The organism is Parageobacillus sp. VR-IP, from assembly GCF_013357975.1.
Classification (GTDB): domain Bacteria; phylum Bacillota; class Bacilli; order Bacillales; family Anoxybacillaceae; genus Saccharococcus; species Saccharococcus caldoxylosilyticus.
This window is the reverse complement of the sequence record NZ_JABVYQ010000012.1, coordinates 1-55186: the sequence shown is the minus strand read 5'-3', so window position 1 is coordinate 55186 and position 55186 is coordinate 1. Positions and strand designations below refer to the sequence as shown.

Genomic DNA, 55186 nt, shown 5'->3' with positions numbered 1-55186 from the left:
GTGTTGTCTTATTTGGAACCATTAGACGTATTGAAGATGATGCGAAAAAAGAATGGTTTTTTGACCGATTGCTTGAGAAGTATGGAAATCCAGAATGGTCTTTCGAAAAAGGATATCCAGCCCTTTCCAAAACAGAATTATTTGAAATACAAATTGATAAGATTACCGGTAAATTAAGTGAGGGATTAACACATTAAGCCAAGAGTTTAGAAAGAAAATGTTATTTAAAATCTAAAATTTGTCTTGACGCATTTTTTGGCCGTTGCATTTAAAAAAAGGCAACAGGCCAAAAATGCGTTTTATTTTTTACCTCCTTTCCAAGGGCGCTCCTTCCTTTGCCTCACCTCATTGTAATTTTTTGTTTGTTAGACGCGTAAAGGGCTGCGCTCTTCGGACAACTTGGGAAAATCAAGTCGGCTAACCAACCCTAAAAAGCATAGTTTTTAAGGATTGCTAAGATGCATTGTATATTACTGAAAACTTAGGACTTCCTAATAATCTTTCTCAATAAAAAAATCCCCCCCCTTGAAACATTAGGGGATGGGTATATTAACTATAATTTCCAGAATATAATGATGTGAAGAGAAAGGGAATGATGTTCCAGCTAACATCTTCTCTTTCTTCCACATTTAAATATCTAGTCACCAGTGAATTTTTCATTAATTGTCCTATAACTTAAAACAAACGACTTTCGGCTCTGTCATTTCATGAATTGCAAATTTGATCCCTTCGCGCCCTAATCCTGATTTTTTCACACCGCCAAACGGCATCGCATCGATTCGATAGTCACTGCTGTCATTAATCATAATACCGCCAACATTCATCTTTTCAATTGCTTTGTAGGCTTTTCTAACGTTATTCGTGAAAATCCCCGCTTGCAAACCATAATCGACTGAATTCGCCTTTTCGATGGCTGTATCAAGATCCCTAACCGGGTAAAGGAGAACAACCGGGCCAAAGATTTCTTCTCTTGCAATTCGACAATCTTCCGGTACATTTGTTAACACGGTTGGCCAATAAAAAGCGCCGATACGTTTTCCACCTGTCAATAGTACAGCACCTTTTTCGATTGCTTCATTGACCAAATTTTCAACGCGAATCGCTTCTTCTTCTGTAATAAGAGGTCCCATATCAGTTAGTTCCGACTGTTTATCTCCAACACGATATTGATTGGTACGTTCGAGAAACTTCTTTTGAAAAGCATCCATAATACTTTCTTGAACATAAATTCGCTGGACACCAATGCAGTTTTGACCAGCTGCCCAAAAAGCTCCGGAAACCGTTGATTCGACTGCTTCATCTAAATCGGCATCTTCCAATACAATAACAGGTGAATTAGAACCGAGCTCCATACTAATTTTTTTTAAGCCAGCTTTACGAATAATTTCTTCTCCTGCCTCAATTCCGCCGGTAAAGGAAATCATTCTAATAGCAGGATGTGTGACAAGAATATCGCCAATCTCACTTCCGTAACCTGTTATAACGGATAACACTTTCGGTGGAAGGCCGGCTTCATCGAATGCTTCTGCAAGTAAAAGAGCACTTAACGGTGTGAGAGTTGAAGGCTTTACAATAATAGCATTTCCTGATGCAATTGCCGGTCCAACTTTGTGCGCGACAAGATTCAATGGATCATTAAACGGCGTGATGGCACCAATAATTCCAATTGGAAAACGATAATAATATCCAACCCGATTCTCACTTCCCGGCATTTGATCAAAAGGGATTGTCTCTCCATGAATTCTTCTTGCCTCTTCCGCACTAATACGAAGTGTTTGAATGCATCTGTGCACTTCTTTTATCGCTTCACGGATAGTTTTACTTCCTTCTCGAGCAATTGTTCGTGCAAATTTTTCTATATTTGCTTCGATATAGTCAGCTGCCTTATTAATAATTTCCATTCGTTTATGAACGGGCATAGAAGCAGCAATTCGTGCTCCCTCTTTCGCCTCTTCAATACATTGAAGCATATCTTCTTCCGAGGCAGCAGGTACCGTATCAATGATACTATTATCTTGCGGATCACGCACTTCAATAACTCGATCACGTTTTACCCACTTTCCTGCCAAATACATTTTTCGACCAACAACTTGAGTTGCCATCAATATACCACCTTTCCATGATTAGATATTCACTAGCGTTCTTTCGCGACTAACACGATTAATATTAATCAAGTCTATTAGGAGGGAAAATCCTGTTTCAATTTTCCCAGCTCCCGCACCGATTAACGTGACTGGGCCTAAAAGATCACATTCATACGTAATCGCGTTAGTAGCACCACTGATTGAAGCAAGCGGATCTGTAAGATCAACTTTTTCCGGTGCAATTGAGGCAACCACTTTTCCACCTTCTTTACGAGCTCTCGCCAACAGCTTCCATCGTTTTCCTTCTTTTTTTGCATCTTCAATATCTTTTAAGGTAATGTCTGTAATACCTTTACATGATACCTCTTCTACTGTCAGAGGTGCATTCATCACATAGTTTGCTAAAATGACAATTTTAAATTTTGCATCATAACCTTCTACATCACTTGTAGGATCTGCTTCTGCGTAGCCAAGCCTTTGTGCCTCTTTCAGCGCTTCCTCGTAGGTTAATCCCTCTTCTTCCATTTTTGTTAAAATATAATTTGTCGTACCATTTAAGATACCTCGTATTTCTTTAATATCATTTCCTGCGAGCGTTGTAATTGGCATTCTCAATGCAGGTGTTCCACTCATCACCGTTCCTTCAAATCCCCAATAAACACCATGTTTCTTGGCAATTTCGTACAACTCCCTATAAGCTAACGCAACAGGTCCTTTGTTTGTCATGACGACATTTTTCCCGGTCTCAAATGCAGCCTTGCAATGGTCAATGGCCGGCTGTCCTGTTTTTACATCTGTATAAGAAACTTCGATAATCGTATCAGCGTTTGTTTCACGAATCGTTTTGAAACTGTCCCATCCTTTAACAAGCCCTGGAACATCTGGATAGTTTTCAAGATTCCCTGTTTCCTTTAAGACTTGCAAAACTGTATCAATATCTAAACCATCTGGATGATAAATCGATCCTTTCATTAAGTCCGAAATCGCTACAATAACAGCCTCAAAACCTTCCTCTTTTTTCAATACCTCTTTCTTATCTCGTAGAATTTCAGCTAATCCCTGTCCGACGACTCCAAATCCGATAAATGCTAGTTTGTGTACCATACGTCTACACCTCCAAAGCTTTATTGTTCGGAAAAGCGACTTCACCTGTTAAAAACTTTACAGCCGTTTGTGCAAGGATTGCCGCACCAATTGGTAAGCAAGTTTCATCAATATCAAAAATTGGTGTATGCAGATCTCTCTGCACCCCGTCCTGTAGTGCACATCCTAAAAAGAATAGAGCGCTCGGAATCTTTTGTGTCACATAACCAAAATCTTCTCCACCCATTCCGAATGGGCGTCTAATGATTTTGAAATCCGGATACATCTCTATAATTGTGTTAGTTATCCAGCTATTTACAACAGGATCATTATTTAAAGCTGGTTCGCCTCTTTCAACATTGAACGAATAACTTCCACCTAGATGTTCAACTATAGAAAACGCTTTCTTTAATTCTGATGCCAATAAATCACGCACTTCAGGTGTATAACTCCGAATGGTGCCTTCGATTAAGACTTCTGTTGGAATAATGTTGCTTGCTGATCCTGCGTGTATTTGACCAATACTTATAACTGCTGCATCCAATGCTGAGACTTTGCGAGCAACAATACCATGTAATGTTTGCATAACAGGGCCGAGCATCCAGATAGGATCCGTTCCAAGTTCAGGATAGGCTCCATGACCGCCCGTTCCATAAATTTTCCCGCGAAACACATCGACATTTGCCATGCTGTAGCCATCGTTTACTTGGGCGGCACCAACTGGAAGCCATGGGCACATATGAAGAGCAATGGCAGCATCAACCCCGTCATAAACACCTGCTTGAATCATATATGGTGATCCAGAGAGTCCGTTTTCATCCGTACTTTCCTCTGCTGGTTGAAAAACAAACTTCACTGTTCCTTTTAATCCTTCCTTTTTAAAGACCTGTGCAAGTATAGTCGCAACTCCTAGCAAAATAGCAGTATGAGCATCATGACCACATGCATGCATGACACCATCATTTTTCGAACGATAACTTTCTATGTTTTCCTCTGTAATCGGCAGGGCATCCATATCGGCTCGAATCGCAATGGTCGGACCTTCACCAGAAGTTAATGTACCGACAACACTTGTTTCGACCCCTATTCCTGTTTCCACTTTCATTCCATCCATGCTTCGTAACGTTTCCGCAACAAATTGGGCGGTCCTGAACTCTTGGAAACTGAGTTCAGGATATTGATGAAATGTACGACGCCATTCGATCAGTTGATTGGACAAGCGATTTGCTTGTTCACGGATACAGTAATTGTTTGGCACCCACCGTCCCCCTCCTATCGCAAATAAGTTATCTATTACTGCGATTGAGCAAATTCACCAACATACATTTACAAATAGAAAAAAAGGAAACATGAACCTGATTCCTTGGTTAGAGTAAATGTGTCACCAAAATTCTTACTAAGACTAAGGAGGTTCATGTCTCACGAATAGGATGCCACATCACTACAGCATTAAATTTTCAAAACACTCTCAACGTGGTTAAATGCTTGCTCAAAGTCTGCGATAATGTCTTCAATATCTTCAATACCGCAAGAGACACGGACAAGTCCTTCAGGAATTCCCATTGCCGCACGCTCTTCCGGTGTACACTCAACGTGACTTGTTGTACGAGCAGGACCAACCGTCGTTTCAACAGCACCTAGGTTAGCAGCACGGTTAACGAATCGTAATTTCGGAAGAAAATCTCTTACCGTATCAATACCTCCTTTAACCGAAAAGCTAAGCATACCTCCAAAGTTTCTCATTTGCTTTTTCGCAATCTCGTGATTTTTATGTGTTTCAAGACCTGGATAATACACGCTTTCTACTATCTCTTTTGTTTGTAAATATTTCGCAAGAGCCATGGCATTTTCACATTGCTGACGAACGCGAAGATGAAGAGTTTTCATACCGCGTAAAATCAGATAGGCTGCCATTGGATCCATTGTTGCCCCATTAATTTCACGATAGTGGTAGATTTTTTCAACAAGCTCTTTCGGGCCGCACACAACACCACCTAATGCGTCTGCATGGCCACCTAAAAATTTCGTTGCACTATGGATAACCAAATCTGCTCCTAATGAAAGTGGATTTTGATTAATTGGAGTTGCAAATGTATTGTCAATAACAACCAGTGCGCCAGCTTCATGACCCGCTTTTGCCATGCGCTCAATGTCTGTAATTTTTACTGTTGGGTTTGTAGGTGTTTCTAAGTATAAGATTTTGCATCCTTTTGCAACTTCTTCTTCAATCTGCTCGTGGTTGCCTGTTTCGCAAAGTACTACCTCTACTTGCTGACGCGGAAGGAACTCTGTAAAGATTTTATTTGTACCGCCATATGTGTCTTTAATGGACACAATACGATCTCCTGGAACTAAAAATGTTGACAATGTATTGCTAATAGCAGCCATTCCCGTTGAAAAACTTGTTGCTGCTTCTGCCCCCTCAAGAATTTTCACTTTATCTTCAAATGCTTGGACTGTTGGATTTGTATTACGTCCATAAATATGGCCTTTTTTCTTTCCGATTGCCACATCATACCACTCATCGATATCGTCATAACCGTAAGCAACACTGAGAACGACCGGTACTTGTGTTGCACCGTGTACTAAATAATCTTTTTCTCCTGCCCATACTGCTTTCGTTCCTAGTTTAATATCTTCATTTGTCATACGATCACTCCTCATTAACCTTTTAATGATAATGTTTGGTTCTCGACATTCAATCCTAAATTTCGTTTCTTCATTTCGTTATAAGCAAACAATGCGATAGCTGTATCTTGCACCCCTGTTCCTGTTAAGTCACAAACAGTAATTTGCTCATCATTTTCCCGTCCTATTAATTCTTTTGACGTTAGTTGACCCAGTTCAATAATGGAGGAATCACTCGTTAATAAACCGCGAGCGAGTGCATGATGCAATTCCCCCAAACGAGCGCATTGCGCCTTTGTATCGCATACAAGCTTATTTGCACGCACCAGCACCTCAGCTTCTAACTCTTGCTTATGCTCAGCATCAGATCCCATTGCCGTAATGTGAAGGCCCGGATGAAGCCACTCTGCTTTGATAATAGGCTCTTTTGCCGGGGTTGTCGTAATGACGGTGTCACTGTTTCGGACAACCATTTCCGCACTATCAGCCACTTCAACTTCAATACCAAGCTCCGCTGACATGTCTTCTGCATACTTCTTGGCACGTTCAGTTGAACGGGAATACACAAGTACCTTTTTAAAATTGCGCACTAATTTTAACGCCCTTACCTGAAATCTTGCTTGTCCTCCTGCGCCAATTACACCGACTGTTTCGATATTTTCCCTCGACAGGTATTTTGCAGCAATCGCTCCGGCTGCCGCAGTTCGAACATCTGTTAAATAACCATTATCTAAAAGAATTGCCTGTGGAATGCCTGTTTTTGTACTAATTAACATCATTAACCCGTTCCCGCTTGGAAGGCCTAGCTTATAATTATTAAAGAATCCAGAAGAAACTTTAATGGCAAACATGTCTTTTCCTTTGATATACGCTGTTTTTACATCCACTTCTCCGTTTTGGTCGTGAATATCGACACGCATAATAGGAGGCATTATTACTTCATTGTTTGCCAATTTTGTAAATGCTTCTTCGATAACGGATATTGCTTCTAGATTTAATTGAACATACTGTTTCAGTTCCGGTTCTGTAAAAATAATCATGAGTTTTCTCCACCACCCTGAATGAGAGATTAGTTTGTCAGTACACCATCTTTAATAAATAACTTTCTTGGGAACGATGCTAACGTTTCGCATCCATTTTCTGTTACTCTAAATGATTCGCTCACTTCAAATCCGTATTGATCCAACCAAATTCCAGGGATAAGATGAAATGTCATGTTTCGCTGCAAAATCGTTTTATCTCCTTTACGGATGCTTGCTGTATGCTCTCCCCAGTCAGGAGGATAGTTAAGTCCTATTGAATAACCGAGACGTGAATCCTTTACGATGCCGCTTTTTTCAATGGTCTTTCTCCAAGTCTCTTCAATTTCTTCGCAAGCAATACCAGGCTTGATCATATCAAGACAAGCATTTAATCCTTCCAACACAACATCCGAAAGCGTTTTAATTTTATCTGAAGGCTTGCCGATGGTAAGCGTTCTTGCAAGTGGCGAATGATAACGCTTATAGCAGCCGGCTAATTCTAAAATGACAGTATCTCCTTTTTTATAGCGCTCATCCGTCCATGTTAAGTGTGGAGTAGATGTTTTTTCTCCGGATGGAAGCAATGGTACAATTGCTGGATAATCACCGCCGAACTCTTCCGTTCCCGTAATTTGGGTGTGGAAAATTTTTGCAGCTACATCACATTCGCGAACACCTTCAGCGATTAATTCGATACCTGCCATCATGGCTTTTTCAGCAATTTTAGCAGCACGCTTCATATACTCAATTTCTTTATCGGATTTCACAATGCGAACCCAGTTTACTAAAAGGGTTGCATCCTTAAATGACGCGTTTGGCAGTCCTTTTTTCAAACGCTCATAACATTTTGCTGTAAAATAGTAGTTGTCCATTTCAACACCTATTGAACGTTTATCCTGGCCGATTTGTTTTAAAATATCAGCTACAAAGTCCATTGGGTGTTTTGTATCAGACTGTACGTAATCGTCTGGATAAGGAATAATGTTTTCATGATAAATCCATGTGGTTATTTTCGCAGCATTTGCATCCTGTCCCCGTCCAATCCAAATTGGTTGTTCCTCTTCATCAATAATCACCAACATTTGATGTACATAAAAAGACCATCCATCATAACCAGATAAGTAGTTCATATTAGCTGGATCAGTAATAAGCAACACTTCAATTCCTTGTTCAGCCATTCTTTCTTTTGTTTTTCGGATTCTTTCTTTGTATTCTGCTATTCCAAATGACATAGGAACATTTCCTCCTACCTTAACCCATTTATTGTTTGAATTTTGGGAATAATTAATCTGCAAATTCATTATAGTAAAACAAGAAAAAATTTATCATCTGCAAAAATGTATGAACTTTTAGGAAGGTATCTAGTCAAATTATTAAAAAAGTTACAATTTGTAATAAAAAAAGGTTGCTCGAAAAGCTAAAAGGATACGCTTTTGAGACAACCTAATGAATAAAACTTTACATCTTTAATGGAATTTCATTCTACCCAAACCGCTCATAGCCAAAAAAAAGTCTACTGACAAACATGCTTTTCAACCTTTTTGCATTTCTACCATTCCTCGTTTTACAACAGTTCCATAACTCTTCATAAATTTCTGCCACTAAAGTTTTTATCATTGTTGTGCTCTTGTTTCATATAAACCCATTTTCCAAATCTTAATACTTAAATCTAATAAAAATAAATCGTCCGGATCAACGAGAGAAAGTCCTGTCAATGATTCAATCTTTCTCAACCGATATAGTAAGGACTGCCTGTGCAAATTTAATGATCGCGCGGTTTGACTTACATTCCCATGGCATCGGTTATATGCAATGAAAGTACCTATTAAATCCATATTACGCTGGTTATCATATTGAACCAGTGGTTCGATCGTTGACATAATGATCTCTTTCATTTCCTCATTTTGAGCAATGCTTAAGAGAACCCGGTCAATACGCGTATTTTCATACATCATACGATACCCGGCTCCCTTTTTACATCTTCCAATATTTAAAGCAACTTTTGCATTTTCATAACTTTGCTTAAATCCCTCAAGACCTTCATGATAGGTTCCGATTCCCCATGATATCACAACCTCTGGAAGTAAATTTCGTAAACGTCGTTCTACAAGATCCAAAAAATTAGAAGGGTTTTCATTTCTCTTATCTACGGGGATCTCAAGAAAAATAATCAACTGTTCTTCTTGATATGTCATCATCACTTCTCTTTTTAGAGATTGTGCCGCATAAAAAATTTCTTCTTCAATATAACGAATCATGTTGTCCAGCCAATGCTCAAATGAATCATAGTATTGCTTTCGTTTTTGAAAAAGTGTTCTTAAGTTTTCCGGAAATCCTACAACACAAATATAAGGCAGCTTTATATTGTATCCTAGTAATTTTGCTCTTGAATTTGCTTGATCCCAAGAATTAAGCTCTCCTTTTGCGAGCTCCTGCACAAAATCACTGCGAAGACGCATTTTTGTCTCTTCAATGGCGTTTTTGCGTGAGAGCCAGAGATTTATTGTTGTCACTGAATGTTCTAACACATTGATTCGATATTGTGTTAAAAAAGAATCTACTGATGTATGAGGAGGAAGTATCACAAATAAATATCCTTGTGCGTCGCCTGACAATTGTAGCACCGGCAGCTGCAGAATAAGCTGGCATTCTATTTCAATCATTTGAAATTTCTGAAACATAGGATCACGAGTTAAAAATGATGTTGCTTTTCTTGCTGGAATAACTCCCTGCATAACATAGTCTTTCCACTTTTCCACTAGGTTTGGGGGTAGATTGTTTTGCGCTTGAATAGCTCCTGTTCGATCAGTAAGCACTATCGGGCAACCGATATGTTTTTGGATAAAATTTAAAATTTGGTTAAGGTCTGTCTCTTTTAAAATCAATTTTAAGAGTTCCTGCTGTACTTTTTCAGATTTTTCCCGTTCCTTATACTGAATATCGTTTAATTCCCTCATAACATCTTCAATAATATCGGCAAAACGGACTTCCCATGGAATTTCGATAATGATGAAATTTTCCTGCTCCGCCAATTCAATAATTTCTTTTGGAATATCAAATATAAATCGTCCTAAAGCGATCATAAGCGCTGATGCTTCTGATTCGATAACATCTTGTACAAATTTTTTTAATAAATCCAAGTCGTGACCGCATCCAACGCCTGTACTCAATACAACCTCATTTTTTCGAACAAAATTTTCCACAGGCATTTCAATTACAGAAATCCATTGAACATGCCGTTCATTCAGTAGATTTTTTCCTGTTATTACCCTTGCATTTTTCATAATATCAAGTTTTAGGACATCCCCTACTGTTAACCTCATGTCGTCCTCCTTTTGACAGCTATAGCTAAATTTGTAGAAAAAATACTTCTAAATATAATAATACAACATATAATGTGGAATTTTGTTCATTGCCTGTCAAAAAGAGTGGCGCCGGGAATGCCTGGTTCTGTCATCTCATAAGGGTTTAAAATGATATCAAGTTCTTCTTCTGTTAATACACCATATTGTAAACATAACTCGCGGACAGATTTTCCTTCTAAAATGGCTTCTTTTGCAATACGCGCTGCTACTTCATATCCGATATGCGGATTAACAGCTGTGATAACCCCCACGCTTTTTTTTTACATATTCCTTCAAACGCTCTTCATTTGCTTCAATGCCTTTTAGGCAGTAATCTGTAAAAGCGCGGAATGCATTGTTCATAATGGTGATAGATTGAAGCAAGTTAAAGACAAGCACTGGCTCCATCACATTTAGTTCAAGCTGACCCGCTTCAGAGGCAAGACAGATGGTGTGATCATTACCGATTACTTGGAAAGCGACCTGGTTAATCATCTCCGCCATGACCGGATTTACTTTTCCCGGTATAATGGATGAACCAGGCTGCCGAGCCGGCAATGTGATTTCACCAAGTCCAGCCCTAGGTCCTGACGCCATTAAACGCAGGTCATTTGCAATTTTAGACATATTAATCATGCATATTTTGAGTGCTGCTGACACTTCTGTATATGCATCGGTATTTTGTGTCGCATCGACAAGGTGCTTAGCTCCAACAAGAGGAAGACCGCTAATATCCGCTAAATACTTAACCACATTTTTGATATAGCAAGGGTCCGCATTTAATCCCGTTCCAATTGCTGTTGCTCCCATATTTACCTCATATAAATGCTGACGTGATTGTTGAATACGTTTGATGTCACGTTCTAACACCCGGCTGTATGCTTCAAACTCTTGTCCAAGACGGATCGGCACGGCATCTTGAAGATGTGTTCGCCCCATTTTAATTACATGATCAAATTGTTGTGCCTTTTCTTTCAACACTTCATGCATAGATTGCATCGTTGCCAACAATTTCTGTATTAATTTAAGTATCGCAATATGAACTGCGGTTGGAAACACATCATTTGTTGATTGCGACATGTTCACATGACTGTTCGGGCTTAGGTAGACATATTCCCCTTTTTTATGACCGAGCAATTCAAGCGCACGATTGGCAATCACTTCATTTGCATTCATGTTAATGGATGTACCAGCACCGCCTTGTATTGGATCGACGATGAAATGATCATGCCATTTACCCTCAATAATTTCATCCGTTGCTTTGATAATTGCATTTCCAATTTTCGGATCTAAACGTTTTATATCCATATTCGCTAAAGCCGCTGCTTTTTTTACAATAGCTAATGCTTTAATTAATTCTTCATGAATACGGTAGCCCGTAATCGGAAAGTTTTCCATCGCTCTTAATGTTTGGATTCCATAGTACGCATCCATTGGTACTTCTTTTGATCCTAAGAAATCTTTTTCAATACGGACCTTATTGACCTTATTATTGATATTAGCAACTGTCATAATATCCCCTCTTGTTTTCAACAAGTTTATTCTTTGTCTGACCGTTTAATTGAATGAACTATAATTTTGAATTAATGGAAGAAGTACGGAAAGGTCAACATTATGCCCGCTTATAATTACGGCAACAGCACCTTCTTGATGAGCAATTTTGTTCCCTAAAATTGCTGCGACTCCTGTAGCGGCCGCTCCTTCTATAATCATACGGTGTTTATCCATCATAAAGGCCATACTGTAGGCAATATCTTCCTCCGAAATCAGTACAATATCATCCGTATATTGCCCGACCATTCGAAACGTATACTGATTATCTAGTCCAATCCCGCCCAGTAAACTATCGGCAAGAGTATCCTTCTCCTCTAATTTTATTGGTTTTCCAGCTTTTAAACTTTCATACATGACAGCTGAATGCTCTATCGAGACACCTGTTACTCTTATATTTGGATCATTCGATTTCAATGCTAAACCAATTCCTGAAAGCAATCCCCCTCCTGAAAGTGGAACAATCACATCTGTTAGATTGGGAATTTCCTCCAATATTTCTAATCCAATTGTTCCTTGACCTGTAATAATATACGGATCATCAAACGGCTGGATGATCGTTAACCCTTTCTCTTTTGCTAATTCATAACAGCGCTCCGCTGCATCATCTTGGCTATTTCCATAAATTTCTATTTTGGCATTCAATCTTTTCAACGAGTCGACTTTTGCCTTTGGAACACGGTTGGAAATACAGACTACCGCATCAATGCCAAGCTTTCTCGCCACGTATGCCACAGCCATCCCATGGTTTCCAGTGGAAAACGTTGCAACCCCTCTTTTTTTCTCTTCCTCACTTAGACTTAATATTTTATTAGCCGCCCCTCTTACTTTAAACGCTCCAATATCATGGACATTTTCAAGCTTTAAATAAACAGGACGGCCAATCATTTCTGATAAAATAAAAGATTGTATTAATGGTGTTCTATTTACAATAGAAGCAATTCGTTTTCTAGCTTCCCAAACATTACGGATTGTTATTTCATTTCCTTTTCTTATAGACTTTAGATAATTCAAGTTTCCCACTCCTTGATAGTAAACTTCACATTATCAATGCTTATATCTTACTCCGGATTATATAGTATGAATTTTCTGCATTCAATTATCAAAAGTGACTAGTAAATGTGGCTTTTTTTCATACAATTTTAAATAAATCCATATGAATAATACCCGTGGTGCTAGTTGAACAATAGCGTTTAACTAGCGCCACGGGTATAATCATGGAATTTCTTCGATTAGTTTTTTATATTCGTCATTTTTGCCTAAATTTGGATTATCCCATCATGTAAACGATATCTCTCGTACAAATCCCATTTCTCCTTCTCTCATGTCTTATTGAACCGTTACGCCTTGATTAGCATTCTTGACTGCCTTCTCTTTTACTTCCTCTTCCCACCAAAAAGCCTTATCTGGATTTTTCAATATTTCTTCGATTTCACTTGGATCCTCAACAGCTGGGGCAGAACCACGCAATGATCTACCAGCTGTTTCTTTAACGAAGAAGGCAACAATGACAAGCCCGAAAAGACAAACAGCCATTAAGTAATAAGCTGGAATCATGCTATTCTTAGTAATACTAATGAGCCAAGAGATGATAAGAGGTGTAGTGCCTCCAAATAAAGATGTTGAAATATTGTATGTAATCGCAAGTGACCCGTAACGTACTTTCGTGAAAAACAATGATGGCAACGTTGCTGGAAGTGTTCCTTGGAAAGCAGCGAGTGAAGTACCAAGGAGAAGTAGCCCGAAAAAGACCATATAATTATTTCCGTTGCCAATCATCATAAATGCTGGCACACTAAGCACAATGGCACCGATTAAAGCCCCTTTAATAATAGGGTTACGACCAATCCGATCGCTTAAATAACCCATTGCCAAGATAAGAGGCATCATGATAAGCATCACAATAAGGTTCAAAACCAATCCTTTGGTTTCGCCATAACCCAGGTCGTGCGTTAAATAAGCTGGCATATAAGAGAGCACCATATAGTCCATCGTGTTATAAAAGAGAACTATTCCGATACAAATTAGAAGTGATTTCCAATGGTGGATAACAATCTCTTTGAGGGAAGCACGGTGTTTTTCTTCTTCTGTTGCTTTCATCATAGCTTGAAAGGCAGGCGTTTCTTCTAGGTGAGAACGGAAATATAAACCGATCAATCCTAAAGGAGCAGCAATCAAAAATGGAATCCGCCATCCCCATTCAACCATCTTTTCAGAACCAAGAAGGAATGTCAAAAAAGTGACTAACCCGGCGCCAACAGAGAAACCTACGAGCGTTCCAACTTCTAAACCACTCGCCATGAAACCACGTTTTTTATCGGAGGTTGATTCTGCAATAAAAGTCATTGCACCTGCATATTCTCCTCCAGTTGAAAATCCTTGAATTAGCCTAGCAAGAAGCAATAAGATAGGAGCAGCAGTACCAATCGAGGCATAGCTTGGAATGAGACCGATACTTAAAGTCGCTGCAGCCATCATGATTAATGTAATAGATAGAACCTTCTTACGCCCGATTCGATCTCCTAGCATACCAAAAACCAAACCACCAATCGGACGTGCGATAAATGCAACTGCAAAAGTCGCAAAAGAGTAGATCAACTGAACAGAAGGATCGCTTTCAGGAAAAAAAACTTTACCGATCGTAACAGCTAAATATGAGTAGAGACCAAAGTCAAACCACTCCATAGCGTTACCGAGAGATGTTGCAATAACGGCTTGTTTAGCAAGTTTAGTATCAACAATGGTGATATCTTCTTTCCTTAATTTTTTATGAGAACTTCCTAGAATATTTTTTGATCGATGTTCCATAAAATGTCCCCTCCTTATTATCACTAGTAGGGTTTTTATAAATCTCTTTTTTACTACTCAAGTATTAAGAGTTATTTATATGATAACGCTTTCAAATCTACCCCAATCTACTAGCTATTCATTTATGCAATGTCACCGCTCCTCCTTTTTTATTAATGATAGCAATTTTAATTAAAGATTTAGAATTTTTAGATTAAATTTTAAGAAAAAATCATAGAAAATACATCCGGCAATATGTATGAATTTTCAGATATCCATCCATACAATTTGTTATATAAAAATTAGACAATTAATTAAATGTTGTATATTATGATCCGCCGGCGACCCGTAGTCTTTTGGATCGGGAAGGGCGATGTGATAGGCTGGAACGGGCCGGGAAGGCGCGTGCTTCGGCGGGATGGCCATCAGTTGGCATAGCATTTCCGGCCACCAGCCGACCATCACATCGCCCCGGGGACCCGAACCAAAAGGAAACGGAAGCGCCGGCGAACGCGGACTTTGTTTCATTGATCCTTATTTTTTGCCGTGATTTGTCAAAATAGGCTTTTATACTTTTGTCAGACAATAAATATTTTAATATCTTTTATCTATGGATCGGTAAAAAAATAGGCACTTCGCCAAAAATGACCGCTTAAATTCGCCTGTAACGCGTTTTAATCGATAAGGTAATGGTTTTCTATTCGAAAAGAGAAAAATGCTTGTACAGGCCATTTTTTCGCGTTTAAAGCGATTTGGGCATTTTTCTTCCCGCAGCGATGCGATGAGCGGCTTCCTGGAATGCTTCGCATGGCTGCGGAATGAGTTCGCCTGCACAACGGCTTCCTTGAATGGACCGAGCGCCGGGCTTCGCAGGCTACAGCCGGATTGCCGCAGGCAGGGAGGCGGCCAGCCGAGAAGACCGGCGCGTGCTTTATTATGTGATGCATCACCTGATTGGTAAAGGAGGGGTGTGAACCTTGTTAGGAAGAAAAGAAGAAATAAACGTTGGTTCTTTTATTCATTTATTTATTTAATGCTACAAACGTTTATTGTTTGATTGGATACTTTATTCGTTGATTGAAAGCCTCCTGCAGCTCACCGTATCGCTGTAGGAGGCTTCGCTACGTATAGCTATAGACGTTATCATATGTGTTCATGTAATGCAGTTTTAATCTTTTTGTTCTCTGCTTTTAAGTCGTACGGTTTTGGTTTAGATATTTTCTCCGTTTTTAAACGTCTTCTTCACAGCTTCGCCAAAAAAAAATATAAATGTAAGTCCAAACCGAGTGTAACATAGTGGCTAATTGTAGAATGAAAAATACCACCAGCTTTGGTGGTACTCAGTTTAGTGTTTCGTTAAAATGTTTGGCCATGAATAGCTGCAAGTAACTCGTTAAACTTACCTCCGGTAATTCCTTGGATTGATCCCACTCAAAATATCTTATATTTTGTATTAAAGAACAAAAGTCGGGATTTCGTAATAAGTGCATAGTTAATTTATTTTTGGCAGTAGGTTTTAAAGTGGTTGACGGCTTGTTTTCTATAATTGTTCTAACAATTCCCAACAACATGTCAGTCATTTCTACTCCGATTTCTTCGCCCTTAGGAACTAGTCTGCAATTATTAATCACATAATTTTCCCCTCTATAAAAAAGCGCTTGAATATTTAATAAATCCTTTACTAAACCATCTAAATTCAATTTAACGTCATGTTCGTATTTATCTCTAAGTTGGAAAAGATAAGATTTTCGTACTCGTTAGCTTTTTCGATTAACACTTCCGCTTCTATGTCGATGTTCTTACCATATCCTCTTAGTAAACCATAAAGAATTCTTTCAGGAAACTTTGTGTAAATCATGTCTTCAACTACATCTTTTCCTAATTCAGTGGCACCAACAAGAGCAGAATAATCATAATTAATCACAATTATTTTGATGAATTCAGAATACTTTGCTAAAGTTTCTCCAACACGAATAAAATTATCCCTTTCATCCGAATCGCCATAATAACTCTTAAAATGTAACTTAATCAATCCATCCCTCAATTTTTGAGTTAATAATTGGAAATCATCTTGATAGTATATTTCATGCGGAATAGATAAATCACCCATCAAATTAGGTTTGACACTTCCTTTTCCGCTCTCATCAAAAAATATCATTATCTTTTCCTTACCCATTAATTAACACCGTTCCTTAAAACTGGAAGTTGACTTTTGCTTACGCCTTATTATAATATAAGAGTACATCAATATCTCTCGGGATTCCGCGTGATATTGAATATAGACGGTGAGTAACTCGGGATTCCGCGTGAAAAACCGTCGAAATACTGTTAACTACCGTTTTAGGTAGTTTTTATTTTTTATTAGTAAAATTAAGAATTTTCTCATATACCCAGCACTTTGCTGGGTATATTCCTTTATTTTTTTAGCTCATTTAAATATTTTTCTAAAGCTTCTTCAATCAACAAATAAATATTTTTCTCCTGCAGAATCGATTGCATTTTCAGTTCTTTATGTAAGTCCGTCCGCAAATCAAAGGATACGCGTTTTCTTTCCACCTTCTTTTCTTCCTTTCTTTCTTGGTTGTTTTCTTCATTCGAAGAAATGTTGCTTTCGTTCCCAACAGGTTCTACTAAAACTTGCGTAGGGGTAATGACTTTTTGCTGGCGCTTTAGGTTTTTGATGTCATCTACTTTTGACACGTTCCATCAGCTCCTTATAAAAGTTTTTGTATTGTTCCAAAGCCTGCTCCAGTTCGTTGTTTTGATCAAAGCCGTACAGCGACAAGCGGCCGATCGGGGCTTTGCGCGTGATGATCGTTTTGAACACTTCATTTGGGTAGTCTTCCTCGATCATTTCGTTAAAAGCCTTGGCGTCGTTGCGTCTTACATCGTTCATGGTCCGCAAAATGCCAAGTAGCCGCGTGTTGTGTCTTCCATGTCGTCTGGCGCCGTCTACAGAGTCCATGAAGTTTGGAATCGCGGAATAGCACCAGTTGGAGCACTCAAACAATACAACGACATATTGGCTGGCGCATAAAGCATTGGTTGTCTGTTCGCTTAAGGACGGAGGGGTGTCGATCACGATAAAGTCATAATCGTTGCGCACTTTCTCCAAAGTTTCATCGAGCACCAAGCTCGGATTTCCGTGATATCTGATTTTATCCCCCGTATATGTAACGCCCGTGTAAATCCAACGCGGAAAAGTCGCTAGGAAGTTATTGGCCGGCAATAGGTCCAGGTTTTCATCGATTTGCAAGATGTATTTTTTCGGATCGCGATATTGCATGGCTTCGAGCACAGACTTTTCCACGAATTCGTTTGCCGGTTTCTTGGAAAGCAGCTCGGTCAGGTTCCCTTGCGAATCCATATCGATCGCAAGCACCCTATATCCATCCCGGCTTAATAAATACGCTAAAACCCCTGTGGTAGTTGATTTTCCGCATCCTCCTTTTTGGATGCCCATGGTGATAGTGATCGCCAACCTTCGTATCCTCCTTTCTTCCAACGTTTATTTCTTCTTTTCTTTATAGATTTATTCTATGAAAGTTTGAAAAGTCCTTCAACTGAAATGATAGATTTCCAAAAAGAAAAGGAGTATAAAAGCGGCAAGATTTTAATAGTACCTTCACTTCAACTCCTCAATCAGCCTGCGGATCGCTTCCGACTCTGTTATTTTTTTTGTCCGACAATATTTTTGCAGAATTTGATACAGTTCGTCATCCAGCCGGACGGTGATGCGGTGGGACTTCGACGTGTCCTCTTTCGGCCGCCCTCGTTTGAGTTTTTTCCGCTCGACCCGCAAATCGTCATGGACAATCACGTCCAAATACCCAAAACGATCGTAAATGTTTTTATGCTTTTGCACGAATTCCTCCCACATTTGCGGCATCTTATCGATTAAACGCAGATATTCCCGCTGGAGCTCCCATTTCTCCTTCTCCGTAGACGCCCTGCGTTTGGAAAACTCGGACAGCACCAGCACTTGAAAATCATGCTGTTCGTAGCATCGTCCCTCTTTCATCATCAACCACCTTTTTTGTCAGACATTAAATTTACAAATATTGTACCCTAAGTTAGGCGAGAATAAAATATTTTTTGTCGGACATAAAATAAAAAATTGAATTTCACAAAGAAAAACAGCGTCTATAAAGCGGAAAACATGCATATAAAGCGGCAAAACGCCTATGAAAATCTAGTTTTGGGCATAAAAAACCGATTTTTCATATTTTGATTTTTTTGCCAAAAAAGTATATATTGAACTCAAATTTTATGTTAAACGTCTGATTTCTCCAGTTTTTTAGATTGTGAAAAGGGGATGGGGGACTTGGATTGGAAGGAAGTCAAGCAGTTCGTTACCGTCGGGCAGGCGTTTGTGCCTGTCAATATTGAAAACAGAGGGGATTCCGTGGAGCTGTTTTTCAGGAATGGGGAGACCAAGCAGTTAGATATGCAGTCCAGCTTATTTTTGAAGCGGCTTTTGACGTTTTTCGGGACAAGCGCCGCGATCAACCGCCATCGGTATGGGGAGCTAGTGGGGAAAAAGCAGCTGGTGCCGATTGTTCTATCATATGGTTTTACGATTATTCCGTTTAACGTGAGGGAACCGATTGGCCGCCAAAGCCGCACAGGATGGTTTGTCTCCAGAGAAATCGAGCGGTTTCAAAAGCAATCTCCTCATGTCACCATTGTTCATCTCTCCAGCCATCGCATTCCTGTGTTTCATTCCCACAAATTTTGCCTGGATCAACTGAAAAACGCCAAGTGGATCGAGATGTGCTACGAAGAAATTCACGAACCGCACCGGCGGCAATGGATCGGCGGCAGCGCCGCGCTGTGTGAAATGGCGTCCATGTAGCCAGCGGCGCGCTTTTTTTATGGATGATCGCCAGAAACAGGTAAAAACGTTGTTATTCCTGTTTTTTTCGCTTTGAAGACCGCTTTGCCCTCCCGCTCCGATCGGTGCTATGCTTTTGCTAAATCGAAAGGGGGAGAGGAACGATGGCTGCTTCTGAAATGGTAACGGGACGTAAACTTGTTGTAGTGTTGTACGAAGGAACAGACAACAATGGAAAGGACATTTTCCGCAATCAGACGTTCAACGTCAAGTATAATTCGGACATCCAGAGCATGTACGATGCCGCCGCGGCGATTGCAAGCCTATGCAATGGTAATTTAAGCCGCGTGGAAACTACTGTGACAAGCCATCTATTTAACAACTAATTGACAAGGGAGGTTAGTAAATGAAGACGTTAGAATTGACGTTCGATGCCGAGTTTGGACCAGCGCGGATCTCGATCCGCAATCCGAAAGAGCCGATTGACCCGGCGCAAGTGAAAGCTGTAATGAATCAGCTTGTTGCGGCCAACGTACTCAAATCGTCAAACGGCGATTTGATCGGCCCGAAAAGCGCACGCGTTATCGACCGCGAAACGCAGGATATCGAACTGCCATAAGCAAACGGAAGGTTTCGGCCTTCCGTTTTTGAACATTGAGGGGGGATAGCGATGGATTTGTTTTCGATGATAAGCGAAGTTTCCTTTCCGATCCTGGTGTCCATTTACCTTCTGTATCGGATGGAAACGAAGCTGGATCAGCTGACCAAATCCATTCAAGACCTGACCGTCGCCTTGAGCCGAAGCCCGCAAAATTGATGGCAAGGAGAGGATAGCGATGAATGCAGCAGATCTTTTAAATCGAGCGGAAAAAAAGCTTTCCGGGCTGCATCCGGTTGTCGCGGAAAAAGCGCGGAAATTGATCAAAGAAGCGTATTCGGAAGGGATCTACATCATCATCACCCAGGGGCTGCGGACGATCGAGGAACAAAACCGTCTTTACGCTAAAGGACGGACCAAACCGGGAAAAATCGTCACTAATGCGCGCGGCGGATACAGCTATCATAATTTCGGACTCGCTTTTGATTTTTGTGTGTGCGACGTTGTTAAAGGAAGTTTGGTGCCAAACTGGAAGGTGGACCGCCGCTGGCTTCGCGTAGGACAGATTGGAAAATCGCTAGGTCTTGAATGGGGAGGGGATTGGAAAAGTTTTAAGGATTACCCGCATTTTCAATACACATTCGGTCTTTCTCTCGCCCAGCTGCGGAGCGGGAAGAAACCGCCAATCGTAATCACGGCAAAAAGGTAAGAATCCATATCCCTTCCAAAAAAGGAGGGGATTTTTTTAAATCTGACAGAAGCACGTTATGTCAGATTTTTGTCTGACGTTAAATACGTTGAAAGAAGCATCACGAAGCTGCTTTGTTACTCTCCCTCTTTTCGTCCAAAAATCTTACTCATCTCCCTCATGGACAAGGGGGTGTCATATTTTTGCATACCGTCCAGCCGATCAAAGATAGGGAAAAAATCGAAGCGATGAAAAAGATTTTGCGGGCTTCGTCATTGCGGGACGAGCTCCTTTTTACGATCGGGATCAATACGGGGCTGCGGATCAGCGACATTCTGTCTCTGAAAATAGGAGATGTCCGAAACAAAAAAGGCGTTGTCGACCGCCTAGAGATCGTGGAGAAGAAAACGAAAAAGACGCGCATCATCGCGCTAAATAAAAAGACGTGCCGTCTGATTGAGCTCTATTTGGAAAAGGAACGGCCGGACGCGCGAAACGACGAGCCGCTGTTTCGCAGCCAAAAAGGCGGCAGGGCGATCAGCCGCCAGCACGCCCACTACATTTTAAACCGCGCCGCCAAAGCGGTGGGCATCATGGAGCGCATCGGCACCCACTCCCTCCGCAAAACATTCGGCTATTTCGCCTACAAACAAGGAACAGACCTGGCCATGATCCAAAAAATCCTCAACCACTCCAGCCAGGCCGAAACGCTTCGCTATATCGGCATCACCCAGGAACAAATCGATGAAGTAACGACGAAACTGGATTTATAGCATGAGAGCCCGCGCCGGTCTTCTCGGCTGGCCGCCTCCCTGCCTGCGGCAGTCCGGCTGGAGCCTCTGAAGCCCGGCGCTCGGCCCATTCAAAGAAGCCATTGTGCAAGCAGACTCATTCCGCAGCCATGCGAAGTATCTTCAGGCAGTTAATCATCGCATCGCTGCGGGAAGCTTTCAAGCAACGAATAAAGTATCCAACCAATCAATAAATATTCGAATCATTGAATAAAATAAACAATAAATAAAGGAACCAACGTTTATTTCTTCTTTTATTCCTAACAAGGTTCACGCCCCTCCTTTACCAATCAGATGATGCATCACATAATAAATCCCGCGCCGGTCTTCTCGGCTGACCGCTTCCCTGCCTACGGCAGTCCGGCTAGAGCCTCTGAAGCCCGGCGCTCGATCCATTCGAAGAAGCGTTATGCAAGCCGATTCATTTCGCAGCCATGCGAAGCAACTCCAAGAAGCCAATCATCGCGTCGCTGCGGGAAGATCGACAAATTCTGATCAAAAAACGCCTTTGTGATTAGGGCTGGGACAGCGATAAAACCAACAAAAAAATCAGTGGGCTTTCGCGTTAGTCTTATCTTTTGCACCACATAAGTACGATGAAAAACGTTGATCCTGGGGATTTTCATACGATTGGAGATCGACGACAAAGATCATGGCATAGAAAGTTCTTGATTAGGGAAGGGATGTTTTTTGGCGTTGCTGTGCAGAAAAAACAACCACCGCGCTAAACGCAAAAAAACGGCCCGTACAGGCGTTTTTCTCTTTTTGAATAGAAAACCATTGCCTCATCCGCCAAAACGCGTTATTGACCCGTATAGAGGCTTTTTCGGGCATTTATGATAAATCTATTAAACTATGATAATCTATGTTCGTTCAATCGCACAGGGATTGCATTTTTCGACAACCCGTCGATCTTGAAGCGGCTGTTTCTAGTCTTTTGGAAATGTAAAGCATTTATATTGATTTCTGACGAATATCTTTGGCAAAGTGGCTTTTTCCGACAGCGTGATAAGAAAATGGAAAATTTTTTAATAGAATTCTTTATCCTTGCAAGCAATCCCTTTTGCAATAATTTATATATTTACATATATATTTTTTATTATTTTTAGAGAGGCCCGGAACCCTTGATATATCAGCGTTTCCGGCCTTTAACGCGTACATTTTTGGTGTTAAAGCGTACATTTTTGGTGTTCAAACCGTACACTTTTGGTGTTAAAGCGTACATTTTTGGTGTTCAAACCGTACATTTTTGGTGTTAAAGCGTACATGATTTTAAAAATGTACTTTTTTAAATGAAAAATAAAATGTAGAATAAAGTCGAAGTGGAGTGATGCCACGAATTTTATGTGGTGGAGGAATCATGATGGAATCTTCTGTTACCCAGCAATCCAATAATTCGGTGACAAAGTCGAATGTGTTGATCGAAGCGAATTATAAATTGACCGTAACGGAACAAAAGGTCATTTTGTATCTCGTCAGCCAAATCAATAAAGATGACGACGATTTTAAGATGTATTCGCTGCCGATTCAGCATTTCTACGAATTGCTCGGCTATCGGGGCAGCCCGAAGTACAGCGAGATGCGCGAGATTACGAAAAACTTGATGAGAAAGATATTGGAGATCAAAGAGGGGAAAAAACTGAAACAAATGAGCTGGATCTCGTATGTCGAGTACGACGAGCATTCCGGCCGCGTCAGCCTGTCATTTGATCCGCGTCTGAAGCCATATTTGCTTCAGTTAAAAAAGGAGTTTACTACATACCGCTTGAAAAACGTGATGGAACTGAAAAGCAGCTACTCGATCCGAATCTATGAAATTTTAAAAAGATGGCAGTTTATGAACGAGATAGAAATTCCGCTCGATGAGCTACGGAAGATGGTGGGGGCGACCGACAAGTATCTTGAATACCATAACTTCAAAAAAAGGGTCCTTGCTCCGGCGGAAAAGGAAATCGCAGAGAAGACGGATCTTTCGTTCAAGTACGAAGAAGTGAAAAGAGGCAGGAAAGTTGTAGCGATCCGCTTTTTCATCCGCGAGCGGCGGATAGATGGGAAAGGGAACATGCTGGAAATTCCGTATGGAAAAGACAGCAGTGACACGCTATACTCCCAATTTCTCTCCCGTTTGGAAAAGCACCATCAGTCGATATCGCAAAAAGGGTTCGCAAAGATTGCGCTACTGGCGCAAAAAGTGTTTGGCGAAGGCTGGTTCGATGAATTGACCAAGATGGCTGACGATATTTTGGCTAGAGAAGACATCCGCGAGCCGCTCGCGTTTCTAACGTATGTCTTGAACGAAAAAGTTAAGCGTGTGGAAAAAGGGATCGATCATAACGAAGTAAGCGTTGAAAAAATTAGAAAAGCCGTTCGGCGCGAACAACTGCCCGATTGGTTTGAAGAATACCAAAAACAATTTCTGCAAGGCATTGAGAAGAGCACTATCTCTGAAGACGAAGATTTCGAGCGCAAAAGGGCGGAGCTGGAAGCGCGGTTGCAAAAATACAGAGATTAGCGGTTTGCGAGGTTTCGCAAGCCGTTTTTTTATTAAACGAATAAAGGAAGCAACGTTTATTTCTTCTTTTCTTCCTATAAAGGTTTATTGCAAAAACTTCCGCCCACCAATTTAAATAGCGATATCTTGTGGTATATTCCGATTTGTTTCTGAAGGAAGTAGAGCATGAAAATGATGATTAACAAGTACGAACCTGTATATCAACAGGCTTATAAAGTAATTCGAAACATGATTATACAGGGTTCATTGCCGCCGGGAACCAAACTTGTCGAAGGGAAACTTTCCTTGCAGTTAGGCGTCAGCAGGACTCCTGTTCGCGAGTCGATCCGGCGTCTAGAGCAGGAAGGGCTTGTACGGGAGAAAACGGTGATTAAGCCGTCCGAACATGACCTGAGGAACAGTTATGAAATTCGCATACTCTAGAAGGATATTCAGCTCGTTGTGCGGCCGAAAAATTGTTGAAGGAACAGTTGGAGTTGCTTCGAGCGAATGTCCAAAAGAGAAAAGACGGATCGTTGGAAGAAATAATGGCCTCCAACAATACTTTCCACTTTCCCGCATTGCGGAAATTGTAAATTTGCTCTCCATGTGAATCCCCCTCGTAAATGGACATTTACCATAGATTTATATTCGTTAAGGAAAACGAATTATGAAAGAAAAGCCTGATCAATCATTTAAAGTCCCTATTCTCCGTGAGAAATTTTCCTCGATAAATACATAAAACCCCAGCACCGAAGTACTGGGGCAAAAACCATGAATTCCCCATTGACGGGGTGAAATGGCCTGCGACGCGGCAGGCAACTTATCATTAGGTTATGAGTTTTTTGCTGATAATATGCAAAGAGAGGAACCATTTAGGCTCCTCTCCGTTGTAAAAACAAACGAATCCACGTTTTTTCACGTGTGAAATGGTCTGTGACGAGACAGACAACTTATTTTGTACTCTAAGTATAGAAAAAACCTAGGGAAATGTCAATACGTCGTAAATACGTCGTCAACACATTGTAAATATGTTACAGGTCAAATACCCATTTTACACGGTTCATAATCTTATTTAAGTCATCCTCGTTTATATTGCCGATATGTTGCTTTAATCGTACTTTGTTGACGGTCGTTAATTCTTCCACCTTTACCGCGGAAGTCTGAGCTAAAAAAGGATAAACTTCCTTTCGAAGAAAGTAATGTGTCTTTAAACGAGGCACTACTTTGGTTTTCCCTTTCCGGTCTGTAACGGTTTTGGTTTTTAACTTTGTGGACAAAGGAGCTACCTTAACGTTTCCGGATGTGCGGTTAATCCAGTCATTGGAAAGAACAAGCACCGGCCGCTCTCCGTTTTGTTCTGTGCCGATATTTTCCCCGAGTTCACAAGTGAAAATAGCTCCTCGTATGATCGGGCGCTTCATTTGCGTTTGCTCATTCTCAATCCATTCGTTTGCTAAAGCAATCTTCTTTGGATGCCATTCATCTAGTTTTGCCTTTTTGTCCACTTTTTTTAAACGTAATCGTTCGCGTTGAATAGCATCTGATTCCATTTTATTCCCCCTTTCCCTTCGTTTTATACATCACGCTCATGATTGTATCACATCATGTCCTTAGAGTTCGGCCACGCTGCAATATTTTTTTGCGCTATATATTCCCATTATTTTGTCGTTGCAGGATATCTACCACCATCAATTTGTTCACAAAATGATTAATTAACCTAACTTTAAGGTTGGCATCTTTTCCTGTGTAAGAAGTTCCTTTAATTAATGCATTCCTAATTTGAATTTTAATTGGTCATATCAGGAATGTTTGGCCGTATGAGGATCCCCTCCTTTTGGATGAGGATGAAAGTTAGGAGCGTGATGATGGATGTCGGATGTTATTACATAACTCAAAACCGAGATTACCGACTTAAAAACAGTGAACAAACAGCTTAAAACTGCATTACATGAACATTGGTAACGTCCATAGCTATACGTAGCGACGACAGGAAGCAGCTCACCACATCGTTTCGGGAAGCTTTAAATCAACGAATAAAGTATCCAACCAATCAACAAATATTCGAATCATTAAATAAAATAAACAATAAATAAAGGAACCAACGTTTATTTCTTCTTTTATTCCTAACAAGGTTCACACCCCTCCTTTACCAATCAGGTGATGCATCACATAATAAAGCCCGCGCCGGTCTTCTCGGCTGGCCGCCTCCCTGCCTGTGGCAGTCCGGACGGAGCCACCGAAGCCCGGCGCTCGGTCCGTTCAAAGAAGCCATTTTGCAAGCAAACTCATTCCGCAGCCATGCGAAGCATCTTCAGGCAACCAACCAATCACATCACTGTATCGAAATTGTTCACGCCGAGCAAAGATGTCAAAAAAAAAAAAAAAAAACAAAACAAGACAGAAAAATAAATTACTAATACACAAATGTATGAATAAACAGGCGTTTACTTCCCCTACAAAAATATTGTTCTTTCAGCTATCAATCAACTTAAACTCATGTGATAGAACAAAAGTTATATCATATCATCCATATTTACTGTTTCTTTTTTTTAAATAAATTTTATACACTGTAAATTTTTTTATACATATAACAAAGTATTATGTATAAAAAAATTCACATAATTATCAAGAAAAACGTTGGTACGGATTTTGCATTAATAAAGAATATGAATAGAAATTAAACAGAAAGGGGAATTTCAAATGGCAAGGTTTGAGGGAGTTTATGTTGCGCTTGTTACTCCATTTACAGCAAATTTTGAAGTCGATTATAAAAGATTGTATGAGCTATGCGATTGGCTTATTCAAGAGGGTGTGCACGGACTGGTTCCTACAGGATCACTTGGTGAATACGCTACTTTTACTCCTGAAGAAAGAGCAAAGGTAGTCGAAACTGTCATTGAAGCTTCTCGGGGACGTGTGCCGGTTGTTGTTGGTGCCGCTGCTCCATCTACGCAGCAAGTAATAAAATGGGTTGAACATGCAAAAGACTCCGGAGCCGAAGGTGTTATGGTACTTCCGCCTATTAACTACAAACCTTTAAGAAGCGAGATTATCGCCCATTATGAAGCCATTAATAAAGTTGGCATTCCTATTGTTGCTTATAATAACCCTAGGGATTATCCAACAGATTTAACTCCTGATTTGCTTGAAGAGATTGCTAAATTTGAAAATGTTGTTGCTGTAAAAGAGTTTTCAGGTGATATCCGTCGCATGCATGATATTCTAGACAGAACAGATTTAGAAGTCATGGTCGGCGTCGATGACTTATCATTAGAAGGTCCGATGATAGGGGCAACGGGGTGGATTGCCGGTGTTCCTAACGCATTACCTAAAGAAGGAGTTCAATTATTTAGTTTGGCCAAAGATGGAAAAATAGACGAAGCATTGAAACTTTACCGACATCTCCTTCCTTTATTCCATTACGATGCTAGCCCTCAATTGGTTCAATACATTAAGTATATGATGGAGTTAGCTGGACAACCTGTTGGTCCTGCACGTCCACCTAGACTGCCATTACCTCAAGAGAAGTATGAAAGGGTAAGAAAGGATTTCGAGAGAGCAGTAGAAAAAATTCAAAATTAATTGTAATAGAAAGGGTAAGGAGTCTTCCTTATCCTTTGCATTTTGTAAAAAATTAAAATTATTTGAATTGATAATTGAAATACGGATAAAAACATCGATTGGGAGGTCAGATTATGAACACAAAATCGTTAATTGAATCTAAAAATTTTATAGGTGGAGAATGGGTATCTATCGATGGAAAGGAAACTGTCGTCTATAGTCCTTCGAACCTCCAAGAAGAAGTTGGCATCCTTTACTACTCTTCCGACAAACATGTATTTGAGGCGGAAAAGGCAGCAAAAGAAGGGTTCAAAATATGGTCAAAGATGACAGGAATTGAGCGGGGTAACTATCTATATAAGATGGCAGAGGCATTAGAAAATAATCTTGAGGAATTAGCAGTACTCGCAAGTAGGGAAATGGGAAAACCGATTGGCGAAATGCGAAGTGAAGTGGTACGGGGAATTAACTTGTTGCGTTATTACGCTGCAGAAGGTACGCGCTCGAATGGAGATATTATTCCTTCAAGTGATAAAAATGTTATACAGTATTCAAAACGCGTTCCATTAGGAGTAGTAGGAATTATTACACCATGGAACTTTCCAGTGGCTATTCCTATTTGGAAAATTGCCCCCGCTCTTATTTGCGGAAATTCAGTTATATGGAAACCAGCAGAAAATGCAGCGCTATCCGCAACTAAGTTAATGGAAATATTCCAACAGGCAAATCTTCCGAATGGAGTTTTAAATCTTATCATTGGAAAGGGAAGAGAAGTGGGGAATACCCTTCTCGAAAATGCTAATATTAACGCTATTAGTTTTACGGGTTCATCCAATGTTGGAAAGCAAGTTGCCTCCATTTGTGCTAAACGAAATATTAAATATCAGACCGAAATGGGCGGTAAAAATGCTGCTATTATTCTTTGTGATGCCAATATCGAAAAAACAATTCCTATGGTACTAAGTGGTGCTTTCCGTTCAGCTGGTCAAAAATGTACAGCAACCAGCCGTATCATTGTTGAAGAAGGTATTTATTCGACCTTTATGAAATCATTCAGTGAAGCAGTATCTTTATTAAAAGCCAAAAATCCACTCCTTCCAGATTCATATCTCGGTCCGGTTGCATCTAAAGACCAATATGAAACTGTCTCTTCTTACGTAAAAATAGCTGAGGAGGAAGCAGAAATTATTGCACAAGGATCTATCGAAAGCGATAATGATGGTTATTTTATTAGACCGCTGGTCGTAGTGGGAGTAGATACGCAACATAAATTAGTCCAAGAGGAAATATTTGGTCCAGTAACAACTGTGCTAGTAGCTAAAGGCTATGATGAAGCAATTCAGTTATGCAACGAGACTGTTTATGGATTAAGTGCTTCTATTTTTACCACTGATTTATCAAAAGCTCATCGTTTCCTAGAAGAAGCGGAAGCTGGAATGGTGAGGGTCAACCAAGAGACAGCTGGTGTAGAATATCAAGCACCATTTGGCGGAATGAAACAATCAAGTTCTCATTCAAGAGAACAAGGTCAATCAGCGCTTGATTTTTACTCTCAAATCAAGACTTGCGCCATTAAATATCATTTTTAAACGTATATTTTATAAAAATCACCCAGTGATTACATCATTGGGTGATTTTTAATTACTAAAAAATAATGGATGACTCACAGAATTCATCATGTGATGCCATCCATTTTCCAACTAAATATATTGATACGTACCATACAGTTTTTCTCTATTTTCTTTGACATTAGGATAAAACTGGATAATTGCCTTTTCACGAACGTATTTTACATTTTTAATTGCTTGTCGCAATTTCTGTTTTACTGTTTCTGTCGATATTCCCGCGTTATCCGCTATTGAATAGCCAGCTACAAATCCCTGTGCTATTGCAACTTTAGCTCCCTCGATTCCAGTAATATTCCCTGCAACATATAGACCTTTTAGAGGTGTTTCCATTCGTTCATTATGTTGCGGGATATGCCCTCCGAGCTCAGGAATATAGTGAAATGGACACCCAGCCACTGCAGCCAATTCTGCTAGTGGATATAGACCTCCAGATATGCAAACAAAGTCAACTGGTATTATTTTTTCGGTTCCTTTAATAGGCTCTCCATCTACTGTGATATCAGCTATTTTTACCCCTTCTACTTGCTGCTCACCTACTATTTCAATAGCTGCCTTCCGCAAATGAAGGGGTATTCCCCATACACTTATGCCTTTTTTCGGGAGAAAACGAAGTGCTAACTTACGTAATGATTCATTTATCATTAATCGACTTCCTAATCTTAATATAGGGGATGGAGCTAAGTGGGATGCTCTTAATAAACTTTTCATGACTTCCATTGGATCAGCAGCCGTCTTTGATATCTCATTTTTCGGAGGTAATACCATACACTCAATATTAAGACCGGCAAGCTTCAGTTCATGCATAATCGCAAAGGAAAGAATATTAGCCCCAATGATAACTCCCCTTTTTCCAACTTTTACACGATGAACATTAGTCATTACCTGTGCAGCCCCTACTGACATTACTCCAGGCAAAGTCCATCCTGGTATTGGTATATGATATTCTGCTGCACCTGTTGCTAATAAAACATATGGGGATTGCATAATTCCGTGGTTTGTGTAAACAACCCACCCATGTTCATGTTTATCCAAATGATAAACTGATACCCCACATTTAATTTCTACTCCTAGCTCTTCTGCCTGAGCAACTAATTTATCAGTTTCTTTAATACCGTTCCACCATGTTCCATCACTTTCCTGATATAGTTGCCCTAATAATCTTCCTCCAGGCTTTATAAATTCATCAATTAATGTTACCTTAAGACCACATTCTCTTGCAGCAATTGAGGCAGCTAATCCTGCCGGTCCAGCTCCAATAATGATTAATTCGCCCATATGTTATTTTCCCCTTTAAATAAATCTTTAATTGGAGTTGGTTGTCTTTTCCCGCTATGAATATCCATGTTTTCTTCCACTAAAGTAATGCAGGCCCTTACATTATTACAACCATTTACAGTCACTCTGCACTCAAAGCAATGCCCAATATTACAATAAATTCCTCTTGCTGTGCCACTTTCTTCATGAAAACGCAATATGCGAATATTATTGGCCAAAAGCGCGGCCGCAATAGTTTCTCCTTCATATGCCTCATAATACTGACCATTAAAATAAAATGGTATCTTTTTGCGTTTTTTTATTTCACCTAAAACTGGATGGTTAATAATACGATTATTCATTTTAAATCACCTAACAACCCAAATGTAACAGGTCTTACGGGAGCTTGATATTTAAGTGGCATGTTGAGAGTCATAGTATTTTCACCATAATCAGCAGCAATCATATCGATAAGATAGCGACACGTCCTTCCACCGCAAAATCCCATACCGGCACGAGTTCTTAATTTCAGTTCCCTTGATGAACATTTGTATTTTTTAGCTGTTTCAACTATATTTTGGTAAGTGACTTCTTCACATCGACACACAATAAAATCTGTTGAGGTCTTCATGTATTTCCCTCCTCGTTCAATGGTTATAGGTTCTGTTATTATAACTTGCAAAAACCATGCCAATACATGCGGAGGGAATTACACTTTAATACCAAGTTTCTTCATTCGATTGTACAATGTTGCTCGTGTAACACCCAATCTCTTCGCGCACGCTTGCTTATTTCCATTTTCCATTTGAAGTACTCGCTCAATAATTTTTTTCTCACAAAGCTCTAATTCTTCTTTAAGCGATAAGATTTTATCAGTGTCATCGCTAGGTTCTTCAAGCTGATTATAAATATTCTTACTACGGGTATCGACTTGATGAACAAAAGGCAAATCCTCTGTCTTTATAATTCCATCTGTAGCGAGTACTACCAAACGTTCAATAACATTTCTGAGTTCACGTACATTCCCAGGCCAACTATAGTTAAATAATTCATTCATTACTTCTTGAGAAATACCATGAATTGGCCTGTTATATCTGATGGAAAACTCGTACAAAAAGTAGTGGGTCAGTTCAATTATGTCTTCTTTTCTTTCCCTTAAAGGAGGAATATTAATACTTATGACGTTTAAGCGATAAAACAAATCGTCTCTAAATTTGCCGGCTTTAATCATATCCTCCAAATTTTTATTCGTAGCAGCAATTACTCTGAAATCTGCGTCGATTTCCTTTGTTCCGCCTATTCGATAGAATTTCTTTTCCTGTAGCACTCGCAAAAGCTTAACTTGCATTTCCATTGGCATTTCACCAATTTCATCTAAAAATAATGTTCCACCTTTTGCTAATTCTATTTTTCCCTTTCTTCCTCTTTGGTCCGCCCCTGAAAAAGCTCCCCTTTCATAACCAAATAACTCACTTTCAAATAAGGACGATGGAATTGCTCCGCAATTTATAGATATAAATGGGGCGTTTGGTGCTTCACGTGCATCATGAATTGCTTTGGCAAATAACTCTTTTCCAACTCCGCTTTCCCCTAGTATCAGAACGGTTGATTTAGCTGAACTAACCTTTTTGGCCATTTCAATCGTTTTTCGAATTGCTCTGCTTCTTCCTTTTATAATGCTAAACGGATCTTTCGAAGGTCTTAACCTCGCAACCTCCTGCTCTAGCCGATGAACCTCTGCGGAAATATTAAATAATTCCTGGTTTAGGCGTACTTGACTCGTAATATCTGTTTCAGATACCACTGCACCTATTATATTTCCATCTAAGTAAACGGGATTAGAATTAATCAGCACAAACAAATCAGGTCTCGGTTGGTGACGATGACGATGAAGTTTTCTTCCCTGCTTTAACGTTTTTAATATTTCTAGCATATTTGGTTCAAAGAAATCTGTAATAGGTTTGCCAATGATATCTTTCCTCGAAATAGAAAAGATTTTTTCTGCTCCTTCTGTCCAAGCACATACTATTTCATTTTTATCAATCACCGTGCACGATGCGTCCATTGTTTCTAATACAGTGTCGAAAAAAGCACGCAAGTACCTATAGGAATTTAATAAACACTCGCTCATGATTCCAGAGTCAATAAATCCAATTGGTTTTCCCTCATTATCTTTTACTAATAAACACCGGTATTTTTTTACATACTTCACCACTTCTTCGATGGCCATGTCACAATCCACCATCATGCTCTTTGATAGCTTTAACGGATTAAAATCGGCGATATAAAAGACACCCTTATCTATAAGGAAAGCCGCATCAGCATTATAAGGTCTTGAAATTCCTTTTTCAGATTTAAAAACAATAAAATTTTTGTTAACAATTTCTTTTAAACTAGGAAGTTTATAATTCATATTTATCCCTCCCATATAGTGTCTAATATGTTTTACATATTCTAAAAATTTTTACATAATTAGATTATATGTGTAAAAATATTTTGTCAATTCTGAATAGATTGGAATCGTTTGTTATTGGCATAGTTCTTGCTTTTTATATTGTTAGAAGCCACAGAAAGGAGGGAGCTTGTTGAAAAAAAAATTTGAAGTAATCATTGTAGGAGGGGGGATTATTGGCAGTGCTATTGCTTATTACGTATCAAAATCAGGACTGAGTGTAGCAGTATTAGAAAAAAACGAACTAGCGAGCGGAACGTCGTCCAGATGCGATGGAAACATACTAGCGATTGATAAAGACCCAGGATTCGATAGTCAGATGTCTTTAGCTAGTCAGAAATTAGTAGATGAATTAAGCAAAGAATTAGAACATTACTTTGAATATAGAGCACCCGGAAGTATTTTAGTGTGTGAAACCGAAGAAGAAATGATTGCTGCAGAAAAATGGGTTTCACGTCAAAAAGAAGCAGGACTTCCCTTTAGAATGCTAGATCGCAGTGATATTAGGCAAGAATCCCCTTTTTTTGCTGATGACTTATTAGGCGGATTAGAATGCGAAACTGATTCAACTGTTAATCCCTACCTATTTTCATTTGCATTAGCAGAGGGAGCAAAGAAAAGAGGAGCTGAAATTTACACCTATACTGAGGTTAAGTCAATAAAAAAATTAACTACGGGGGATTTTGAAATCGAAACATCTAACGGATTATTTACATCCAAAAAAGTCGTTAATGCTGCTGGAGTATGGGCTCCCATGGTTGGAAAAATGCTCGGCATTCCTATTCCAATTAAACCTAGAAAAGGTCATATTATTGTTGCATCGAGACAACAACCTGTTGGTCTTAGAAAAGTTATGGAATTTGGTTACCTAATGTCTAAGTTTGGAGGTAAAAGAAAAGTAGATCCTTTAACTGAAAAGTATGGCGTAGCTTTAGTATTCGAACCAACAGAAAGTCAAAATTTTTTGATTGGAAGTAGTAGAGAATTCGTGGGATTTAATACAAATGTGAATATTGATGTTATCAAATGCATGGCACGTCGTGCAATTCGATTTTATCCTAAAATGGCAGATATGCTAGTAATTCGAACTTATGCTGGTCTACGCCCATGGACAGAAGATCATCTACCTATTATCTCTCACGTTGACGAAATTCCTGGATTTTATATTGCTGCTGGTCATGAAGGTGATGGGATTAGTTTAGCTGCTATTACAGGGAAATTAATAGACGAACTAATCAGGGAAGAATCACACACATCAGTTCCTATCGAACCATTAAGATACGATCGCTTTAAAGTTAAAGGAGGAGTTGCTCATTCATGAAATTTCAAAGAATCTTTCATACTATTGATACTCATACCGGGGGAAATCCTACAAGAACAGTTATTAGTGGGCTTCCAAAATTAGAAGGAAAAACGATGTCTGAGAAAATGCTTCATATGAAAGAAGAATATGATTGGATTCGAAAATTCCTTATGTTTGAACCAAGAGGTCATGATGTGATGTCAGGTGCTTTGCTTATGGAGCCTTGTCATCCTGAAGCGGATGTAGGTGTAATCTATATCGAAACCGGCGGCTATTTGCCAATGTGTGGGCACGATACGATTGGTTTTTGTACAGCATTAGTTGAAGCAGGGCTAGTACCAGTTCAAGAACCTTATACTGATTTAAAATTAGATACACCAGCTGGTTTGGTAAAAGTAAGAATTAAAGTAGAAAATGGTCAAGCGAAAGAAGTGACATTCCGTAATATCCCTTCATTTTTATTAAAAAGTATACATGTTAATGTAGAAAATATCGGAGAAGTATATTGCGATATTGCCTACGGAGGAAACTTTTACGGTATTATCGATGCAAGAAAAATTGGATTAGAACTTGTACCAGAAAATGCTGCAAAAATCATCGATACTGCTGTTAAAATTCGCGATACAATCAATCAAATAACTGATGTTATTCATCCCGAATACTCTTTTATTAAGGGATTAACCCATATTGAGTTCTATACAGACCCTACCAATGAAGAAGCACATTGCAAAAATACGGTTGTTGTACCACCAGGAGGAATTGACCGTTCACCTTGTGGCACAGGCACCTCGGCAAAACTTGCCACATTGTACGCACGTAATGAAATAAAAATTAATGAACTCTTTGTTCATGAAAGTATTATTGGAAGCCTTTTCAAGGCGAAGATAATCGATGTCACAAAAATAAAAGAATTTGATGCGGTTATACCGGAAATTACTGGATCTGCATGGGTGACAGGTATGCATAAATTTGTCTACAACGAGGAGGACCCGCTAAAAGAGGGATTTTTACTCATACCGCCGATGCCGATCAGTCATTAACCCTTTTTACCACTCATACCAATTAGTTTTTATTAATTTAGTTCTTCGTATAATAGACAGTTTTGCACCCTATTAATAACCGATATAAGACATCAGCTGGATTAATTCTATCCGGCTGATAAAACTTAATTATTGTCACTAAACGGAGGGGTGAAGTTAATGTCAAACCAAGGTAAGTTTAAAAGAGAACTTTCATTGTCTGATCTTACTTGGATAGGATTTGGAGCTATATTTGGTTCTGGATGGCTCTTTGCGGCAAGCCATGTTTCTGCCATTGCAGGACCAGCCGGTATATTATCATGGGTTATAGGCGGTATAGCAGTTCTACTATTGGGATTGGTTTATTGTGAGCTTGGCGCTTCTGTCCCACGCGCGGGTGGTGTTGTTCGATACCCAGTTTATTCTCATGGTCCACTTATGGGATATCTCTTAGGATCCATAACATTAATTGCTAATTCTAGTCTTATTGCTATTGAGGTAGAGGCGGCTCGTCAATATGCCACTGCATGGTGGCCAAGTTTAACTCAAGAAGGATCAAATCTGCCAACTGCCCTTGGATGGTTTCTGCAATTTTGTTTACTATGCATTTTTTTTATATTGAATTATTGGAGTATTAAAACATTTGCAAAATCAAATACAATTATAACCATATTTAAATTCTTTGTACCTTCTATAACCATCATTGTTTTATTGATGCACTTAAAATCAGCAAATTTTTCTGTAGACGGATTTGCGCCATTCGGAATGTTTGGAATAGAATCGGCTATTTCTGTAGGTGGAGTTATTTTTGCATATTTAGGTTTGACACCAATTGTTTCAGTCGCAAGTGAGGCTAAAAATCCTCAACGTACAATACCAATAGCATTAATATTGTCTGTAGTTTTATCTACGATTGTATATGTTCTTTTACAGGTGTCATTTCTTGGTAGTATACCAACAAATATGCTGGAAAATGGATGGTCAGGAATCGACAAAGAGTTCAGCCTTCCATTTAAAGATATTGCTACAATTCTTGGACTAAATTGGCTAGTATTTTTGATTGTTTCTGATGCAATTATTTCTCCAAGCGGAACAGGTAACATCTATATGTCTGCAACTCCACGTGTAGTATATGGATGGGCTCGTAGTGGAACATTATTTAAGGTCTTTACCAAAGTTGAACCAAAATCAGGAATTCCGCGTCCTGCTGTTTGGTTATCATTTATTCTATCAGTCTTCTGGACTCTTCCGTTTCCATCATGGGAATCTTTAATCAGTGTTGTTTCGGCAGCTTTAGTATTAAGTTATGCATTCGCTCCAATCTCAGTAGCAGCTTTTCGACGTAATGCACCAGACCTTCCTCGTCCATTTTACTTAAAAGGGATGTCTATTTTAGGTCCGCTTTCATTTATTATTGCTTCATTAATAGTATACTGGTCTGGTTGGAAAACAATTTCATGGTTGCTTGGTTCTCAAATAGTTATGTTTATTATTTATTTATTCTTTAAAAAATGGGTTCCTACTGAGAAGGTAAGTTTTGCGCAACAAATAAAATCCTCGTGGTGGCTCGTGTTTTATTACTCAACCATGATTATTATTTCCTATCTTGGATTATTTGGTGGTATCGGTGCCCTTAAACATCCTTTGGATATCGTTTTTGTTGCGATAATTTCTTTAATCGCTTACTATTGGGGGACTTATACCGGTCTACCAAAAGCAATATTTGATGATGATGAAGTTGAAACAAGTGAATCAAATCTAATTCCTAAAAATACTGTGTCTATTTAAACAAGATTATGAAAACGATAACAATGGTTGATAATACAATGTTTGTTTTTTCACGTAATCGGTATTTATTAAAATATTTACTTGATAAACCATTTAACCTTAAACAAAATAATCGAAATTCGATAAATTAGAAAAGGGTATCGCTTATTAGCGAAAATAACACCATAAAATTAAATACTATGTACAATTCCGTCAAATTAATGTTAGACGGGATTGTATTTTTATTAATTTATATTTACCAAACAAACAACAAGAAATGGTAAAAATAGGATATAACCCCGCGCCAGTCTTCTCGGCTGGCCGCCTCCCTGCCTTTGGAAGTCCGGCTGGAGCCTCCGAAGCCCGGCGCTCGGCCCATTCAAAGAAGCCATTTTGCAAGCAGACTCATTCCGCAGCCATGCGAAGCAACTCCAAGAAGCCAATCAGCGCATCGCTGCGGGAAGAAAAATGCCAAAATCGCTTTAAATGCGAAAAAACAGCCTGTACAAGCATTTTTCTCTTTTCGGATAGGAAAACATTACCTTACCGATTAAAACGCGTTACAGGCGAATTTAAGCGGCCATTTACTATTTTTTATTATTACCGATCCATATATGAGAAATATAAAAGACTATTTCGACAAATCATGGCAAAAAACAAGGATCAATGGGACAAAGTCCGCGTTCACCGGCGCTTCCGTTTCCTTTTGGTTCGGGTCCCCATGGCGATGCGATGGTCGGCTGGTGGCCGGAAACGCTATGCCAACTGATGGCCATCCTGCCGAAGCACGCGCCTTTCCGGCCCGTTCCAGCCTATCACATCGCCCTTCCCGCCCCAAAAGACTACGGGTCGCCGGCGTAATAGAAATTGTGCTCGTTCACAAAAGAAACATTTTTAAATAATTTTTTGAAATTATGAAGGATTTTAACTAAATATGTCGAATTTACCAAATATCATCCCCATAAGACGGGGATCCCCCCTTTTTTTGCATCCTCGAATGTTCCCGCAAACAGCCGCTTTTTGGCGAAGATTCTCGTTCTTTTATTCCAACATTTTTGTTATTGCGACATGAAAATGCAATTTTTGATAGAATTAGGATGATAGATTCTATTTTTTTGCAGCGAAAGAGAGCAAAAAAGAGAAAAACCCCTGCTGAGTTGGCCGCTCCAGGGGTTTTTCGAGAAAAAATCTAAGGAAGCAATCGCGTGCTTCTATATGAGGTTGTGTTGTCTTTATTTTAACATATAGCCGCGCGATTGTCCTTCCTTATGGGAGGATTTTTTTATGGAAAATTTAAAATTGGCGGTTATTCCGCCTTTGGAACGGGCGAAGCGCCATGTGCTGTTCCATCACCGCGGGGCTTCGGGGTGGGTTGCTATTGCCAAAAAAGATCAGAACGGTGCTTGGCGGCAGTACCACTACCGGCCTGAGGAATTGGCTACGGAGCTTTCCAAATGGCTTGGAGAGGACGTTTATTTCAGCCAGAATACCTTTTATAAGCCCCAGCGGAGAATCGAGAATATCAGGCAATTACGGGCGCTCTACGTCGATGTGGACTGCCACGTCATGAATTATGATCCCGATTGGGTTATCGGCAAGCTGGATATCGAGATCTTCCAGGACAATGTCCTGCCGAATCCGAACATCATCATTTTTTCGGGGCGCGGCCTCGTCTGCGTCTGGCTGCTCAAGCCGGTCCCGTACAAGGCGCTGCCGCTTTGGAAGGCGGTGCAGAACTATTTCTGCGAGCAGCTGAATTACGTCGGCGCAGATAAAAAATCGCTCGATCCGACGAGGGTGTTTCGCATTGACGGGACGATCAACTCCAAAAATAAAAAACAAGTCTTCGTGGAATACAGGCATGATTACCGATATATATTGCGGGATTTGCAGTATGAGTATTTGCCGGAGCTGGTTCCGAATCGGCCGCCGAAGCGGGGACGGAAGCCGAAAATCGTTCATTTACATAACGTCCGCACGCTGCATTACGCTAGATTGCTAGACTTGGTGAAGCTGGCGGAGCTGCGGGATTACGATTTAAAAGGATATCGGGAGTTGTTTTGCTTCCTGTACCGGTACTGGAGCTGCTGCTTTACGGACGATCCGGAGGAAGCTTTGCAGCAAGTACTCGAATTCAACAGCGAGTTTAAAGAACCGCTGTCCGTTCACGAAGTCATCCGGGCGACGAGAAGCGCCGAAAAAGCTTGGAGGGCCAAAAGTGACGCAAAAGCGAATGAAGAGGCGATCAAAAAAGGCTATCCCGGTGCCGGCTATAACTTAAAAAATTCCACCATCATCAGATGGCTGGACATTACGCCGGAAGAACAGCGGCATTTACAGACGATTATCGACGGAAACGAAAAACGGCGGCGCAAGAGGGAAAGAGACAAGAAAAGGATGGACGAAGTACGGCGTGAGCAAGGGGCGAAAACACGCGAGGAATATCTTGAGGAACAAAAGGAAAAGACGGAAGACAGGGTATGGCAGCTGCAGAAAGCAATGGAGCGGCATCCAAACGCGACAAACAAGCAGCTGGCGGAAATGCTTCAGGTATCCGTCCGGCGAATTCAGCAGCTGAAGAAGTTAATTACGAACTGATGTTCCCGTGAAATGGTTCGTCGCCCTTATATTATGGGGCGTTAGCCTGCTTGCTGCCGCTTGTGGATAATTTAAGCACTGGATCCTGTCAGCCAGTGCCTTTTTTTATTAGGAGGGGGAGGAGCTGTCCAGGAAGTTGGGAAGGGGAAGGCGATTATTTATACTAAGGAGCTATATTATGAGCTTGTATGATTACTTAAGTTGTTGGGATTTTGTCTTTTCGTTTTGTTGAAGGGGAATTTAAGTATTTTATTGATTGAAATTGGCGTAAAGGTTGTTTTTAGAATCATTTTCATGATGAGATTGATATAGAGAGGGCTGTTTGAATTTTATATGGTTAAGGGGACACCGAGGAAGGAGATCCCTTATTGATTTTTGATTTTTAGAATATTGATTAATTAGAACATAATTCTAAATACAAAGTTATTAACTTGATAAATTAATTAAGAAGAGGTTTTATCTGTGGATAATAGGGAATAAATATGGTGAAAAAAGTGGATAACCTGCTTATAAGGCATCATTTGATAATTAAGGGGGACGTATGGGGTGTCTACCTTTCAGCTGGGGGACTTTTCCCCTTAGTTGGATCGGTCGAACATGCCTATCTGCTTGTCTCGGAAACGGTTGTACGCATACTGACGCACTCGCTCCAGAAATTTCAGATTTTCGTAATACTGTCTTATCTACAGATGCGGCGTGATCATGTTCATTCTTTTGGAGAAACGTTTAAAAACTTGGTCAAAGGCATGTCTTCTCATGCGTGTCTCATGTCTTCCGGCCTTAACACTTTCATACATTCCTCAATGTCGTCGCGGTTGACGCCGTCAAAAAAGCATATGGCGACACGATGTCGTGGCTGCAGTTGCGGTGACCCGATAATGTCCTCCTCTGTCGCGTATTTCTTCTTGATTCGTTTCCGGTCCTCTTTCGAATAGTCTTGAAAGACACATTCAAAAGCGGTGCGACTCGTCAACGAGGACAAAGATGTTGTCCTCGTCATTTAAGAGCAGGTCACCCCCGTCGTCGACGTGGTCTTGGAACATTTGGATGGTCGTCATGATAGTTGCGCCTGTCGCAGTCCAAAGCAAGACACACAGATCCCAGACACTTTCGGCACGTCTCGGGTTCGGGAGTCCGCAGCGACGGAACGTGTTTGTGGTTTGTTCGCCCAAGTCGGTGTGGTCCGTCACGATGACGTGGAAGGGGTGCACAGTTTCTTGAGGCGTCACAGTTTGATGGACAGGCAGAGTATCGTCAAGATCTTCCCGGACACTTGCGTCGCCCAGACGACGCCCCGTTCCTTCTGTGTCTTTGCCGCTCAAAATCCGTTTCACTGCCTTATTGACGGCGAGGGAACTGTTGGTAGCGGCAGACTTTCTTAATTGTCCGTCCTCCCTTGACCTCATAGACGACAAAGTTTTGGAGCATGTCCAGCAGATGCTTTTTCGGGAACTTGCTCGCGACCAAGAGGTCCCGGCACGTTCGGCTGTTGACGATGTCGCTTGTCTTGAGCAGGTACGGGTCTTTCCATTCCCCGAAGTATCGCTGTTTCACACCGATTGATCCAAATCTCGCTTGTTCATTGTATGTCGCGACAACTCATAATGTGGTGGAAGAAACACTCCGCATCCTGTTGGTAGCGAAGCAACTGCTGGACCGTTTTGCTGATCGAATGCGACCTTGCAGTTGGGCTTTTCTATTGCAGGAGTGAGTTGCTTTAGTATTCAACACAGCAATCTCCACTCGGAGAGAGTGGGGATTTTTAATGGTTAGGTTCCATATGCGTTATACTTGAAAGAGGAATATAATAGATGTTTCCAGTTTCTTTTTCCTTAAACCTAATATCTTATTTATTAACTGATCGTAATAATGGATACGTCCAATGATAAGATGTAATCGATGTCGCTGATGATATTCCACCGAGAGATAAGAAGCAAACTCCATCGCCTTGAAAATGATCCGATTCCATTCTTCATTTGTTGCTCGTCGTGATGGGAGGGCTGGATTCGCTCTTCTTTTTCACGAAGTTCCTTGAGCATTTTGCGGTGTTCCGGCATTAAAAAGGGCGAATATTTGATGATTCCACGATCACGATGGTTCATGCCTGATGCCCTCCTATATAGCCGTTGCGGATGCGGGCGACGCTTCCAGGCGTGTAACTGACGGCACGCAATAGCGCGTTCGAACCGAATCTGTTGCGGATTGCATCCATCGCTTGGGCAAGGGCTCGTTCTTTTGTTCTGTCTTCAAAAAAGGACAGCTGCAAACTTTACTCATCCATTAAGTTGCCAAGGGACACATGAATGACGCGCACGCTGAACGAAACGGTGCGCCCCACTTTCCCGATTTCACGAGCCTGTTTCGCCACTTCCTCACAAAGTTCCAGCACAACCGTTAAAATTTCGTTTTCCCGCCAGTAATCGCGCAGCAACGTAATTCCTTTTCCGATGCTTTTTTGAGGGAAGGTCTTTGCGTCGATAAAAGGAGGGCTTAAGTCAACTCCCCAAGCATGGTAGTAAAGTTGCTCCCCTATTACCCCAAATCTCTTTCGTAGACGATCCAAAGAACTGTTTGCTACGTCTCCAAGCGTATACATTCCCATGTTGTTCAAATGTTTCTCCATTCGGCTGCCAATGCCCCACATAACTTTTTCGAAACTTATTCATAGGTACATTCCGCGATGCCTTGTTTTTTTGGCGTATACATCCAGTACGACTTTGCTGATGAAACTGTTCAGGCCGATGCCAATGCAAGATGGCAGACCGAATTGATTCCAGATCGCGCTTCGTATTTTTTGGGCTGCTTCCACGAGAGATCCATGTAGTTTTTCCGTACCGTCTAGAGTTATCCAGCTCTCATCAACGCTGTACGTGAGAATCGCTTCGCTTCAAAAGGGACAAAGGTGGAAAACAGTTCTGTAATTTGAACATCGATGCACAACATTTTGTGTTTTGGCAGCCAGGAATATTGAAGCACATCGACGCAAAGCCCCCCTTTATAAGAACATATGTTTGATTTACGAATATATGTTCTTATATTTTGTTAAAAAAGTCAAGTGGAAACTGAGAAAAGAAGGAGATAAGCAGGGAGAGGAATTGTTAGACAAAAATAAAAAGACCGGATTGCTCCGGTCATTCCCATTCGTATGGGTCCCAACTATACGTTTTTGCAGAGACCGTACCTTTAAAATAGTAACTTGCCCAGCTATCACGTATATCCACGTAATATGTTCCAGGTTTCATATTAGTGAAGATGGCACTACCATTATCTTGTGAAAATGATTTAAAGGATGTACAGTTTCCTGTAGAAGCATTACAAAGTCGAACAGATAAAGGGCTAGTATTACCATTCATAGGGGTAACGGCACCCGAGTTGCGATTTACTGCATAAAGATCATAATGGACAGAGACAGTTACATTCTTTTCAACCGAAGTTGTTCTAATGGTCAATTCGTATTTACCATCCTCAGTAGCAAACGAAGCTGGTCCGAAGTCAGTATAGGAAGCAGCATAAGCATTATTTAGAGTTCCAAAACCTAAAACAAATGATCCTGCTGCAATGGCTGCGACAATCCCCTTCTTCAATCTCTTAATCAAATAAATCCCCTCCTCTTAATCTATCATTAATTATTACAACATTCATTTTATTTAAAATTACCCAGAAGTCAATAAATGGTTTATAATCCACTTATTTTAAAACTTTAGTAATGCTTCCACAACATCCACCAAATCACTATAGCTGTCTTTTAAGTATCATGATGTCGTGGCGATGTTACTGTGACCGGCAAGTATCCGTACTTTCTCGATGTCATTGTTCGTCGCCTTTAGCATCCACTTACAAAATGTATGCCGGAACATATGGGGCATAAGTTTTTTATTCGGCAGGCTGTAGCTTTCGATCATTCGTTGAATGCCTCGGACCGAAAACTTCGGGGAGCGTTGACTGTAAAAGACGTATGGCGAGAAGGCCGCATGCGGTTTCTAAAGGGAAAACATATAAGACACAAACTTCATTAACTCCTAGATAAAATAAAGAGGATACGAACATAAGAATGAAGCATATTATCGATCGTTTTGAAAGCGATTTGGATGCTTGTGAAGCAAATGATAGATATCGGAAAAAGCAAGCTTCCTAAGAATGCTGAGGACGGCGATGTGATCATATTAGAAAATCGCCGTTTTTGCGCGAACAAAGAAGAAACTGATGATCGAAGAAAAGAAATTCAGGATTTAACAAATGAGCTGGTTGAGTATGAAAAGCAATAAGCCCCTTTCATGGTGAGGAAGGGGCTGTTTTTATTTCCTTAATCGATGAAACGTGGATATTAGCCAATCACCGTGCTTAACGCTAATACTCCAAGCAATCCATAAATAGCAATAAGAGTAAACATTAAACAAACTGTTTTAATTGTTTGTCCTATAGTCAAGTTAAAATATTCTTTTGTCATCCAGAAAGATACATCGCTTGGTGGAGCAAAAGCTATGGAAGCGGTTCCAATTGCTAATACCATCAATTCAGGACTAACACCTGTTTTTTGTACAATTGGCGACATCATTGCTGAAGTGGTTAAAACTGTTACCGTGGCAGACCCTACGGCTAACCGTATTATACAGGCAATAATCCATGCTAATATAAATGGTGAGATATTCCATCCACTTGTGAAATGAGCAATGTAATCGGCCATTCCACTATCAATAATAACTTGTTTGAATGCACCACCGCCTCCAAGAATGAATATAATCCGCCCATAGAAATTAGTGCTTCTTCTGCGATTTTCATTAGTTGAGGAATCGTCTTTCTTTTTTTACGCAAACCAAATACATATACTGCGATGAAGAGCGATATAAGCAAAGATATATCAGCATTACCAATAAAGGTTAAAATTTTGTAGATTGTAGAGGTTTTAGGAAGTGTATATTCTGCAATTACCCCGATCAAAATGAGAATAACCGGCGACAAAGTCGTTAAGACGCAAGTTGCAAATGATGGGACTTCATCCATGTTGAATTCTGCCTTTGTGACTAAATGATCTGGAACTTCTACATCCCAATTTTTATACAATCTAGAAAATAGAGGTCCGAAAATAACTGAAGCTGGAATTGCTAGAATCAACCCATAGGCCAGAACAACTCCTAAATTTGCTCCTAAAACAGACGAAATAGCAGTTGGTCCTGGATGTGGAGGTAAAAAGCAGTGTGTTATTGATATTGCTGCTAAAAACGGTATACCCACTTTTAGCAGCTTCACCCTTGCTTCAACTGCAACAGTGTAAACTATTGGAATCAACAAAATGAAAGTGACTTCGAAGAATAATATTATTCCCAATACAAAAGATGCCAGGCAAATTGCCCAACCCACTCTTTTTTCACCAAAATTATTAATTAGAGATCTTGCAATTCTGTGGGCTCCACCGCCTTCAGATATGATTTTCCCGAAAATAGCACCCAAGCCAATAATGATGGCTAAATGTCCTAGGGTACCTCCAAGGCCAGATTCAATTGATTTGACAATAGTTAATGGTTCCATTCCTTGGAAAACCCCAACGAATATGGCCGATAAAATCAGAGATAGAAAAGCGTTAAGCTTAAAAACTATGATTAGTAGAAATAATAAAACAATCCCTAATGTCAATACAATAAGTGGCATATGATCACTCCATTCTTAAATTTATTAATGCAATTCATTAAAACAACTCCAACAACCAATTAATTTAAGAATATAATTAATATTCAGAAAAATAATCTCCTATTAATACGATAAACTTACATCATTTCATTTGGTAATTTAGTGTATTTCATTACTAACCAACTTGTAGGCTTAATTACCTAGCGATCCTTCTTTGTAAACGGTTACAATCCAAATAATATCCCCCCCCTTATTTATGTAGACCAAAGAATCATGTCAAGGAAAAAACCAATTCCATCGTGCAAGTTCTCATTTAAGTATCTTTTTTTTGCATATGTATTTGTATTTTTACAAATGTATGCTAACATTTGATTATTTTACTTTTCATATACTATTTTGAAAGGGTTCGATACGGAATGTGGTGCCATCCTTAGATATTTTAAGGTATACTTTCCATAAATCCTCTCTAAAAAAGCGCAAAAAGACCTTTAGGTCCGAATCTAAGCATACAGAAAGTATGCAGCTGATCGAATCCAAAGGTCCTTGCTGATTCCTTGTTGGTGTGGCAGTCTATTAAAATCCGGCTATGCTGCGCATGTAAAACACATTGTCGCCAAAATATCCGTCAATGACCTGTAATTTATGCCAATCGATCAGGCACAGAAATCCTCTATTTGCAGATTGGTTCCATGTAAGGATTCGAAGAGAGGTTTCTTTAATAATGACGTCTCCTACAGCTTATTCAGGAACGTCTAAATCTTTTTTGCAAATGATCAACAGCTAAAGCAATACCATCGATTTGATGCAAGGACTCCTTCATTTTGCATAATCGTTGCTTCATTTCCTTATCATCCATGGCACGGTTTACTGCTTGTATTAATGTATCAGCACTTATTTGATCTGGTTGAATTACCTCACCTAAACCTAAACGTTTGATCTGCTCTGCTACAATCGGCTGATCAGACGATTGCGGAACCACAACCGGTAAAACACCAAACCAGAGAGATTCCATTGCTGAGTTCATCCCACCATGCGTAATAAAGACATCCGCTACCTTCAATACTTCCAATTGAGGAACAAACTGACGAACGATAAAATTGTCCGGAATCGGTTCAATATCCTTCGGATTTGTTTGACGGCCTATATTGAGTACAACTTTCCATGAAGTATAACCAAAGGCCTCAATACAACATTTATAGAAATCGACGTTACTTAGAATAGATCCCAATGAAATATATAATACAGGCTCATTAGCTAACTGATTTAGCGGTAAATCATGTTTTATGTTTCTCCTAGAGATTAGGGGACCGACAAACAGATAACGATCGTCAAAAGCATCGGGTTGTATTTGAAACTCTTTAGGGATAGTGACGATATTCAACTCTTCCTCTACAGTAAATACCTCAATAATCTCGGAAACTTCTGGTACCCTGTTGGCGATATAATCCATGAGCGAGGTTCCTTTCTTCATAGCAAAGCTGGTCATAAAGGTAGCTGCAGGTAAACGTAAAGTTTGGATAATTTCATGTCCCCATGTACACATTGGATCATAAACAGCTGCATCAGCTTCTTCTGCTTTGACCTGATCCACAAGTTCATGTGCTTTTAGACGAATATTCTTTAAAAAATGAAGCATTAATTGGGGGTCTCTTTTTTTCAAATCCAGCCCCATTTCCATTGCTTTTTGTTTCAACACATAGACTGGATTAAAATGAGGGGGTATAAGCCGTGCCTTCGCCCCCACATTTTTCACTGATTCAGCAAACTCCTCCGTTGTGTAATAAATGACTTCTTCCCCACGACGAACCAATTCCTCAGCAACAGCCAATGTAGGGTTCATATGTCCGTGTGCTGGCATAACAAAAAATAGGTATTTCATATAATTGATCCCTCCCGAGCGATAATCACTATCGTGAATATACTTATTTACAATCAGTCTTCATATTGTGCGACTCATTACGAATATTACTGAGTTAATTCATTAATCCATCAAAGATCAGATTTAAAGTATCGCTGACAATGTCATCTACGTTGATTGACTCCGTGTTGATCAAAAGGTTCTGGTTCTGGTTGGCTCCGGCGAATAAAACCGCTCCCATAATGACTAATAAGGTATGGTCGAGAGAGTGGAAATGGAATTTTCCTTGTTTCTTCCCATCTTCTAATACTTCCCGCACTAATATAGATTCTGGTACTAAGAATCTTAGGCTGATTGTAAGTAATCTGTCAAACTTAAACATACTGATACTACTAATCTAAAAAAGGCATGATTAGTTATAGAACAACAAAATTTGCCCAAATAAAAACATCATCAGCCTAAGATTATCCACATCGCCTCATAGTCCGTAAGTTAGCAGGAAATTCATGTCCTATGTTTTTTGTGAATTATCTTTTTATCAAATAATTACCTCTTGTTTCCAATTAAGCAGAAGGATACTTGACTGTCTTTGACTGGTGCAAGTGTCGGTTAAATTGTGATGAAAATGCCAAAGGCCATGACATCTTTGAAGCTTCTTTCGAGGATTACCATGGCCGTACTGAACTATCCGAATTGTTATCGGCGACGCCTACGCACAACAAACCTTATTAGAATTTTGGTAACGCCTCGACTGCATCCGCCAAATCACTATAGCTGTCTTTTAAGTATCGGGACGTCGTGGCGATATTACTGTGACCGGCGAGTCTCCGTACTTTCTCGATATCGTTGTTCGTCGCCTTTAACATCCACTTACAAAACGTATGCCGGAACATATGAGGGGTTAGCTTTTTGTTCGGCAGGCTGTAGCTTTCAATCATTCGCTGGATCCCCCTTACAGAAAACTTCGGCGAGCGCTGGCTGTAAAAGACGTATGGCGATTCGGCCACATGCGGTTTCTTTTTCGCCATTTCCGCACGAAACTTAAGCCAATCCTCGAGTTCGGCCAACAAGATATTCGAGATCGGCACGGTCCGGATCTTCATTCCTTTTCCTACGATCCGAATTCGTTTCATTTCTAAATCTAAGTCCGTTAATTTTAAATTTGATAACTCTTCCACTCGCAATCCTGCATAGGTAAGCAGATATACAACAGCCCGATCACGGCGATATTTCTCCTCGGGATCCACTCCTCTGCTGCGAACCGGTTTTTTCCGCATCCGATGCAATAAGTCCTCAAATTCTTCCTCTGTGAGCCACATAATTTTTTCATTCTCTTCATCGGCCGATTTTAAATCCTGGATGTCTTTCATTGGGTTCTGTTCGAGCTTATGATGTTCAACTGCCCACGCATAAAAGCTTCGCAGCGAATTGAGCCGGCGGTTGATGGTGGAAATGGCCAATGGTTTTCCTTCCGTCGGATTCAACATTTGATGGATCCATTTGCGAATGTCGGCCGATGTAACGTAATCACCCGGACCGATATGTAAATCTTGGAAAAAGATATTCAAGTCATTGGTGTAGGAGATGATCGTGTTGGGGGAAGCCCCTTTTTCCTGAAGGTAGGTAACATACTCATTTAACATCTTTTTCACCCTTTCACTTATACGACGAGTTTAAATAGATTCAAAGAGCAAATAATCGATTGAAAAAATAACATTATATGACGAGTATATCATAAAAAAGACGAGATTGTTAGACATATAACGTAAATTATATGTCTAGTTTAAAGAGCGAATACCTCTTTCGGTTATCTCCTTCTCCGAATATTCCATCGCCTAATTTGGATGTAAACACTTAACCTATAATTTGTGTCTAATCCAACTTATTATCCTGTTCATATGCTGAAGTATCCTAGTGAAAAGAGGTGAAACATATTGTCAAAACATGGGGAAGAGAGATGGAATAGCAACAATAAGCCAAGGGTAAGATGTGGTTGTACCAATATGAGAACGGTAACAGTGCATGGACCTATACCACCAGAACCACCAAGGCTAACGATTTTTGCATATGTTACCAATAGCCTTGACAATACTGTATCAGTCATTGACACCTCAACCAACACAATCATCGCAACTATCCCTGTGGGAAACGGTCCTTTTGGTATAGCCATTACGCCAGATGGCACTCGGGCTTATGTTACCAATGCAGGTGGCAATGATGTATCAGTCATTGACACCTCAACCAACACAGTTATCGATACTATATCTGTGGGAGGCTTTCCTGAAGGTATAGCCATTACGCCAGATGGAACCCGGGCTTATGTTACCAATAGCCTTGGCAATACTGTATCAGTCATTGACACCTCAACTAACACAGTCATCGATACTATCCCTGTGGGAAGCATTCCTCAAGGTATCGCGATTACGCCAGATGGAACCCGGGCTTATGTTACCAATAGCCTTGGCAATACTGTATCAGTCATTGACACCTCAACCAACACAGTCATCGATACTATATCTGTGGGATTCCTTCCTATTGGTATCGCGATTACGCCCAATGGCACTCGGGCTTATGTTACCAATGCAGTTGGCAATGATGTATCAGTCATTGACACCTCAACCAACACAGTCATCGCAACTATATCTGTGGGAAACGGTCCTCAAGGTATCGCGATTACGCCAGATAGCACTCGGGCTTATGTTACCAATACCTTTGACGATAGTGTATCAGTCATTAACACCTCAACTAATACAGTCAGCGATACTATATCATCCGTGGGAGACGGTCCTATTGGTATCGCGATTACGCCAGATGGCACTCGGGCTTATGTTACCAATGTATTTGGCAATACTGTATCAGTCATTGACACCTCAACCAACACAGTCATCGGAGCACCTATACCTGTGGGAAACGGTCCTTTTGCTATCGCGATTACGCCGATTGGTATTTAAACACATTTCCAGTACTAAATCTAAAATGATTTTCAAAAGCTTTATAACAATGGACTTTAAATATCAAGAGAAACAGGAGTGAATCAAATTGAAAAAAGAAGAAATTCAAGCCATTATTGAAAAAGAATTAGAGCAAAATCCAGAAATAACAAGCATTGATATGGCCAAAAAACATCGAATTCCCTTCCCCATCGTTGAACTATTGAAAAGAAAAATAAAAAATCAATAAAATGATTTCTCCTTTTAAGATTCCTAGCTTTAACTTCTAAAAACATTTTCTGCTCTCTAACATACTATTTATTCCACGGTTTTCTTACACATAAAGATCCCCCCTCATAGGCAAGAGACTTTTACAGCATAAAACTTGATAAACCAGAACTTGAATTTTTTTGTATTTAAGAGTATTTGCAAAAACATTGAAAAAACAAAAAAACTCATAATAAAAAAGAAAGCAAATAACGTAAGCGGATAAAAACATTAAAATGTGCGTGCTACCTCAGTATAAGAGATATTTAGATTACGTTAAATGGTGTATAAAGCTTTCGACAACGCTGATTATGTTGTATTCCAAACTTCTCCATGAAATCATCCCCCTTAAAACATCAAGGGGGGCGATTATATCATAAAAGCGTCATTTTAAATTGCGTATAATGTGGATTATATGCCTAGTTAAAAATGGCAATGAAAGAAAATTAATTTATTTTGAATACATTTTTATGGAAGGGGTAGTTTATGCTAAATTTTTACGATTCATAATTTGTACTAGAAAAACTGAACCAAAGCGACGAAGTCAAATCATCGGGATCATCGTTTCTATCAAAAGGGAGTTTACACAATAATTTGGACTTGGCCTTATGATATAATATACAGACATATTTTTTCTCTGAGATGGCCATAATAAAACGCATGTAAGCTGATATGATATTGTTTACAAAATGTGTTCAAGGGGGTAGGTCTTATGCTAATAATCCATATCCTTATCGGAATTATTTTTGGTTATATCATCTGGAAACTTCTCAAAGTAACTTTCAAGTCCATTATGTGGCTCTTACTTATTGGATTAATTGTGGCCTTTATTTTTCCAAAAGCGTTATTTTTAGTAGGAGGCATCGGGTTTTTAGTTCTAAGTACGTTAGGAGTACTTTTAATTTTAAGTTTGCTGGGATTTTTCTTTTTTGAAAATGATTAAAGCGAAGATTGGGGTCTAGTCAGGAAAATGCGAATTTATAAAACTAAGGAACATTTTAATGGCCGCCCCTTCTACCTATATGTATAGAAATTAATTTCCGATAACACTGATATTATGTTGCATTCCAAGATTGAAAAAGTTTGTCTTGGCGCATTTTTAGGCCGTTGCATTTAAAAAAAATGCAACAGACCAAAAATGCGTTTTATTTTTTACCTCCTTCTCAAGTACGCTCCTTCCTTTGCCTCACCCTATTATCATTTTTGCTTGTTAGGTGCGTAAAGGGTCTGCGCTCTTTATTGGAGCAACAGAAGCGATGATCGTAAAAAAAATCACGTATTTTTGTGAATATACGTTTAAAACGCCATAAATGCCCTATAGAGAAGCTTAGAAGTAGACACGAAAATACGCTGGCAACCCGTAGGCTTTTGGTTTGGAAGAGGCTATGTGATAGGCTGGAACTGGCCGGAAAGGCACTGCTCTTTGGTGAGACGCAATCACAAAGCATAGCGTTTCCGGCCACCAGCCGACCATCACATCGTCCTGAAGACCCGGATCAAAAGGAAACGGAAGCGTCAATGCGCGACTTACCTAGTTAAGGACCTTCGGATCTTCCTTGGCTTTGCTGAAATTTTTGTCGAAATATATATATTTTTGTCAGACCCAAAATATTTAAAAACATCTTGATACTAATATTAACATTTTTACAGTATTATCCTTTTTATTCCAATTTTTTGTCTAAAATAGAAAAATATTCTTTTTAATATGGTAAATTTTTCAGTTTAATGGTATTATTTTCTACGAAATCCTTAAAACAATAAATTAGAAAGGTGGTAGGTAAAATGAAGAAACTGATTCTATCAGCAGGCCTATCTACGGCAATCCTAATGGGGGGTATGGGATCGGCTTTTGCTGCAGAACAACCAACTAATTCTCCGGATAGTGGACTTGGCAGTATTCTCGGAGCTGTAAATCAATTAGTTGGTAGTTCTAAAGTAGATGTTCAGAGTGGCGCTTCCTTGAAGGTAGATAATGTAACTGTGACAGCAAAAGCAGTAAACTCGACTGAACAATCTGGATTAACTGGATTAATCAGCGGTGGAGTTTTAGGTGGAACTAGCGGAACCTCTGCTTCGGTATCTTATGCAGGGTATTCAGCTAGTACCTCGGCAAATGGTAGCTGGGGTCTTGCATCTTCCGTTCAATCTATTGGTGGGTTATTGAACAGTCTAGGTCAAGCATTAAAATAAAATTCTAGAAAAGGAAGGGGAATTATAATGAAAAAGTTGATCAAAACAGTTGGAATTTCAGCAATGTTAATGGCTGGTAGTTTAGTAGCTGGTAATGCGGCTCCAGCTTCCGCAGCAGGTCTTGATGATGTACTGGGAGCGGTTAATAGTTTAGTAGGAAAGACAAATGTATCTAGTGGTAGTGTAGTTAGTGCTACCGGCCCTAATTTTGAGATTCAAGCTGGTTCCACTTATACGGTTAATCAAGATGGCGTTACGGGTCTTTTAGGAGGAGTTCTTGGTGGCACATACAACACCAATGCGAACCTAAGTGGTCCGAACGGATTGTCTGCATCAGCTTCCACCAACGGTGGCTATGGTTTAGCTTCTTCAGTTCAGTCTCTGACTAATGGGTTAGGCGGTCTGCTTGGTGGACTCTTGAAATAACTTTTACAATTGTTTTCTGCAACTAAAAATTTAAGCGAAATGCAATGAAAAAGTTTAGCACCTTATGTTCCACAAAAGTAAATATAATCCATATACTAATATAAATTATCTTACCTTATAAGGATTGACATGGAGCATCTGCGTGCATGGATTCTTTTGCGAAGGCCGCAGCACAAAAGGAGTTCGCAGAGGCAACCAGCCTACCATGCACGCCACTCCATGTAAAACAGTGTTTCTGAAATTATATTTTGTGAGAAAACTGACCTGTTTTGTTTCCAATTTAGTGCTTAATTTTTATCTTGCATTTTGCTAAAGTTTTATTTTGCATTAAACATTACAATAAGGTCAGAGATTGATCTCTGGCCTTTTTTGCGATGATCATTCTAGTATTTACAATATTATGTATATTTACTGAGGAGGGATATTGATGAAAGGAGCGGGAGCACTTTTGATATTACCATTTTTATCCCCTTTATTCGGATATAATGATCATATTGAACTACCAGTAATACAAGGTCAGGCATCTGTATCTATTTCGGGCCCAACTGAATCGTATTACCAAAGCAGTCCCATTCAACAACTTGCTCCTCAAACTTTTGGAGCATCTGTTGAAAAGTCCGTCACGCTGCCATCAGGATTAAATATTTCTGCTAGTTCTTCTTCTACAGTCATAGTACCAGAGTTTACAAAATAATGAGGAGCAAGGAGTTAGCTAAGGGACTCGGATTGTCAGTAGGCTGGGACGGAACAACGAGGACATAACCTATCTTAAGTTTGCTAACGTAGAATAATTTTCTGGTTTTTTAGATTTAAAGATTAGGTTATTATTCCCCGAGTTCGACAGTCACTAGGCAAACCAAGCACCCATAAACCTGGGCAGATCAGGGATTATGGGTGTTTTTGTGTGGTTTATGTGTGATCTAGGAGTTAAGGGTGATAATGATAATGAAGAAAAGGAAAAGTGAGTTTTGGGGATGGATGAAGGCGATCATTATTGCAATTTTATTAGCTGCTTTTGTTCGGCACTTCATATTTGCGCCGTTTATAGTAGAAGGAGAATCCATGATGCCTACACTACACGATCAAGATCGTATGATTGTAAACAAAATAAAATATTCTTTTGTAAAACCGAAAAGGTTTGATATTATTGTATTCTATACAAAAGAAAAAAAGGATTACATAAAACGCATAATTGGGTTACCTGGAGATCGCATCGAGTATAAAAATGATATTTTATATATAAACGGGAAAGCTTATAAAGAACCTTATCTAGATGAATACAAAAAACAAAACAAGTTTGGTAGCCCTCTTACGGAATCGTTTACTCTAAAGGACACTCCAATCGGTAGAAACACTGTTCCTGAAGGCTATTTATTTGTAATGGGGGATAATAGAAGACATAGTAAGGACAGTCGTCATATTGGGGCCATTCCAATGGATGATGTTGTTGGCCAGGCAAACATAATTTGTTGGCCTTTTAAACATATCCGAATAATAAAATAAGCATTTCAAAAAGGTGTTACGACTTTTCAGTGGAACAACTGAAAAGTACCCAATAAATTTATTTTAAAATCAAATCGTAGTTATCAACACTGATAGCTACGATTTTTATTTTCGAGTGTCTCATTAATTTTTTCTCCCGAGTTCAACAGTTTGAAGTCCATTTTAGGAAAACAAAATTTGAAAAGTCCTGTTCGTTTGAAAATCACTAGTTAAAAGGAAGAAATGAACTTCCTGTTTCAGGTTTTCGAAATGATCATACCCTTTGGTATAATATGAATATAATTGCCAAGATTCAGTTAATAAATTTCAGGCAACAACTTACAAAACAGTTTACAATTATTTATAGGTGAAGAAATAACATGAAAAATAACATTATCATCAAAAAAGTTGTTTTACCTGCTTTTCTGACAGCCCTAGGTTTTTTAGCAGTAGACTATATTTTTGAAATCTTTGGAGACGTTGAAGAAAGAAGTGTATTCCTGCGATTTATTATCTATCTAGCCATAACACATCTTATGATGTATGGAATCGTAAGGAAGAATTATATTAAAAATAAAAAATAAAATAGTGACATTTAGTCATTTTTGGTGATCTTCATGACAGTGCAATAGTTGGAACATCAATAAATATAGAGAATTGTCAAGCGGTATTAAGAAGAACGCTTGACTATACAAAATACATAGGGAGTGAGAAATTGTGAGAGGAGTTATTCACAATACGAAGAGGGAAATATCAGAGGAAAGAGCTTATCACTTTTTAAAGATGGGAAAGGTAGCGCATGTAGCGACAGTGGGAGACGATGGTTATCCATATGTCATTCCCTTTGTCTACGTTTATGAGCAAGGAAATAAATTGTACATTCATACTGGAAATCTACGAGAAAGTCATTTTCGGACGAACA

Annotated in this window: 57 protein-coding genes and 2 pseudogenes; 26 read left to right on the top strand and 33 right to left on the bottom strand. The window is 39.7% G+C overall.

Features of this window, described 5'->3' with window-relative positions; translation table 11 throughout:
- A partial coding sequence (locus HT574_RS18605; protein WP_175245719.1) for a PNPOx family protein occupies positions 1–197 on the top strand: 197 nt, incomplete at its 5' end.
- Between the two features lie 471 nt (positions 198–668).
- Here the strand turns inward: HT574_RS18605 and HT574_RS18600 are convergent.
- The 11 genes and pseudogenes from HT574_RS18600 to HT574_RS18550 form a co-directional block, all read right to left on the bottom strand.
- A complete protein-coding gene (locus HT574_RS18600) occupies positions 669–2102 on the bottom strand; it encodes an aldehyde dehydrogenase family protein (protein WP_175245718.1) in 1434 nt (477 codons plus the stop codon).
- 21 nt (positions 2103–2123) lie between these two features.
- Positions 2124–3188, bottom strand: coding sequence for a homoserine dehydrogenase (locus tag HT574_RS18595; protein WP_175245717.1), 1065 nt, complete (start codon positions 3186–3188; stop codon positions 2124–2126).
- A 4-nt stretch (positions 3189–3192) separates the two neighbouring features.
- Entirely contained in the window at positions 3193–4425 is a 1233-nt protein-coding gene (locus HT574_RS18590; RefSeq protein WP_175245716.1) for a M20 metallopeptidase family protein, read from the bottom strand.
- A gap of 191 nt (positions 4426–4616) precedes the next feature.
- Positions 4617–5816, bottom strand: coding sequence for a cystathionine gamma-synthase family protein (locus HT574_RS18585; RefSeq protein ID WP_061578976.1), 1200 nt, complete (start codon positions 5814–5816; stop codon positions 4617–4619).
- A 14-nt stretch (positions 5817–5830) separates the two neighbouring features.
- Positions 5831–6835 carry a cyclodeaminase gene (locus HT574_RS18580; protein WP_175245715.1) on the bottom strand — a complete coding sequence of 335 codons (1005 nt, stop codon included), beginning with the start codon at positions 6833–6835 and terminating at the stop codon, positions 5831–5833.
- A 29-nt stretch (positions 6836–6864) separates the two neighbouring features.
- A complete protein-coding gene (locus tag HT574_RS18575; RefSeq protein WP_175245723.1) occupies positions 6865–8049 on the bottom strand; it encodes a M24 family metallopeptidase in 1185 nt (394 codons plus the stop codon).
- A 381-nt stretch (positions 8050–8430) separates the two neighbouring features.
- Complete coding sequence (locus HT574_RS18570) at positions 8431–10140, bottom strand: PucR family transcriptional regulator (RefSeq protein ID WP_175245714.1); 1710 nt, start codon at positions 10138–10140, stop codon at positions 8431–8433.
- An 86-nt stretch (positions 10141–10226) separates the two neighbouring features.
- Positions 10227–11673, bottom strand: a pseudogene (gene aspA, locus HT574_RS18565) (aspartate ammonia-lyase).
- Between the two features lie 45 nt (positions 11674–11718).
- Positions 11719–12726, bottom strand: a complete 1008-nt coding sequence (eutB, locus tag HT574_RS18560; RefSeq protein ID WP_175245713.1) for a hydroxyectoine utilization dehydratase EutB — start codon at positions 12724–12726, stop codon at positions 11719–11721.
- Positions 12727–13041: 315 nt separating this feature from the next.
- Positions 13042–14520 (bottom strand): glycine betaine/L-proline transporter ProP, encoded by a 1479-nt coding sequence (gene proP / locus HT574_RS18555; protein WP_175245712.1) that lies wholly within the window; start codon positions 14518–14520, stop codon positions 13042–13044.
- Positions 14521–14790: 270 nt separating this feature from the next.
- Positions 14791–15027, bottom strand: a complete 237-nt coding sequence (locus tag HT574_RS18550) for a hypothetical protein (protein WP_175245711.1) — start codon at positions 15025–15027, stop codon at positions 14791–14793.
- 187 nt (positions 15028–15214) lie between these two features.
- On the opposite strand from HT574_RS18550, the gene HT574_RS18545 reads away from it, so the two are divergent.
- A complete protein-coding gene (locus tag HT574_RS18545) occupies positions 15215–15460 on the top strand; it encodes a hypothetical protein (protein WP_175245710.1) in 246 nt (81 codons plus the stop codon).
- A 379-nt stretch (positions 15461–15839) separates the two neighbouring features.
- On the opposite strand, the gene HT574_RS18540 is transcribed toward HT574_RS18545, so the two are convergent.
- The 5 genes from HT574_RS18540 to HT574_RS18520 form a co-directional block, all read right to left on the bottom strand.
- Positions 15840–16199: a hypothetical protein gene (locus HT574_RS18540; protein WP_175245709.1), complete on the bottom strand. Its 360-nt coding sequence runs from the start codon at positions 16197–16199 to the stop codon at positions 15840–15842.
- Positions 16196–16675: a hypothetical protein gene (locus HT574_RS18535; protein WP_175245708.1), complete on the bottom strand. Its 480-nt coding sequence runs from the start codon at positions 16673–16675 to the stop codon at positions 16196–16198. The genes HT574_RS18540 and HT574_RS18535 overlap by 4 nt, the downstream gene beginning before the upstream one ends.
- A gap of 239 nt (positions 16676–16914) precedes the next feature.
- Positions 16915–17199 carry a hypothetical protein gene (locus HT574_RS18530; protein WP_175245707.1) on the bottom strand — a complete coding sequence of 95 codons (285 nt, stop codon included), beginning with the start codon at positions 17197–17199 and terminating at the stop codon, positions 16915–16917.
- Complete coding sequence (locus HT574_RS18525) at positions 17183–17980, bottom strand: ParA family protein (RefSeq protein ID WP_175245706.1); 798 nt, start codon at positions 17978–17980, stop codon at positions 17183–17185. Before HT574_RS18525 ends, HT574_RS18530 begins: the two co-directional genes overlap by 17 nt.
- Before the next feature lie 144 nt (positions 17981–18124).
- On the bottom strand, positions 18125–18523 hold the full coding sequence (locus HT574_RS18520) for a ribbon-helix-helix protein, CopG family (protein WP_254698726.1): 399 nt from the start codon (positions 18521–18523) through the stop codon (positions 18125–18127).
- A gap of 300 nt (positions 18524–18823) precedes the next feature.
- On the opposite strand from HT574_RS18520, the gene HT574_RS18515 reads away from it, so the two are divergent.
- From HT574_RS18515 to HT574_RS18480, 8 genes are all read left to right on the top strand, one after another.
- Complete coding sequence (locus HT574_RS18515; protein ID WP_175245705.1) at positions 18824–19354, top strand: hypothetical protein; 531 nt, start codon at positions 18824–18826, stop codon at positions 19352–19354.
- Between the two features lie 143 nt (positions 19355–19497).
- The gene (locus HT574_RS18510; protein WP_175245704.1) at positions 19498–19719 is read left to right on the top strand and encodes a DUF1659 domain-containing protein; all 222 of its coding nucleotides are present in this window, start codon (positions 19498–19500) and stop codon (positions 19717–19719) included.
- 20 nt (positions 19720–19739) lie between these two features.
- Entirely contained in the window at positions 19740–19952 is a 213-nt protein-coding gene (locus tag HT574_RS18505) for a DUF2922 domain-containing protein (protein WP_175245703.1), read from the top strand.
- 51 nt (positions 19953–20003) lie between these two features.
- Positions 20004–20150, top strand: a complete 147-nt coding sequence (locus tag HT574_RS18500; protein ID WP_175245702.1) for a YvrJ family protein — start codon at positions 20004–20006, stop codon at positions 20148–20150.
- A 19-nt stretch (positions 20151–20169) separates the two neighbouring features.
- Positions 20170–20640 carry a M15 family metallopeptidase gene (locus HT574_RS18495; RefSeq protein ID WP_175245701.1) on the top strand — a complete coding sequence of 157 codons (471 nt, stop codon included), beginning with the start codon at positions 20170–20172 and terminating at the stop codon, positions 20638–20640.
- A 182-nt stretch (positions 20641–20822) separates the two neighbouring features.
- Positions 20823–21392, top strand: coding sequence for a site-specific integrase (locus tag HT574_RS18490; protein WP_175245700.1), 570 nt, complete (start codon positions 20823–20825; stop codon positions 21390–21392).
- Positions 21393–22770: 1378 nt separating this feature from the next.
- On the top strand, positions 22771–23922 hold the full coding sequence (locus HT574_RS18485; protein ID WP_175245699.1) for a replication initiation protein: 1152 nt from the start codon (positions 22771–22773) through the stop codon (positions 23920–23922).
- Between the two features lie 165 nt (positions 23923–24087).
- Positions 24088–24345 carry a GntR family transcriptional regulator gene (locus tag HT574_RS18480; RefSeq protein WP_175245698.1) on the top strand — a complete coding sequence of 86 codons (258 nt, stop codon included), beginning with the start codon at positions 24088–24090 and terminating at the stop codon, positions 24343–24345.
- Between the two features lie 590 nt (positions 24346–24935).
- Here HT574_RS18480 and HT574_RS18475 read toward each other — a convergent pair.
- Entirely contained in the window at positions 24936–25454 is a 519-nt protein-coding gene (locus HT574_RS18475; protein WP_175245697.1) for a type II toxin-antitoxin system PemK/MazF family toxin, read from the bottom strand.
- 1150 nt (positions 25455–26604) lie between these two features.
- Here HT574_RS18475 and HT574_RS18470 point away from each other — a divergent pair.
- The gene (locus HT574_RS18470) at positions 26605–27486 is read left to right on the top strand and encodes a dihydrodipicolinate synthase family protein (RefSeq protein ID WP_175245696.1); all 882 of its coding nucleotides are present in this window, start codon (positions 26605–26607) and stop codon (positions 27484–27486) included.
- A 131-nt stretch (positions 27487–27617) separates the two neighbouring features.
- A complete protein-coding gene (locus HT574_RS18465) occupies positions 27618–29054 on the top strand; it encodes an aldehyde dehydrogenase family protein (protein ID WP_175245721.1) in 1437 nt (478 codons plus the stop codon).
- Positions 29055–29165: 111 nt separating this feature from the next.
- Here the strand turns inward: HT574_RS18465 and HT574_RS18460 are convergent, their stop codons facing one another.
- The 4 genes from HT574_RS18460 to HT574_RS18445 all read right to left on the bottom strand — a co-directional run bounded on the left by HT574_RS18460 (position 29166) and on the right by HT574_RS18445 (position 32760).
- Positions 29166–30368: an NAD(P)/FAD-dependent oxidoreductase gene (locus HT574_RS18460; protein WP_175245695.1), complete on the bottom strand. Its 1203-nt coding sequence runs from the start codon at positions 30366–30368 to the stop codon at positions 29166–29168.
- The gene (locus HT574_RS18455; RefSeq protein WP_175245694.1) at positions 30356–30709 is read right to left on the bottom strand and encodes a (2Fe-2S)-binding protein; all 354 of its coding nucleotides are present in this window, start codon (positions 30707–30709) and stop codon (positions 30356–30358) included. The genes HT574_RS18460 and HT574_RS18455 overlap by 13 nt, the downstream gene beginning before the upstream one ends.
- Positions 30706–30978 (bottom strand): (2Fe-2S)-binding protein, encoded by a 273-nt coding sequence (locus HT574_RS18450; protein WP_175245693.1) that lies wholly within the window; start codon positions 30976–30978, stop codon positions 30706–30708. The genes HT574_RS18455 and HT574_RS18450 overlap by 4 nt, the downstream gene beginning before the upstream one ends.
- Positions 30979–31056: 78 nt before the next feature.
- Positions 31057–32760, bottom strand: coding sequence for a sigma-54 interaction domain-containing protein (locus HT574_RS18445; RefSeq protein WP_175245692.1), 1704 nt, complete (start codon positions 32758–32760; stop codon positions 31057–31059).
- A gap of 172 nt (positions 32761–32932) precedes the next feature.
- On the opposite strand from HT574_RS18445, the gene HT574_RS18440 reads away from it, so the two are divergent.
- The 4 genes from HT574_RS18440 (at position 32933) to HT574_RS18425 (ending at position 39486) form a co-directional block, all read left to right on the top strand.
- Positions 32933–34120, top strand: coding sequence for an NAD(P)/FAD-dependent oxidoreductase (locus HT574_RS18440; protein ID WP_175245691.1), 1188 nt, complete (start codon positions 32933–32935; stop codon positions 34118–34120).
- Positions 34117–35142, top strand: a complete 1026-nt coding sequence (locus tag HT574_RS18435) for a proline racemase family protein (RefSeq protein WP_175245690.1) — start codon at positions 34117–34119, stop codon at positions 35140–35142. Before HT574_RS18440 ends, HT574_RS18435 begins: the two co-directional genes overlap by 4 nt.
- A gap of 159 nt (positions 35143–35301) precedes the next feature.
- On the top strand, positions 35302–36909 hold the full coding sequence (locus tag HT574_RS18430; protein WP_175245689.1) for an APC family permease: 1608 nt from the start codon (positions 35302–35304) through the stop codon (positions 36907–36909).
- 1263 nt (positions 36910–38172) lie between these two features.
- A complete protein-coding gene (locus HT574_RS18425) occupies positions 38173–39486 on the top strand; it encodes a replication protein (protein WP_175245688.1) in 1314 nt (437 codons plus the stop codon).
- 754 nt (positions 39487–40240) lie between these two features.
- Here HT574_RS18425 and HT574_RS18420 read toward each other — a convergent pair.
- From HT574_RS18420 to HT574_RS18390, 8 genes and pseudogenes are all read right to left on the bottom strand, one after another.
- A complete protein-coding gene (locus HT574_RS18420; RefSeq protein ID WP_175245676.1) occupies positions 40241–40486 on the bottom strand; it encodes a hypothetical protein in 246 nt (81 codons plus the stop codon).
- Positions 40437–40892: a hypothetical protein gene (locus HT574_RS20615; protein ID WP_375154134.1), complete on the bottom strand. Its 456-nt coding sequence runs from the start codon at positions 40890–40892 to the stop codon at positions 40437–40439. Before HT574_RS20615 ends, HT574_RS18420 begins: the two co-directional genes overlap by 50 nt.
- 379 nt (positions 40893–41271) lie before the next feature.
- Positions 41272–41430, bottom strand: a complete 159-nt coding sequence (locus tag HT574_RS20610) for a hypothetical protein (protein ID WP_082791595.1) — start codon at positions 41428–41430, stop codon at positions 41272–41274.
- Between the two features lie 154 nt (positions 41431–41584).
- The gene (locus HT574_RS20110) at positions 41585–41752 is read right to left on the bottom strand and encodes a hypothetical protein (RefSeq protein WP_235605539.1); all 168 of its coding nucleotides are present in this window, start codon (positions 41750–41752) and stop codon (positions 41585–41587) included.
- 3 nt (positions 41753–41755) lie between these two features.
- Positions 41756–42109 carry a DinB/UmuC family translesion DNA polymerase gene (locus tag HT574_RS20105; RefSeq protein ID WP_254698725.1) on the bottom strand — a complete coding sequence of 118 codons (354 nt, stop codon included), beginning with the start codon at positions 42107–42109 and terminating at the stop codon, positions 41756–41758.
- A 39-nt stretch (positions 42110–42148) separates the two neighbouring features.
- Complete coding sequence (locus tag HT574_RS18400) at positions 42149–42334, bottom strand: Y-family DNA polymerase (RefSeq protein WP_309138315.1); 186 nt, start codon at positions 42332–42334, stop codon at positions 42149–42151.
- 283 nt (positions 42335–42617) lie between these two features.
- Entirely contained in the window at positions 42618–43082 is a 465-nt protein-coding gene (locus tag HT574_RS18395) for a hypothetical protein (protein WP_175245686.1), read from the bottom strand.
- A 156-nt stretch (positions 43083–43238) separates the two neighbouring features.
- Positions 43239–43466 (bottom strand): annotated as a pseudogene (locus HT574_RS18390) (tyrosine-type recombinase/integrase); the annotation flags it as partial.
- A 123-nt stretch (positions 43467–43589) separates the two neighbouring features.
- Between HT574_RS18390 and HT574_RS18385 the strand changes: the two are divergent.
- On the top strand, positions 43590–43751 hold the full coding sequence (locus HT574_RS18385) for a DUF3006 domain-containing protein (RefSeq protein ID WP_375154133.1): 162 nt from the start codon (positions 43590–43592) through the stop codon (positions 43749–43751).
- A gap of 59 nt (positions 43752–43810) precedes the next feature.
- On the opposite strand, the gene HT574_RS20605 is transcribed toward HT574_RS18385, so the two are convergent.
- From HT574_RS20605 to HT574_RS18370, 4 genes are all read right to left on the bottom strand, one after another.
- The gene (locus tag HT574_RS20605) at positions 43811–44170 is read right to left on the bottom strand and encodes a GntT/GntP/DsdX family permease (protein ID WP_217499608.1); all 360 of its coding nucleotides are present in this window, start codon (positions 44168–44170) and stop codon (positions 43811–43813) included.
- The gene (locus tag HT574_RS18380) at positions 44113–45132 is read right to left on the bottom strand and encodes a gluconate:H+ symporter (RefSeq protein WP_217499607.1); all 1020 of its coding nucleotides are present in this window, start codon (positions 45130–45132) and stop codon (positions 44113–44115) included. Before HT574_RS18380 ends, HT574_RS20605 begins: the two co-directional genes overlap by 58 nt.
- A gap of 721 nt (positions 45133–45853) precedes the next feature.
- Positions 45854–46990, bottom strand: coding sequence for a nucleotide disphospho-sugar-binding domain-containing protein (locus tag HT574_RS18375; protein ID WP_175245685.1), 1137 nt, complete (start codon positions 46988–46990; stop codon positions 45854–45856).
- A gap of 707 nt (positions 46991–47697) precedes the next feature.
- On the bottom strand, positions 47698–48612 hold the full coding sequence (locus HT574_RS18370; RefSeq protein ID WP_175245684.1) for a tyrosine-type recombinase/integrase: 915 nt from the start codon (positions 48610–48612) through the stop codon (positions 47698–47700).
- A gap of 360 nt (positions 48613–48972) precedes the next feature.
- Between HT574_RS18370 and HT574_RS18365 the strand changes: the two genes are divergently transcribed.
- The 9 genes from HT574_RS18365 to HT574_RS18325 form a co-directional block, all read left to right on the top strand.
- Positions 48973–49920, top strand: coding sequence for a YVTN family beta-propeller repeat protein (locus HT574_RS18365; RefSeq protein ID WP_175245683.1), 948 nt, complete (start codon positions 48973–48975; stop codon positions 49918–49920).
- Between the two features lie 88 nt (positions 49921–50008).
- Entirely contained in the window at positions 50009–50149 is a 141-nt protein-coding gene (locus HT574_RS18360; protein ID WP_175245682.1) for a hypothetical protein, read from the top strand.
- A gap of 729 nt (positions 50150–50878) precedes the next feature.
- Positions 50879–51109: a hypothetical protein gene (locus tag HT574_RS18355; protein ID WP_012301100.1), complete on the top strand. Its 231-nt coding sequence runs from the start codon at positions 50879–50881 to the stop codon at positions 51107–51109.
- 839 nt (positions 51110–51948) lie between these two features.
- Complete coding sequence (locus tag HT574_RS18350) at positions 51949–52356, top strand: hypothetical protein (RefSeq protein WP_175245681.1); 408 nt, start codon at positions 51949–51951, stop codon at positions 52354–52356.
- 27 nt (positions 52357–52383) lie between these two features.
- Positions 52384–52782, top strand: a complete 399-nt coding sequence (locus HT574_RS18345) for a hypothetical protein (protein WP_217499606.1) — start codon at positions 52384–52386, stop codon at positions 52780–52782.
- Between the two features lie 427 nt (positions 52783–53209).
- The gene (locus HT574_RS18340; RefSeq protein WP_175245680.1) at positions 53210–53476 is read left to right on the top strand and encodes a hypothetical protein; all 267 of its coding nucleotides are present in this window, start codon (positions 53210–53212) and stop codon (positions 53474–53476) included.
- A 251-nt stretch (positions 53477–53727) separates the two neighbouring features.
- A complete protein-coding gene (gene lepB, locus HT574_RS18335) occupies positions 53728–54285 on the top strand; it encodes a signal peptidase I (protein ID WP_175245679.1) in 558 nt (185 codons plus the stop codon).
- Positions 54286–54644: 359 nt separating this feature from the next.
- The gene (locus HT574_RS18330; protein WP_175245678.1) at positions 54645–54848 is read left to right on the top strand and encodes a hypothetical protein; all 204 of its coding nucleotides are present in this window, start codon (positions 54645–54647) and stop codon (positions 54846–54848) included.
- A gap of 133 nt (positions 54849–54981) precedes the next feature.
- Positions 54982–55186 (top strand): pyridoxamine 5'-phosphate oxidase family protein (locus HT574_RS18325; protein ID WP_175245677.1); only part of this gene is annotated, 205 nt, incomplete at its 3' end.

Excerpts from the sequence above, each read along its gene's own strand:
- HT574_RS18600 (WP_175245718.1), bottom strand. The coding sequence starts at position 2,102 with ATGGCAACTCAAGTTGTTGGTCGAAAAATGTATTTGGCAGGAAAGTGG.
- HT574_RS18595 (WP_175245717.1), bottom strand. The coding sequence starts at position 3,188 with ATGGTACACAAACTAGCATTTATCGGATTTGGAGTCGTCGGACAGGGA.
- HT574_RS18585 (WP_061578976.1), bottom strand. The coding sequence starts at position 5,816 with ATGACAAATGAAGATATTAAACTAGGAACGAAAGCAGTATGGGCAGGA.
- HT574_RS18580 (WP_175245715.1), bottom strand. The coding sequence starts at position 6,835 with ATGATTATTTTTACAGAACCGGAACTGAAACAGTATGTTCAATTAAAT.
- HT574_RS18575 (WP_175245723.1), bottom strand. The coding sequence starts at position 8,049 with ATGTCATTTGGAATAGCAGAATACAAAGAAAGAATCCGAAAAACAAAA.
- HT574_RS18570 (WP_175245714.1), bottom strand. The coding sequence starts at position 10,140 with ATGAGGTTAACAGTAGGGGATGTCCTAAAACTTGATATTATGAAAAAT.
- proP (WP_175245712.1), bottom strand. The coding sequence starts at position 14,520 with ATGGAACATCGATCAAAAAATATTCTAGGAAGTTCTCATAAAAAATTA.
- HT574_RS18550 (WP_175245711.1), bottom strand. The coding sequence starts at position 15,027 with ATGAAACAAAGTCCGCGTTCGCCGGCGCTTCCGTTTCCTTTTGGTTCG.
- HT574_RS18545 (WP_175245710.1), top strand. The coding sequence starts at position 15,215 with ATGCTTGTACAGGCCATTTTTTCGCGTTTAAAGCGATTTGGGCATTTT.
- HT574_RS18535 (WP_175245708.1), bottom strand. The coding sequence starts at position 16,675 with ATGGGTAAGGAAAAGATAATGATATTTTTTGATGAGAGCGGAAAAGGA.
- HT574_RS18520 (WP_254698726.1), bottom strand. The coding sequence starts at position 18,523 with ATGATGAAAGAGGGACGATGCTACGAACAGCATGATTTTCAAGTGCTG.
- HT574_RS18510 (WP_175245704.1), top strand. The coding sequence starts at position 19,498 with ATGGCTGCTTCTGAAATGGTAACGGGACGTAAACTTGTTGTAGTGTTG.
- HT574_RS18505 (WP_175245703.1), top strand. The coding sequence starts at position 19,740 with ATGAAGACGTTAGAATTGACGTTCGATGCCGAGTTTGGACCAGCGCGG.
- HT574_RS18500 (WP_175245702.1), top strand. The coding sequence starts at position 20,004 with ATGGATTTGTTTTCGATGATAAGCGAAGTTTCCTTTCCGATCCTGGTG.
- HT574_RS18495 (WP_175245701.1), top strand. The coding sequence starts at position 20,170 with ATGAATGCAGCAGATCTTTTAAATCGAGCGGAAAAAAAGCTTTCCGGG.
- HT574_RS18485 (WP_175245699.1), top strand. The coding sequence starts at position 22,771 with ATGATGGAATCTTCTGTTACCCAGCAATCCAATAATTCGGTGACAAAG.
- HT574_RS18480 (WP_175245698.1), top strand. The coding sequence starts at position 24,088 with ATGAAAATGATGATTAACAAGTACGAACCTGTATATCAACAGGCTTAT.
- HT574_RS18475 (WP_175245697.1), bottom strand. The coding sequence starts at position 25,454 with ATGGAATCAGATGCTATTCAACGCGAACGATTACGTTTAAAAAAAGTG.
- HT574_RS18470 (WP_175245696.1), top strand. The coding sequence starts at position 26,605 with ATGGCAAGGTTTGAGGGAGTTTATGTTGCGCTTGTTACTCCATTTACA.
- HT574_RS18460 (WP_175245695.1), bottom strand. The coding sequence starts at position 30,368 with ATGGGCGAATTAATCATTATTGGAGCTGGACCGGCAGGATTAGCTGCC.
- HT574_RS18455 (WP_175245694.1), bottom strand. The coding sequence starts at position 30,709 with ATGAATAATCGTATTATTAACCATCCAGTTTTAGGTGAAATAAAAAAA.
- HT574_RS18450 (WP_175245693.1), bottom strand. The coding sequence starts at position 30,978 with ATGAAGACCTCAACAGATTTTATTGTGTGTCGATGTGAAGAAGTCACT.
- HT574_RS18445 (WP_175245692.1), bottom strand. The coding sequence starts at position 32,760 with ATGAATTATAAACTTCCTAGTTTAAAAGAAATTGTTAACAAAAATTTT.
- HT574_RS18435 (WP_175245690.1), top strand. The coding sequence starts at position 34,117 with ATGAAATTTCAAAGAATCTTTCATACTATTGATACTCATACCGGGGGA.
- HT574_RS18430 (WP_175245689.1), top strand. The coding sequence starts at position 35,302 with ATGTCAAACCAAGGTAAGTTTAAAAGAGAACTTTCATTGTCTGATCTT.
- HT574_RS18425 (WP_175245688.1), top strand. The coding sequence starts at position 38,173 with ATGGAAAATTTAAAATTGGCGGTTATTCCGCCTTTGGAACGGGCGAAG.
- HT574_RS18420 (WP_175245676.1), bottom strand. The coding sequence starts at position 40,486 with ATGACGAGGACAACATCTTTGTCCTCGTTGACGAGTCGCACCGCTTTT.
- HT574_RS20615 (WP_375154134.1), bottom strand. The coding sequence starts at position 40,892 with ATGAGGTCAAGGGAGGACGGACAATTAAGAAAGTCTGCCGCTACCAAC.
- HT574_RS20610 (WP_082791595.1), bottom strand. The coding sequence starts at position 41,430 with ATGGAGTTTGCTTCTTATCTCTCGGTGGAATATCATCAGCGACATCGA.
- HT574_RS20105 (WP_254698725.1), bottom strand. The coding sequence starts at position 42,109 with ATGGAGAAACATTTGAACAACATGGGAATGTATACGCTTGGAGACGTA.
- HT574_RS18385 (WP_375154133.1), top strand. The coding sequence starts at position 43,590 with ATGATAGATATCGGAAAAAGCAAGCTTCCTAAGAATGCTGAGGACGGC.
- HT574_RS20605 (WP_217499608.1), bottom strand. The coding sequence starts at position 44,170 with ATGGCCGATTACATTGCTCATTTCACAAGTGGATGGAATATCTCACCA.
- HT574_RS18380 (WP_217499607.1), bottom strand. The coding sequence starts at position 45,132 with ATGCCACTTATTGTATTGACATTAGGGATTGTTTTATTATTTCTACTA.
- HT574_RS18375 (WP_175245685.1), bottom strand. The coding sequence starts at position 46,990 with ATGAAATACCTATTTTTTGTTATGCCAGCACACGGACATATGAACCCT.
- HT574_RS18370 (WP_175245684.1), bottom strand. The coding sequence starts at position 48,612 with ATGTTAAATGAGTATGTTACCTACCTTCAGGAAAAAGGGGCTTCCCCC.
- HT574_RS18365 (WP_175245683.1), top strand. The coding sequence starts at position 48,973 with ATGAGAACGGTAACAGTGCATGGACCTATACCACCAGAACCACCAAGG.
- HT574_RS18355 (WP_012301100.1), top strand. The coding sequence starts at position 50,879 with ATGCTAATAATCCATATCCTTATCGGAATTATTTTTGGTTATATCATC.
- HT574_RS18350 (WP_175245681.1), top strand. The coding sequence starts at position 51,949 with ATGAAGAAACTGATTCTATCAGCAGGCCTATCTACGGCAATCCTAATG.
- HT574_RS18345 (WP_217499606.1), top strand. The coding sequence starts at position 52,384 with ATGAAAAAGTTGATCAAAACAGTTGGAATTTCAGCAATGTTAATGGCT.
- HT574_RS18340 (WP_175245680.1), top strand. The coding sequence starts at position 53,210 with ATGAAAGGAGCGGGAGCACTTTTGATATTACCATTTTTATCCCCTTTA.
- lepB (WP_175245679.1), top strand. The coding sequence starts at position 53,728 with ATGAAGAAAAGGAAAAGTGAGTTTTGGGGATGGATGAAGGCGATCATT.
- HT574_RS18330 (WP_175245678.1), top strand. The coding sequence starts at position 54,645 with ATGAAAAATAACATTATCATCAAAAAAGTTGTTTTACCTGCTTTTCTG.